Origin of the sequence: Enterobacter sp. DC4 (assembly GCF_000568095.1) — a bacterium.
Lineage (GTDB): Bacteria > Pseudomonadota > Gammaproteobacteria > Enterobacterales > Enterobacteriaceae > Enterobacter > Enterobacter pseudoroggenkampii.
The window spans coordinates 114,216-171,886 of record NZ_AZUB01000008.1 but is presented as its reverse complement, the minus strand read 5'-3'; the positions used below and the strand labels follow the sequence as shown (position 1 = coordinate 171,886).

Annotated in this window: 47 protein-coding genes (2 of these 47 cut by a window edge); 28 read left to right on the top strand and 19 right to left on the bottom strand. The window is 56.7% G+C overall.

Annotated elements, in window-relative coordinates; genetic code table 11:
• A protein-coding gene (gene bcsE, locus P349_RS04145) for a cellulose biosynthesis c-di-GMP-binding protein BcsE (protein WP_032648212.1) crosses the window boundary here: on the bottom strand, positions 1-592 show its 5' end (the start). It extends 971 nt beyond the left edge of the window; only the first 592 of its 1,563 coding nucleotides appear in the window; it begins with the start codon at positions 590-592; the stop codon falls past the left edge of the window.
• Positions 593-767: 175 nt separating this feature from the next.
• Here bcsE and bcsR point away from each other — a divergent pair, with 175 nt between their 5' ends.
• The 9 genes from bcsR to P349_RS04190 all read left to right on the top strand — a co-directional run bounded on the left by bcsR (position 768) and on the right by P349_RS04190 (position 16,633).
• Positions 768-956, top strand: coding sequence for a cellulose biosynthesis protein BcsR (gene bcsR, locus P349_RS04150; protein ID WP_024908824.1), 189 nt, complete (start codon positions 768-770; stop codon positions 954-956).
• Between the two features lie 11 nt (positions 957-967).
• Entirely contained in the window at positions 968-1,720 is a 753-nt protein-coding gene (gene bcsQ, locus P349_RS04155) for a cellulose biosynthesis protein BcsQ (protein ID WP_032648214.1), read from the top strand.
• Positions 1,717-4,332: a UDP-forming cellulose synthase catalytic subunit gene (gene bcsA / locus P349_RS04160; RefSeq protein WP_032648216.1), complete on the top strand. Its 2,616-nt coding sequence runs from the start codon at positions 1,717-1,719 to the stop codon at positions 4,330-4,332. The genes bcsQ and bcsA overlap by 4 nt, the downstream gene beginning before the upstream one ends.
• 10 nt (positions 4,333-4,342) lie before the next feature.
• Positions 4,343-6,763, top strand: coding sequence for a cellulose biosynthesis cyclic di-GMP-binding regulatory protein BcsB (gene bcsB, locus P349_RS04165; protein WP_024908827.1), 2,421 nt, complete (start codon positions 4,343-4,345; stop codon positions 6,761-6,763).
• A gap of 6 nt (positions 6,764-6,769) precedes the next feature.
• Entirely contained in the window at positions 6,770-7,876 is a 1,107-nt protein-coding gene (gene bcsZ / locus P349_RS04170; protein ID WP_032648219.1) for a cellulose synthase complex periplasmic endoglucanase BcsZ, read from the top strand.
• The gene (gene bcsC / locus P349_RS04175; protein ID WP_032648221.1) at positions 7,858-11,340 is read left to right on the top strand and encodes a cellulose synthase complex outer membrane protein BcsC; all 3,483 of its coding nucleotides are present in this window, start codon (positions 7,858-7,860) and stop codon (positions 11,338-11,340) included. The genes bcsZ and bcsC overlap by 19 nt, the downstream gene beginning before the upstream one ends.
• Positions 11,341-11,459: 119 nt before the next feature.
• Positions 11,460-13,466 (top strand): biofilm formation regulator HmsP, encoded by a 2,007-nt coding sequence (gene hmsP / locus P349_RS04180; RefSeq protein ID WP_024908830.1) that lies wholly within the window; start codon positions 11,460-11,462, stop codon positions 13,464-13,466.
• A 159-nt stretch (positions 13,467-13,625) separates the two neighbouring features.
• Entirely contained in the window at positions 13,626-14,912 is a 1,287-nt protein-coding gene (locus P349_RS04185; protein WP_023333768.1) for a dicarboxylate/amino acid:cation symporter, read from the top strand.
• Between the two features lie 227 nt (positions 14,913-15,139).
• Complete coding sequence (locus tag P349_RS04190) at positions 15,140-16,633, top strand: M16 family metallopeptidase (RefSeq protein WP_024908831.1); 1,494 nt, start codon at positions 15,140-15,142, stop codon at positions 16,631-16,633.
• Positions 16,634-16,694: 61 nt separating this feature from the next.
• Here P349_RS04190 and P349_RS04195 read toward each other — a convergent pair whose 3' ends face one another.
• Complete coding sequence (locus tag P349_RS04195; RefSeq protein WP_032648223.1) at positions 16,695-17,624, bottom strand: sugar kinase; 930 nt, start codon at positions 17,622-17,624, stop codon at positions 16,695-16,697.
• Positions 17,625-17,853: 229 nt separating this feature from the next.
• Here P349_RS04195 and pdeH point away from each other — a divergent pair, with 229 nt between their 5' ends.
• Both pdeH and P349_RS04205 read left to right on the top strand, forming a co-directional pair.
• Positions 17,854-18,627 (top strand): cyclic-guanylate-specific phosphodiesterase, encoded by a 774-nt coding sequence (pdeH, locus tag P349_RS04200; RefSeq protein ID WP_024908833.1) that lies wholly within the window; start codon positions 17,854-17,856, stop codon positions 18,625-18,627.
• A 65-nt stretch (positions 18,628-18,692) separates the two neighbouring features.
• A complete protein-coding gene (locus P349_RS04205; RefSeq protein WP_032648225.1) occupies positions 18,693-20,735 on the top strand; it encodes an AsmA family protein in 2,043 nt (680 codons plus the stop codon).
• 63 nt (positions 20,736-20,798) lie between these two features.
• Here P349_RS04205 and P349_RS04210 read toward each other — a convergent pair whose 3' ends face one another.
• From P349_RS04210 to P349_RS04220, 3 genes are all read right to left on the bottom strand, one after another.
• Positions 20,799-22,121 carry an MFS transporter gene (locus P349_RS04210; RefSeq protein WP_032648227.1) on the bottom strand — a complete coding sequence of 441 codons (1,323 nt, stop codon included), beginning with the start codon at positions 22,119-22,121 and terminating at the stop codon, positions 20,799-20,801.
• 260 nt (positions 22,122-22,381) lie between these two features.
• The gene (yhjD, locus tag P349_RS04215; protein ID WP_032648228.1) at positions 22,382-23,407 is read right to left on the bottom strand and encodes an inner membrane protein YhjD; all 1,026 of its coding nucleotides are present in this window, start codon (positions 23,405-23,407) and stop codon (positions 22,382-22,384) included.
• 50 nt (positions 23,408-23,457) lie between these two features.
• The gene (locus tag P349_RS04220) at positions 23,458-24,357 is read right to left on the bottom strand and encodes a LysR family transcriptional regulator (RefSeq protein WP_032648230.1); all 900 of its coding nucleotides are present in this window, start codon (positions 24,355-24,357) and stop codon (positions 23,458-23,460) included.
• 119 nt (positions 24,358-24,476) lie between these two features.
• Between P349_RS04220 and P349_RS04225 the strand changes: the two genes are divergently transcribed.
• Both P349_RS04225 and P349_RS04230 read left to right on the top strand, forming a co-directional pair.
• Positions 24,477-25,235 (top strand): SDR family NAD(P)-dependent oxidoreductase, encoded by a 759-nt coding sequence (locus P349_RS04225; RefSeq protein ID WP_032648231.1) that lies wholly within the window; start codon positions 24,477-24,479, stop codon positions 25,233-25,235.
• 155 nt (positions 25,236-25,390) lie between these two features.
• The gene (locus P349_RS04230) at positions 25,391-25,990 is read left to right on the top strand and encodes a helix-turn-helix transcriptional regulator (protein ID WP_032648233.1); all 600 of its coding nucleotides are present in this window, start codon (positions 25,391-25,393) and stop codon (positions 25,988-25,990) included.
• On the opposite strand, the gene P349_RS04235 is transcribed toward P349_RS04230, so the two are convergent.
• Together P349_RS04235 and P349_RS04240 are read right to left on the bottom strand one after the other, a co-directional pair.
• Positions 25,969-26,307 carry a lysozyme gene (locus P349_RS04235; RefSeq protein ID WP_032648236.1) on the bottom strand — a complete coding sequence of 113 codons (339 nt, stop codon included), beginning with the start codon at positions 26,305-26,307 and terminating at the stop codon, positions 25,969-25,971. The two genes, P349_RS04230 and P349_RS04235, sit on opposite strands and share 22 nt — an antisense overlap.
• Before the next feature lie 71 nt (positions 26,308-26,378).
• The gene (locus P349_RS04240) at positions 26,379-26,918 is read right to left on the bottom strand and encodes a GNAT family N-acetyltransferase (RefSeq protein WP_032648238.1); all 540 of its coding nucleotides are present in this window, start codon (positions 26,916-26,918) and stop codon (positions 26,379-26,381) included.
• Between the two features lie 149 nt (positions 26,919-27,067).
• Here P349_RS04240 and P349_RS04245 point away from each other — a divergent pair, with 149 nt between their 5' ends.
• Positions 27,068-28,657, top strand: coding sequence for an STY4199 family HEPN domain-containing protein (locus P349_RS04245; protein WP_032648239.1), 1,590 nt, complete (start codon positions 27,068-27,070; stop codon positions 28,655-28,657).
• 66 nt (positions 28,658-28,723) lie between these two features.
• On the opposite strand, the gene P349_RS04250 is transcribed toward P349_RS04245, so the two are convergent.
• The 4 genes from P349_RS04250 to P349_RS04265 form a co-directional block, all read right to left on the bottom strand.
• Positions 28,724-30,373, bottom strand: a complete 1,650-nt coding sequence (locus P349_RS04250; RefSeq protein ID WP_032648240.1) for an alpha,alpha-trehalase — start codon at positions 30,371-30,373, stop codon at positions 28,724-28,726.
• 199 nt (positions 30,374-30,572) lie between these two features.
• Positions 30,573-31,754 carry a glycoside hydrolase family 5 protein gene (locus P349_RS04255; protein WP_081758223.1) on the bottom strand — a complete coding sequence of 394 codons (1,182 nt, stop codon included), beginning with the start codon at positions 31,752-31,754 and terminating at the stop codon, positions 30,573-30,575.
• A 135-nt stretch (positions 31,755-31,889) separates the two neighbouring features.
• Positions 31,890-33,242 (bottom strand): glutathione-disulfide reductase, encoded by a 1,353-nt coding sequence (gene gorA / locus P349_RS04260; protein WP_024908845.1) that lies wholly within the window; start codon positions 33,240-33,242, stop codon positions 31,890-31,892.
• A gap of 71 nt (positions 33,243-33,313) precedes the next feature.
• On the bottom strand, positions 33,314-34,156 hold the full coding sequence (locus P349_RS04265; protein ID WP_023333753.1) for a 23S rRNA (adenine(2030)-N(6))-methyltransferase RlmJ: 843 nt from the start codon (positions 34,154-34,156) through the stop codon (positions 33,314-33,316).
• A 207-nt stretch (positions 34,157-34,363) separates the two neighbouring features.
• Between P349_RS04265 and prlC the strand changes: the two genes are divergently transcribed.
• Complete coding sequence (gene prlC / locus P349_RS04270; protein ID WP_032648244.1) at positions 34,364-36,406, top strand: oligopeptidase A; 2,043 nt, start codon at positions 34,364-34,366, stop codon at positions 36,404-36,406.
• Between the two features lie 7 nt (positions 36,407-36,413).
• Positions 36,414-37,166, top strand: coding sequence for a 16S rRNA (guanine(1516)-N(2))-methyltransferase RsmJ (gene rsmJ / locus P349_RS04275; protein ID WP_032648246.1), 753 nt, complete (start codon positions 36,414-36,416; stop codon positions 37,164-37,166).
• A gap of 97 nt (positions 37,167-37,263) precedes the next feature.
• On the opposite strand, the gene uspA is transcribed toward rsmJ, so the two are convergent.
• Positions 37,264-37,701 (bottom strand): universal stress protein UspA, encoded by a 438-nt coding sequence (gene uspA / locus P349_RS04280; protein WP_003861223.1) that lies wholly within the window; start codon positions 37,699-37,701, stop codon positions 37,264-37,266.
• A gap of 283 nt (positions 37,702-37,984) precedes the next feature.
• On the opposite strand from uspA, the gene uspB reads away from it, so the two are divergent.
• Complete coding sequence (gene uspB / locus P349_RS04285; protein WP_003861224.1) at positions 37,985-38,320, top strand: universal stress protein UspB; 336 nt, start codon at positions 37,985-37,987, stop codon at positions 38,318-38,320.
• A gap of 52 nt (positions 38,321-38,372) precedes the next feature.
• Here uspB and pitA read toward each other — a convergent pair whose 3' ends face one another.
• Positions 38,373-39,872: an inorganic phosphate transporter PitA gene (gene pitA, locus P349_RS04290; protein WP_032648248.1), complete on the bottom strand. Its 1,500-nt coding sequence runs from the start codon at positions 39,870-39,872 to the stop codon at positions 38,373-38,375.
• Between the two features lie 228 nt (positions 39,873-40,100).
• Between pitA and P349_RS04295 the strand changes: the two genes are divergently transcribed.
• Entirely contained in the window at positions 40,101-41,297 is a 1,197-nt protein-coding gene (locus P349_RS04295) for an NAD(P)/FAD-dependent oxidoreductase (protein WP_032648386.1), read from the top strand.
• A gap of 32 nt (positions 41,298-41,329) precedes the next feature.
• On the opposite strand, the gene P349_RS04300 is transcribed toward P349_RS04295, so the two are convergent.
• Both P349_RS04300 and P349_RS04305 read right to left on the bottom strand, forming a co-directional pair.
• Positions 41,330-42,268: an NAD(P)-dependent oxidoreductase gene (locus P349_RS04300; protein WP_032648250.1), complete on the bottom strand. Its 939-nt coding sequence runs from the start codon at positions 42,266-42,268 to the stop codon at positions 41,330-41,332.
• Complete coding sequence (locus P349_RS04305) at positions 42,268-42,960, bottom strand: RraA family protein (RefSeq protein ID WP_032648252.1); 693 nt, start codon at positions 42,958-42,960, stop codon at positions 42,268-42,270. The genes P349_RS04300 and P349_RS04305 overlap by 1 nt, the downstream gene beginning before the upstream one ends.
• Before the next feature lie 169 nt (positions 42,961-43,129).
• Here P349_RS04305 and P349_RS04310 point away from each other — a divergent pair, with 169 nt between their 5' ends.
• Complete coding sequence (locus P349_RS04310) at positions 43,130-43,867, top strand: IclR family transcriptional regulator (RefSeq protein ID WP_032648255.1); 738 nt, start codon at positions 43,130-43,132, stop codon at positions 43,865-43,867.
• A gap of 37 nt (positions 43,868-43,904) precedes the next feature.
• Here P349_RS04310 and P349_RS04315 read toward each other — a convergent pair whose 3' ends face one another.
• On the bottom strand, positions 43,905-45,239 hold the full coding sequence (locus tag P349_RS04315; RefSeq protein ID WP_032648257.1) for an MFS transporter: 1,335 nt from the start codon (positions 45,237-45,239) through the stop codon (positions 43,905-43,907).
• A 314-nt stretch (positions 45,240-45,553) separates the two neighbouring features.
• Here P349_RS04315 and P349_RS04320 point away from each other — a divergent pair, with 314 nt between their 5' ends.
• Both P349_RS04320 and P349_RS04325 read left to right on the top strand, forming a co-directional pair.
• Complete coding sequence (locus tag P349_RS04320) at positions 45,554-45,952, top strand: potassium channel family protein (protein WP_024908850.1); 399 nt, start codon at positions 45,554-45,556, stop codon at positions 45,950-45,952.
• A 166-nt stretch (positions 45,953-46,118) separates the two neighbouring features.
• Positions 46,119-47,144 carry a TerC/Alx family metal homeostasis membrane protein gene (locus P349_RS04325; protein WP_032648259.1) on the top strand — a complete coding sequence of 342 codons (1,026 nt, stop codon included), beginning with the start codon at positions 46,119-46,121 and terminating at the stop codon, positions 47,142-47,144.
• Between the two features lie 60 nt (positions 47,145-47,204).
• Here P349_RS04325 and P349_RS04330 read toward each other — a convergent pair whose 3' ends face one another.
• The gene (locus tag P349_RS04330; protein ID WP_024908852.1) at positions 47,205-47,867 is read right to left on the bottom strand and encodes an HAD family hydrolase; all 663 of its coding nucleotides are present in this window, start codon (positions 47,865-47,867) and stop codon (positions 47,205-47,207) included.
• 320 nt (positions 47,868-48,187) lie between these two features.
• Here P349_RS04330 and P349_RS04335 point away from each other — a divergent pair, with 320 nt between their 5' ends.
• The gene (locus P349_RS04335) at positions 48,188-48,634 is read left to right on the top strand and encodes an NlpC/P60 family protein (RefSeq protein WP_238550735.1); all 447 of its coding nucleotides are present in this window, start codon (positions 48,188-48,190) and stop codon (positions 48,632-48,634) included.
• A gap of 5 nt (positions 48,635-48,639) precedes the next feature.
• Here P349_RS04335 and P349_RS04340 read toward each other — a convergent pair whose 3' ends face one another.
• Positions 48,640-49,434, bottom strand: coding sequence for an SDR family NAD(P)-dependent oxidoreductase (locus P349_RS04340; protein ID WP_032648263.1), 795 nt, complete (start codon positions 49,432-49,434; stop codon positions 48,640-48,642).
• A 32-nt stretch (positions 49,435-49,466) separates the two neighbouring features.
• Complete coding sequence (locus P349_RS04345) at positions 49,467-50,348, bottom strand: LysR family transcriptional regulator (RefSeq protein WP_032648264.1); 882 nt, start codon at positions 50,346-50,348, stop codon at positions 49,467-49,469.
• 99 nt (positions 50,349-50,447) lie between these two features.
• On the opposite strand from P349_RS04345, the gene P349_RS04350 reads away from it, so the two are divergent.
• The 6 genes from P349_RS04350 to arnT all read left to right on the top strand — a co-directional run.
• Complete coding sequence (locus P349_RS04350) at positions 50,448-50,954, top strand: phenolic acid decarboxylase (RefSeq protein WP_024908855.1); 507 nt, start codon at positions 50,448-50,450, stop codon at positions 50,952-50,954.
• Positions 50,955-51,406: 452 nt separating this feature from the next.
• Entirely contained in the window at positions 51,407-52,546 is a 1,140-nt protein-coding gene (arnB, locus tag P349_RS04355) for a UDP-4-amino-4-deoxy-L-arabinose aminotransferase (protein ID WP_023309541.1), read from the top strand.
• Position 52,547: 1 nt separating this feature from the next.
• Positions 52,548-53,531 (top strand): undecaprenyl-phosphate 4-deoxy-4-formamido-L-arabinose transferase, encoded by a 984-nt coding sequence (gene arnC / locus P349_RS04360; protein ID WP_023333737.1) that lies wholly within the window; start codon positions 52,548-52,550, stop codon positions 53,529-53,531.
• Positions 53,528-55,510 (top strand): bifunctional UDP-4-amino-4-deoxy-L-arabinose formyltransferase/UDP-glucuronic acid oxidase ArnA, encoded by a 1,983-nt coding sequence (gene arnA, locus P349_RS04365; protein WP_032648266.1) that lies wholly within the window; start codon positions 53,528-53,530, stop codon positions 55,508-55,510. The genes arnC and arnA overlap by 4 nt, the downstream gene beginning before the upstream one ends.
• The gene (gene arnD / locus P349_RS04370; RefSeq protein WP_024908858.1) at positions 55,507-56,409 is read left to right on the top strand and encodes a 4-deoxy-4-formamido-L-arabinose-phosphoundecaprenol deformylase; all 903 of its coding nucleotides are present in this window, start codon (positions 55,507-55,509) and stop codon (positions 56,407-56,409) included. The genes arnA and arnD overlap by 4 nt, the downstream gene beginning before the upstream one ends.
• On the top strand, positions 56,406-57,671 hold the 5' portion of the coding sequence (gene arnT, locus P349_RS04375; protein ID WP_032648268.1) for a lipid IV(A) 4-amino-4-deoxy-L-arabinosyltransferase. It continues 390 nt past the right edge of the window; 1,266 of the gene's 1,656 nt are visible here — the first part of the coding sequence; the start codon lies at positions 56,406-56,408; its stop codon lies beyond the right edge, outside the window. Before arnD ends, arnT begins: the two co-directional genes overlap by 4 nt.

The following is a 57,671-nucleotide window of genomic DNA, read 5'->3' as shown; positions in this document are numbered from 1 at the left end:
GCGTAAGTTGTTGCCTGGCGCTCACGCCTTTTTCATTACACCAGAATGCAATATCGTAGAGATAGCTTCCCGCCTGGTCACGAACGCTTGCCAGACCGAACAGGGAGCGATATTCACCCATTAAAAGTGAGAATAGCTTGTCATTATTACTGCCGGGATTGACTATCAATAGCGTGCAATTTTGAAATTTTGCCCATTTATTGATTTTTTCCAGCCACGGCAGCAGTTTTTCAGAAGGGATATTTTGCAGGACGTTATTTGCGCATTTAAGGATCACTAAATAGTGATCCGGATCAATAGTGCACTGAACGTCGCGGGACAAAAAGTATAGACTATCGGCATCCGATGTCATGGAAAATAATCGCACAGTCTGAGGCCCGCAATCGTTTTCCAGCGTGATAATTTTCTTCGGATCTTCGCCCATGCTAATGACGGCCACGCGGGAATCCTTATCCTGGGCAGCAATTGTCTGGTTTACCAGACTGATAGCATCTTCATTTCGGTCCGTATTAATCCACCAGACTCCTCCGACTGGCATGTGGCTCAATTCGTCCCATAATGACTGGATGCCAATAGAAAATATGGAGTCCACGGTGTCCCTCTTTTCGTCTAATTTATCTGTATCTCAGTTTACTAGCGAAAGCGTAGAAATAAACCTAACATTGAAATTAAAGAACATCAGATTTAGCATGTAAATGAAATTTGTCAGGGCAGGAAGCCCCGCAACTTCTTTAGCGTGCGATTTTCCTCAAAGGGATGGAAAAAGAATGGATAATAACGAACCCGGAACCCCAGTCGATTCGACCCTGGGTTACACATTCCAAAACGATTTTCTGGCGCTGACGCAGGCCTTTTCTTTACCTGAAATAGATTACACCGATATTTCCCAGCGGGAACAGTTGGCCGCGGCTATTAAACGCTGGCCGTTATTAGCTGAATTCGCCCATCAACATTAAGGGAGCCATTGATGGCCATACTCGGATTACAGGGTGTCCGTGGCGGTGTGGGTACCACATCTGTTACCGCGGCGCTGGCGTGGTCATTACAGCTTTTAGGTGAATCGGTGCTGGTTATTGACGCCTGCGCCGATAATTTGCTGCGTATGTCGTTTAACGTCGATTTTACTCGCGAAGAGGGCTGGGCCCGGGCGCTGCTCGACGATAAAGACTGGCAGGATGCAGGGATGCGCTATACCTCCCAGCTCGATCTGCTGCCGTTTGGTCAACTGACCACCACGGAGCGCGAGAATGAAGCCGCGTATCAGCGTCTGTTTTCGCAGTTCACGCTGGCGCTGCAGACCCTGAAAGAAAAGGGGCACTACAAGTGGATCCTGCTGGATCTGCCGCACGGCGCCGGCACGCTGACCCGACAGCTTATTGCCCAGTGCGATCATGTGCTCTCGATCGTCAACGTCGATGCGAACTGCCATATCCGCCTGCATCAGCAGGGGCTACCTCAAAATGGCCATCTCCTGATTAACGATTTGCGCATTGGCAGTCAGATCCAGGACGATCTGTATCAGGTCTGGCTGCAGAGCCAGCGCCGCCTGCTTCCCATTGTCATCCATCGTGATGAGGGCATGGCGGAATGCCTTGCGTCGAAGCAACCGCTCGGCGAATACCGCAGCGATTCACTGGCGGCAGAAGAGATCCTGACGCTGGCTAACTGGTGTCTGCTGAACTTCGCCAACAGGGCGGAGCATGCAGGGAGTGATGTATGAGTCGTCTCGCCAGCTGGTTACTCATCCCACCGGTCAGTTCGCGTTTGAGCGAACATTACCGGCATTTTCGCCGTCACGGCGCGTCGGCATTCAGCGCCGCGCTCGGCTGTTTCTGGATGATTCTGGCCTGGATGTTTATTCCACTCGAACACCCGCGCTGGCAGCGCATACGTGCCCGGCACAGTGAATTGTATCCGCACATTAATCCTGACCGTCCGCGTCCACTGGATCCGGCGCGTTATCTCATTCAGGCCATCTGGCTGGTGGCGACCTCATCCCGCGCGGAGACAAAAACGCCGCACTGGCGCAGTTTCTCCCGCGTGCAGCAGCTACGTGAACGCTACCACCAGTGGCTGGATAAACTGCCCAACAGCGTCAGCGATAAGACCAGCCATCTGGATAACCATAAAGAGCTCGGGCATCTCCACCCGGGCTTGCGGCGTTTTATCCTCGGCGTAATCGTCGTGTTCTCGCTCATTCTGGCGCTGGTCTGTATTACGCAGCCTTTCAACCCTCTGGCGCAGTTCACCTTCCTGATCCTGCTGTGGGGCGTGGCGCTGCTGGTCCGCCGTATTCCGGGCCGCTTCTCGGCGCTGATGCTGATTGTGTTGTCGTTGACCGTCTCCTGTCGCTACATCTGGTGGCGTTATACCTCGACGCTGAACTGGGACGATCCGGTGAGTCTGGTGTGCGGCCTGGTGCTGCTGTTTGCTGAAACCTATGCCTGGATTGTGCTGGTGCTGGGCTATTTCCAGGTGATTTGGCCGCTCAACCGCCAGCCGGTTCCGCTGCCAAAGGACACCACCCAGTGGCCAACCGTCGATCTCTTCGTGCCGACCTACAACGAAGACCTGAGCGTGGTGAAGAACACCATCTATGCCGCGCTGGGCATCGACTGGCCGAAAGATAAGCTCAAGGTCTGGATTCTGGATGACGGCAACCGTCCGGCGTTCCGCCAGTTCGCAGAGGAGGTCGGCGTCGAGTACATCGCCCGTCCGACGCACGAACATGCTAAAGCCGGGAACATCAACAACGCGTTGAAGTATGCCACCGGGGAGTTTGTCTCGATCTTTGACTGCGACCACGTGCCGACGCGCTCGTTCCTGCAGATGACTATGGGCTGGTTCCTGAAGGAGAAAGAGCTGGCGATGATGCAGACGCCGCACCACTTCTTCTCGCCGGACCCGTTTGAACGTAACCTTGGCCGTTTCCGTAAAACCCCGAACGAAGGCACGCTGTTCTATGGCCTGGTGCAGGACGGAAACGATATGTGGGATGCCACCTTCTTCTGCGGCTCCTGTGCGGTTATCCGCCGTAAACCGCTGGATGAAATTGGTGGTATCGCCGTCGAAACGGTCACCGAAGATGCGCATACCTCGCTGCGCCTGCACCGTCGTGGCTATACCTCAGCCTATATGCGCATTCCGCAGGCTGCCGGTCTGGCAACGGAGTCACTGTCGGCGCACATTGGCCAGCGTATTCGCTGGGCGCGCGGGATGGTGCAGATTTTCCGTCTCGATAACCCCCTGATCGGGAAAGGGCTCAAGCTGGCGCAGCGTCTTTGCTACGTCAACGCCATGTTCCACTTCTTATCCGGTATTCCGCGGCTGATCTTCCTGACCGCGCCGCTGGCGTTCCTGCTCCTTCACGCTTATATCATCTACGCCCCGGCACTGATGATTGCGCTGTTTGTTCTGCCGCACATGATCCACGCGAGCCTGACGAACTCGAAGATACAGGGTAAATACCGCCACTCGTTCTGGAGTGAAATCTACGAAACGGTGCTGGCCTGGTACATCGCACCGCCGACAATGGTGGCGCTGATTAACCCGCACAAAGGGAAATTCAACGTCACCGCGAAAGGCGGCCTGGTGGAAGAGGAGTACGTCGACTGGGTGATCTCCCGTCCGTATATCTTCCTGGTACTGCTGAATATCGTTGGCGTCATCGCCGGTATCTGGCGTTACTTCTACGGCCCGGAAAACGAAATCCTGACCGTCTTCGTGAGTATGGCCTGGGTCTTCTACAACCTGATTATCCTCGGCGGCGCGGTGGCGGTATCGGTGGAAAGCAAGCAGGTTCGTCGCGCGCATCGCGTTGAAATCTGCATGCCTGCGGCGATCGCCCGTGAAGATGGCCATCTCTTCTCCTGTACCGTGCACGACTTCTCTGACGGCGGTCTGGGGATCAAAATCAACGGCCAGGCGAAGGTGCTGGAAGGGCAGAAAGTTAACCTGCTGCTTAAGCGCGGTCAGCAGGAGTATGTCTTCCCGACGCAGGTTGTTCGCGTGGCGGGCAATGAAGTCGGTCTGCAGCTCATGCCGTTGACCAAAAAGCAGCATATCGATTTTGTGCAATGTACGTTTGCCCGCGCGGATACGTGGGCTCTCTGGCAGGACAGCTTCCCGGAAGATAAACCACTGGAAAGCCTGCTGGATATTCTGAAGCTGGGGTTCCGTGGCTATCGTCACCTTGCAGAATTTGCCCCGTCGTCGGTGAAATTAATTTTCCGGTCACTTACTTCGCTGGTTTCCTGGGTCGTGTCGTTCATTCCTCGTCGTCCTGAGCGGGATGAGGCGAAGCAGGCGGACCCGGTTATGGCTCAACAATGATGATAACGCGATGAAAACAAAACTTTCCTGGTTATGTGCAGTGGCAATGGGGATGAATGTCCTCCCCGCAACAATGGCTAACGCCGCTCCTGGTAATGCAGCGGCAACGCCTGCGCCAACGGTACCTGTCGTCGCGCAAGCAACCGATCCGGTTGTCACCGCGGCACCGGGTCAAACAGAAAACATCATGCCGAACCAGCCAACGGAGGGGAACACCCTGCCGGCAGACGGTCAGGTCATCGGACAGGTGATGCCGGGCGTCCGGGGGGCGAATGCGCCCGTCGTCGCGGACAATGCGCCGTCACGGGACGTGAAGCTGACCTTCGCGCAAATTGCGCCGCCTCCGGGCAGCATGGTGCTGCGCGGTATCAACCCTAACGGCGGCATTGAATTTGGCATGCGCAGCGATGAGGTCGTCTCTAATGCGGTGCTGAACCTTGAGTACACCCCGTCACCGTCGCTGCTGCCGACCCAGTCTCAGCTGAAGGTCTATCTGAATGATGAGCTGATGGACGTTCTGCCGGTCACCAAAGAGCAGCTGGGCAAGAAAACCCAGGCTCAGGTGCCGATTAACCCGCTGTTCATCACCGACTTCAACCGTATCCGTCTGGAATTTGTCGGTCACTACCGCGATGTCTGCGAAAACCCGGCCAGCAACACGCTGTGGATGGACGTCGGACGTAACTCCTCGCTGCAGCTGACCTACCAGTCGCTGGCGTTGAAAAACGATCTCTCAGCCTTCCCGGTTCCGTTCTTCGATCCGCGTGATAACCGTCCGCTCACGTTGCCGATGGTGTTTGCCTCTTCCCCGGACGTGACCGAGCAGCTGGCGGCCACCATCGTGGCGTCCTGGTTTGGTTCACGCGCGGGCTGGCGCGGCCAGAGCTTCCCGGCGATGTATGACAAGCTGCCGGACAGAAATGCCATTGTGTTTGCGACCAACGCGAAACGCCCGGCCTTCCTGCGCGATCATCCGGACGTCAAAGCGCCGACCGTTGAGATGATAAGCCATCCGGAAAACCCGTACGTGAAGCTGCTGGTGGTCTTTGGTCGTGATGATAAAGATCTGGTGCAGGCAGCAAAAGCGATTGCCCAGGGCAACGTCCTGTTCCGCGGCAACAGCGTGGTGATAGATGAGGTCAAGCCGCTGCTGGCGCGTAAACCGTATGATGCGCCAAACTGGGTGCGTACCGACCGTGCGGTAACCTTTGGCGAGCTGAAAACCTATGAAGAACAGCTGCAGGCGACGGGGCTTGAGCCAGCGCCGATTAGCCTGTCGCTGAATCTGCCGCCGGATCTGTACCTGCTACGTACCAACGGCATTGATATCAATCTGAACTACCGCTATACCGCGCCAGCCACCAAAGACAGCTCGCGCATGGATATCAGCCTCAACAACCAGTTCCTGCAATCCTTCAGCCTGCAAAGCACGCAGGATACTAACCGCCTGATGCTTCGCCTGCCGGTGCTGCAGGGGCTGCTGGACGGTAAAACGGATGTTTCCATTCCGGCACTGAAGCTGGGTGCGATAAACCAGCTGCGCTTTGACTTCCAGTACATGAACCCGATGCCTGGCGGCTCGGCGGAAAACTGCATCACCTTCCAGCCGGTTCAGAACCACGTGGTGATTGGCGATGAATCGACCATCGACTTCTCGAAGTACTATCACTTCCTGGCGATGCCTGACCTGCGCGCGTTTGCTAACGCGGGCTTCCCGTTCAGCCGCATGGCCGATCTCTCTGAGTCCATTGTGGTGATGCCAAAAGCGCCAAACGAAGGGCAGGTCACGACTCTGCTGGACACCATGGCGACCGTTGGGGGACAAACAGGATTACCGGCGATTAACGTCACGTTGACGGACGATGGCAGCCAGATTCAGAACAAAGACGCTGACATCATGGTGATCGGTACCATTCCGGATAAGCTAAAGGATGACAAGCGTATCGATCTGCTGGTGAAAGCGGCCCAGTCCTGGGTTAACACGCCGCTGCGCCAGACCGAGTTCCCGAGCATTATGCCGGATGTGAACGACCGTCAGGCCAGCGCGCAGACGACGGTAACGTCTCAGGGGGCGATGGCCGCGGTGGTGGGCTTCCAGTCCCCATACAACGAACAGCGCAGCGTGGTGGCTCTCCTTGCGGACAGCCCGCGCGGGTATGAGCTCCTCAATACGGCCATGAACGACAGCGGTAAACGTGCCGCGATGTTTGGTTCCGTGTCGGTGATCCGTGAGTCCGGCGTCAATAGCCTGCGCGTGGGCGATGTGTACTACGTGGGCCATCTGCCGTGGTTTGAACGCCTGTGGTATGCGCTGGCCAACCATCCGGTGCTGCTCGCCATCCTGGCTGCGGTCAGCGTGGTCTTGCTGGCATGGGTGCTGTGGCGTCTGCTGCGTATCATCAGCCGTCGTCGTCTGAACCCGGATGAGTAAGATGTAATGAAAGCCTTTCGCTGGTGTGCATTAGCAGCGGTGATGCTGGCGGCGCTTCCTCTTCGCGCCGCCTGTACCTGGCCTGCCTGGGAGCAGTTTAAAAAGGACTACATCAGTGAGGGCGGGCGTGTCATTGATCCCAGTGACACGCGCAAAATAACGACCTCGGAAGGGCAAAGCTACGCCCTGTTCTTTGCCCTGGCGGCGAACGATCGCAACGCGTTTGACCAGCTGCTGACGTGGACGCGCGATAATCTTGCCAGCGGCGATCTCAACGACCATCTGCCTGCCTGGCTATGGGGTCAGAAGGATAAAGAAACGTGGGCGGTGATTGATACCAACTCCGCCTCTGACGCCGATGTCTGGATCGCCTGGTCACTGCTCGAAGCGGGTCGGCTGTGGAAACATCCGGACTATACCCGCACGGGTAAAGCGTTGCTGAAACGCATTGTCAGCGAGGAAGTGGTGAAAGTGCCGGGGCTCGGCGCAATGCTGCTTCCCGGTAAAGTCGGTTTTGCCGATGAACAGGTCTGGCGCTTTAACCCCAGTTATCTTCCTCCGCAGTTAGCGAGTTATTTCACGCGCTTTGGTTCCCCGTGGACCCAGCTTCGTGAAACCAATCTGCGCCTGCTGCTGGAGAGTGCGCCGAAAGGCTTTTCGCCGGACTGGGTGCAGTATCAGAAAAACAAAGGCTGGCGGTTACAGCAGGATAAATCGCTGGTGGGCGGCTACGACGCCATCCGCGTGTATCTCTGGGTGGGTATGATGAGTGACAACGATCCTCAGAAAGCCCGGCTGCTGACGCGCTTCCAGCCGATGGCGGCAAAGACCATGAAACGGGGTGTGCCGCCGGAGAAAGTGGATGTGGCGACGGGGAAACGCACCGGGAATGGTCCGGTCGGGTTCTCTGCCGCCATGCTGCCGTTTTTACAACAGCGTGATGCCCAGGCGGTTCAGCGCCAGCGCGTTGCGGACCATTTTCCCGATAACAATGCCTATTACAGCTACGTGCTGACTCTCTTTGGGCAAGGATGGGATCAGCATCGTTTTCGCTTCACCGCAAAAGGTGAATTAATACCGGATTGGGGCCAGGAATGCGCAAGTTCACAGTAAATTTACTCACTTTATCGCTTGGCCTGGCACTGATGCCGCTGGCTGAAGCCGCCAACTCTCCGCAGCAGAAACAGCTGCTGGAACAGGTTCGGCTGGGCGAATCGACACAGCGTGAGGATTTGGTTCGTCAGTCGCTTTATCGTCTAGAGCTGATTGACCCGAACAACCCTGACGTCATTGCCGCACGCTTTCGCTACCTGCTGCGCCAGGGCGATAACGCCGGTGCGCAAAAAGAGCTGGATCGTCTGAAAGGGATCGCGCCGGGCTCGAGTGCGTACCAGTCATCACGCAACACGATGCTGCTTTCTACCCCGGATGGCCGCCAGCAGCTCCAGCAGGCGCGATTACTCGCCACCACGGGACACACGCAGGAGGCGATTGCCGCCTATGACAAGCTGTTTGACGGCAACCCGCCGGGCGGCGACGTGGCCACGGAATACTGGAACGTCGTGGCGAAAGACCCTGCTCGCCGAAATGCAGCCATTAACCAGCTCAAGAAAATAAACAGCAGCAGCCCCGGAAATACGCAGCTGCAGGCGACGCTGTCCCAGCTTTTGTTCCAGAGCGGACGCCGTGATGAAGGCTTTGCGATATTGCAGGAGATGGCCAAATCCACCAATGGCCGTAACCAGGCGTCTGATATGTGGTATGACCAAATCAAAGGTCAGCCTGCCAGCAGCGCCAGCGTCAGCGCGCTGCAAAAATACCTGAGCGTATTCAGCGACGGGGATAGCGTCGCGGCGGCGCGTGCCCAGCTTGAAGCGCAGCAAAAACAGCTCGCTGACCCGGCGTTCCGCGCGAAAGCGGAAGGGCTGGCGGCGGTGGATGCCGGGCAGGGGAGTAAGGCGGTGGCGGAGCTGCAAAAAGCCGTCAGCGCCAACCATGCCGACAGTGAGGCGGTGGGCGCCCTTGGACAGGCGTATTCCCAGAAGGGCGACCGCGCCCGCGCGGTGGCACAGTTTGAAAAGGCGATTGCCCTCGATCCCCAGAGCGATAACCGGGGTAAATGGGACAGTCTTCTGAAGGTTAACCGTTACTGGCTGCTGATTCAGCAGGGTGACGCGGCGCTGAAGGCGAATAACCCGGCGCAGGCGGAGCGTTACTATCAGCAGGCACGCGGTATCGACAATGCCGACAGCTATGCCGTGCTGGGGCTGGGCGACGCCGCCGTGGCGCGTAAAGATAACGACGCGGCGGAACGTTATTATCGCCAGGCGCTGCGTATGGACAGCGGCAACAGCAATGCGGTTCGCGGGCTGGCCAATATTTACCGCGCGCAGTCGCCGGAGAAGGCTTCGCAGTTTATCCAGTCTCTCTCCGCCAGCCAGCGCCGGAGCATAGACGATATTGAACGTAGCCTGACCAACGAGCAGCTCTCCACTCAGGCCGAACAGCTGGAAAATCAGGGGAAATACGCTCAGGCGGCAGAGATCCAGCGTCGTCGTCTGGCGCTCTCTCCCGGCGATGTGTGGATAACCTATCGTCTTTCGCGCGATCTCTACAGCGCGGGTCAGCGCAGCCAGGCGGATACCCTGATGCGTCAGCTTGCCAGCCAGAAACCGTCCGATCCGGATCAGGTGTACGCCAACGGGCTCTATCTTTCCGGAAACGATCAGGACCGCGCCGCGCTGGCGCATCTGGACACGCTGCCGCGCAGTCAGTGGAACGGCAATATTCAGGAACTTGCCGATCGCCTGCAAAGCAACCAGGTGCTGGAAACCGCCAACCGTCTGCGCGACAGCGGCAAAGAGCAGGATGCAGAGAATCTTCTTCGCCAGCAGCCGACCTCCACCCGTATCGACCTCACGCTGGCGGACTGGGCACAGCAGCGTGGCGATCTGGACTCGGCGAAAACGACGTACAATGCCGTCCTGCAGCGTGAACCGCAGAACGAAGACGCAATCCTCGGCCTGACCGAGATTTACAGCGCGCAGGGTAACAAAGATGCCGCGCGCGCAGAGCTGGCGAAACTGCCCGCCGCGCAAAACGGCCAGCCGCTGTCGCTCAATATGCAGCGCCGCATCGCGATGGCGCAGGCAGGCCTGGGCGATTCCGCTGCCGCAGAACAGACCTTCAACAAAATCATTCCGCAGGCTAAATCGCAGCCCGGCTCCATGGAAAACGCGCTGGTGCTGCGTGATGCCGCGCGTTTCCAGGCGCAGAACGGCCAGCCTCAGCAGGCGCTGGAAACCTATAAAGATGCGATGGTGTCGTCCGGCATCACGACGACCCGTCCGACCGACAACGACAGCTTCACTCGTCTGACGCGTAACGATGAAAAGGACGACTGGCTGAAGCGCGGCGTGCGCAGTGATGCCGGTGACCTGTATCGTCAGCAGGATGTTAACGTCACGCTGCAGCACGACTACTGGGGCTCCAGCGGCACGGGCGGCTATTCCGACTTGAAAGCGCATACCACCATGCTACAGGTGGATGCCCCGCTCTCTGACGGGCGTATGTTCTTCAGAAGCGATCTGGTCAACATGGACGCCGGTTCATTTGATAACAATAACGGGACTTACGATCCTAAATGGGGGACCTGCTACGAAACACCGTGTAGCGGCAATACCCATCAGTCCGACAATGGCGCAAGCGTTGCCGTCGGCTGGCAGAATAAAACCTGGGCGATGGATATTGGTACCACCCCAATGGGCTTTGACGTCGTCGACGTGGTGGGCGGCATCAGCTATAGCAGCGACCTGGGGCCTGTCGGCTATACCGTTAACGCCCATCGCCGCCCAATCTCCAGCTCTCTGCTGGCCTTTGCCGGACAAAAAGATACCAACACCGGCACCACCTGGGGCGGCGTACGTGCCACCGGTGGCGGCGTGAGCGTGAGCTATGACAAAGGAGAAGCGAACGGCGTCTGGTCCAGCCTGAACGCGGAAACGCTGACGGGTAAAAATGTGGAGGATAACTGGCGCGTCCGCTGGATGACGGGTTACTACTACAAGCTCATTAATAAAAACAATGAGCGCCTGACGGTCGGCGTCTCCAACATGCTCTGGCACTACGACAAAGACCTGAGCGGTTATACCCTGGGTCAGGGCGGCTACTACAGCCCGCAGGAGTATGTCTCCTTTGCGCTGCCGGTGACCTGGCGTAAACGCACGGAGAACTGGTCCTGGGAGCTGGGTGGCTCGGTGTCCTGGTCTCACTCCAAAACCAAAGACGAGCTGCGCTACCCGATTCAGAATCTGATCCCGACCGATGAGCCAGACCGCTATACCGACCGGGGCGCGATGGAAACCGGCAGCAGCTCCTCAGGCACGGGTTATACCGCGCGGGCCATTATCGAACGCCGCGTCACGTCCAACTGGTTTGTGGGCATGGGCGTGGATATTCAGGAAGCGAAAGACTATACCCCAAGCCACGCGCTGATCTATGTGCGCTACTCTGCTGCAGGCTGGCAGGGCGATATGGACTTACCGCCGCAGCCGCTTGTCCCTTACGCGGACTGGTAATCGGATTTTCCTTAATCCATTTGTAAGTCTCTCTTAATAGCGCGGCAATCGGGTATACTCAGGCGCGCCAGGTTTACACCCTGGCGCGCCCTGCGCTTCGAGTTTTGTGGAGAGTCATTTTGCGTGTCAGCCGTTCCTTAACAATCAAACAGATGGCGATGGTTTCTGCCGTCACCATGCTGTTTGTCCTGCTTTTCTGCGTAATTCTGCTGTTTCATTCCGTACAGCAGAATCGCTATAACACGGCTTCGCAGTTAGAAAGTATTGCCCGCTCGGTGCGCGGCCCGCTCTCCGCCTCGATTCTGAAAGGGGATATTCCCGAAGCGGAAACCATTTTAAAACGCATTCAGCCTGCCGGCGTCGTTAGCCGCGCCGACGTCGTCTTGCCTAACCAGTTTCAGGCGCTGCGGATGAGCTTTATCCCGGAGCGTCCCGTCCCGATGATGGTGATGCGCCTGTTTGAACTGCCGGTGCAAATTTCGCTGCCCGTTTATTCACTCGAACGCCCTGCCAACCCGCAGCCGCTGGCCTACCTGGTATTACAGGCGGACTCCTACCGCATGTATAAATTCGTCATGAGCTGGGTGGTTACGTTAGTGACCACTTGCTTACTTATGACGCTTATTCTCAGCGTGGCGCTCACCTGGTGTATTAACCGGCTGATTGTTCATCCGCTGCGCCGTATCGCCCGCGAGCTGAATACGCTTGCGCCGCAGGATCAGATGGGGCATCAGCTTGAGCTACCGCGTCTGCACCATGACGATGAAATAGGTATGCTGGTGCGCAGCTACAACCTCAACCAGCAGCGCATCCAGCGTCAGCAGGATGAGTTAAACAGCAGCGCCACGCGCTTCCCGGTGTCGGAGCTTCCCAATAAAGCCTTCCTGATGGCGATGCTGGAGCAAACCGTTGAGCGCCAGCAAACCACGGCGCTGATGGTTATCGCCTGTGAAACGCTGCAGGACACGGCTGGCGTGCTCAAGGAGAGCCAGCGCGAAATGCTGCTGCTCACCCTGGTGGAAAAGATCAAATCTGTCCTTGCCCCGCGCATGGTGCTGACCCAGGTCAGCGGTTACGATCTGGTGGTGATTGCCAATGGCGTAAAAGAGCCCTGGCATGCAATCACATTAGGTCAGCAAGTACTTACTGTCATTAATGAGCGATTGCCCATTCAGGGTATCCAGCTTCGCCCGAGCGCCAGCATCGGTATCGCCATGTACTACGGTGATTTAACGGCGGAACAGCTTTATCGTCGCGCCTTCTCGGCGGCGTTTACTGCCCGGCGCAAAGGGAAAAATCAGATCCAGTTCTTCGACCCGGAGCAGATGGAAAAGGCGCAGCAGCGCCTGACGGAAGAAAGCGACATCCTGACCGCCCTGGATAACCGCCAGTTTGCCCTCTGGCTACAGCCGCAGGTGAATTTGCTGACGGGAGAAGTGAAAAGCGCCGAGGCTCTGCTGCGTCTGCAGCAGCCGGATGGTTCATGGGAACTGCCGGAAGGGCTGATTGAGCGCATTGAGTCCTGCGGCCTGATGGTTACCGTCGGCTACTGGGTGCTGGAGGAGTCCTGCCGTCAGCTTGCGGCCTGGCAGGAGCGCGGCGTGACGCTGCCGCTGTCGGTCAACTTGTCTGCCCTGCAGCTTATGCACCCGACCATGGTTTCAGAGATGCTTGAGCTGATCCATCGTTACCGCATCAAGCCAGATACGTTGACCCTGGAAGTGACGGAGAGCCGACGTATTGACGACCCCAATGAGGCGGTCGCGATCCTGAAGCCGCTGCGTAATGCCGGTATTCGCATTGCACTGGACGATTTTGGCATGGGATACGCCGGGCTGCGCCAGCTTCAGCACATGAAAACCCTTCCGGTAGATGTGCTCAAAATTGACAAAGCGTTTGTCGACGGTCTGCCGGACGACAGCAGCATGGTGCAGGCGATTATCCAGATGGCGCGCAGTCTCAACCTGCACCTTATTGCCGAGGGGATTGAAACCGACGCGCAACGCGCCTGGCTGGCAGAGGCGGGTGTGGAGAGCGGGCAAGGCTTCCTTTTTGCCCCTGCTGTTCCTTCGGATGTCTTTGAACAACGATACCTTTCTGGTGCTGACGACCCCGCAAAAGTGTAACTTTGTTGCTGGCTTGTGCGAGCCAGCTCAAAGTTCTTAACATTTGTGTTTCAAATTTGAACTGAGTTTATTTCTGTCCTGTTATGTGGGTGTTATTTTAAAGCCGCAGGTTAACCATAACCTTACAAAGCCTGTGGTTTTTCTTCCCAAGGACACCTTATGAAAACCTCACTCTTCAAAAGTCTTTATTTCCAGGTCCTGACAGCCATCGCCATCGGTATTCTGCTGGGTCACTATTACCCTGAACTGGGCGCGCAAATGAAACCGCTTGGCGACGCGTTCGTTAAGCTCATCAAAATGGTCATCGCGCCGGTGATCTTCTGTACGGTAGTCACGGGCATCGCTGGCATGGAAAGCATGAAGGCGGTCGGTCGTACCGGTGCAGTGGCGCTTCTTTATTTCGAAGTGGTCAGTACCCTGGCGCTGATTATTGGTCTGATCATCGTCAACGTGGTGCAGCCAGGCGCGGGGATGAACGTAGACCCCTCAACGCTGGATGCCAAAGCGGTCGCGGTGTATGCCGAGCAGGCGAAGGATCAGGGGGTGGTGGCCTTCCTGCTGGACGTCATCCCTGGCAGCGTCATTGGCGCGTTCGCCAGCGGAAACATCCTCCAGGTTCTGCTGTTCGCCGTGTTGTTTGGTTTTGCCTTGCACCGTCTGGGCAGCAAAGGCCAGCTTATCTTTAATGTGATCGAAAGCTTCTCGCAGGTCATTTTCGGCATCATCAATATGATCATGCGCCTGGCACCCATCGGTGCCTTCGGTGCGATGGCCTTCACCATCGGTAAATATGGCGTCGGCACGCTGGTGCAGCTGGGTCAGCTGATTATCTGCTTCTATATTACCTGTATCCTTTTCGTGGTGGTGGTGCTGGGCTCCATCGCCCGCGCGACAGGTTTCAACATCTTCAAATTTATCCGTTACATTCGTGAAGAACTGCTGATTGTTCTGGGGACCTCCTCTTCAGAATCGGCGCTGCCGCGTATGCTCGACAAGATGGAGAAACTCGGGTGTCGTAAATCGGTGGTCGGGCTGGTGATCCCGACGGGCTACTCCTTCAACCTGGACGGCACCTCGATATACCTGACGATGGCGGCCGTATTTATCGCTCAGGCGACCAACAGCCATATGGATATTTTCCATCAGATTACCCTGCTGGTGGTGCTACTGCTCTCCTCTAAAGGCGCGGCAGGCGTAACGGGCAGCGGCTTTATCGTGCTGGCAGCCACCATTTCTGCTGTGGGTCACCTGCCGGTGGCGGGTCTGGCGTTGATTCTGGGTATTGACCGCTTCATGTCTGAGGCCCGTGCGTTAACCAACCTGGTGGGTAACGGCGTGGCAACGGTGGTGGTGGCGAAATGGGTGAAAGAGCTGGATCACAAAAAGCTCGACGATACTCTGAATAATCGTTCAACTGACAGCAAAAATCCTGGCTTATCCTCTTAAACTTGTCACAAATGCCCGTATTCCCTTGTGGGGATGCGGGCTCCTGCGCATAATAACTGTTCATACCTGTCATAATTCGACAAGATTTTTTTTGGGTATATTTCACTTCGGACCGTGACGTTTTGCCGAACGCGCGGTCTAATCGACGTGTTTTCATCGTCATCTTTAAGAGTGAAGCGCGTCGCGAGGCACTCTTTTTTAACCAGGAATGTTGATCAGGGGTTCACATGCAGGGCACAAAAATTCGACTCTTAACCGGCGGTTTGCTGATGATGGCAGCAGCCAGTTATGTGCAGGCAGATGCGCTCCAGCCAGACCCGGCCTGGCAACAAGGGACATTAGCGAACGGTTTTCAATGGCAGGTCTTAGCCACGCCGCAACGTCCCAGCGATCGTATTGAAATCCGTCTGTCTGTTAATACCGGTTCCCTCACGGAAAGCACCCAGCAAACCGGTTTCAGCCACTTTATTCCCCGGCTGGCGCTCACGCAGAGCGGCAGCCTGCAAGCGGTTCAGGTGCGTTCACTCTGGCAGCAGGCCATCGATCCGAAACGCCCACTTCCCCCGGCTGTTGTCTCGTATGACTACACCATGTTTAACCTGAGCCTGCCAAACAACCGTAACGACTTGCTTAAAGAAGCGCTCACGTATCTCTCCGATGCCTCTGGCAATCTGGCGATCACGCCGGACACCGTCAACTATGCGTTGAGTAACAGCGACATGGTGGCAACCTGGCCTGGGGATACCAAAGAGGGCTGGTGGCGTTACCGCCTGAAGGGCTCAACGTTACTGGGACATGACCCGGCCGAACCGCTGAAACAGCCGGTGGACGCCGAACAGGTGAAATCGTTCTACCAGAAGTGGTACACCCCGGACGCGATGACGCTGATCGTGGTGGGTAACGTGGACAGCCGCGCGGTGGTGGAGCAGATCAACAAAGCGTTTGGCGATCTGAAAGGCAAGCGTGAAACGCCAGCCCCTGTCCCGACGCTCTCTCCGCTGCGTGCAGAGCCTGTCAGCATTATGACGGACACCGTGCGTCAGGATCGCCTCTCCGTCATGTGGGATAACGCCTGGCAGCCCATCCGTGAATCTGCGGCGATGTTACGCTACTGGCGTGCCGATCTGGCACGTGAAGCGCTGTTCTGGCACGTCCAGCAGACGCTGAGTAAGAACAACGTGAAGAATATTGGTCTTGGCTTTGACTGCCGCGTGCTGTTCCAGCGTGCACAATGTGCCATCAACGTTGAATCACCGGGCGATAAGCTAAATGCCAATCTGGGTGTGGTCGCGAAAGAGCTGGCAAAAGTGCGTAAAGAGGGGCTTTCCGAAGAGGAATTCAACGCTCTCGTGGCGCAGAAAAAACTCGAGCTGCAGAAGCTGTTTGCGACCTACGCTCGCGCCGATACCGACATTCTGATCAGCCAGCGTATTCGTTCCCTGCAGAATCAGGTGGTGGACATTGCGCCGGAACAGTATCAGAAGCTTCGTCAGGACTTCCTGAACGGTCTGACCGTCGATATGCTCAATCAGGACCTCCGTCAGCAACTGTCGCAGGAGATGGCGTTGATCCTTCTGCAACCGAAGGGCGAGCCGGAATATGACATGAAGGAACTTCAGACGACCTGGGATGCCATTATGGCTACCGCGCCGCAGCCAGCGCAGGCCGCCACGGCGGATGATTTACATCCGGACGCGACGGATATCCCGCAAGGGCAGTAATGCTAACATTCCCTCTCCCTGTGGGAGAGGGTTAGGGTGAGGGCATCAGCCCGCACCCTACTTAAACAGGCATCGCCTCGCGCGGAATAATCGCCCCGCGATACTGAACCACCGTGCTGGCCGTCAGGTGCCCACGCTGTGCCGCCGCTTCCGGCGTTCCACCCGTCAGGCGTACCGCCAGATAGCCCGCGCTGAATGAATCACCCGCCGCCGTGGTATCAATCACTTTCTCTTTGGCAAGCGTCACTGCCGGAACGTCAACCAGCGCTTCACCCGCCACCGCGACCAGGCACGAATCCGCACCGCGCTTAATCACCACTTCGCTCACGCCTGCCGCCTGCGTGCGCGCAATTACGTCCTCTACCGGTTTTTCACCCCACAGGGCGTCTTCATCGTCGAGCGTCAGGAAGGCGATGTCGGTGCACTGCAGCATCTGCTGATAGACCTGCTGCGTCTCTTCGCGGCTGGCCCACAGGCGCGGGCGGTAGTTGTTATCGAAAATAACCTTACCGCCGTTGGCACGGCATTCGCGCAGCAGCGAGAGCAGCTTGTCTCGGCTGGCGGGGCTTAAAATCGCCAGGCTAATGCCGCTCAGATAGAGATAGTCAAAAGTCGCCAGCTCTTCGCAGATGGCCGCGGCCGCGTCGCTCTCCAGCCAGAATTTGGCTGCGGCTTCGTTACGCCAGTAATAAAACGTGCGTTCGCCTGTACTGTCGGTTTCGATGTAATAAAGCCCCGGGAGGCGATTTTCCATACGCTGAATCAGCGACGTTTCAACATGTTCACTCTGCCAGGCCTCCAGCATTTGCTGGCTGAAGCTGTCCGTACCCAGGGCGGTAACGTAGTTCACGGTGAGCGCCTCAGGCGCGACCTGACGGGCAATATAAACGGATGTGTTTAACGTATCGCCACCAAATCCGCGGCTGACTTCCGCGCCTTTTTGTGACAGCTCAATCATGCATTCGCCAATCACGGCAATTTTTTTGGACATAGTCGTGAACCTGAACAGAAGAATTATCAGCAGTGTGTGCTGAGTGAATTAACCGGTCAACTATATTAAAACAACGTTCCATTATTTTTTTTGAGCCAGCGCGTGTTCCCGCGCATTTCTGTCATCTTAATTTCATTTTCCGGGTGAATTGAACATAAAGTTCTCAATTGTCGCGCCGATAATCCTGTGACGAGTCCAGAAAGGCTATCCCAACAACAGGACATCTGAAATGAAGTCAGAGCAGGTTATCCAGCGGCTGAGCACTACGCCTGAGGCAAGTATTGAGAACTTGCAGGAGCATCGCTACTGGCTGCAATGTGAGCGTGCGTATACCTATCAGCCGATCTACCGAACAGATGGTCGACTGATGGCCATCGAAATTTTGACCGTCGTTACGCACCCCTCAAACCCTACTCAGCGCATCGCGCCGGATCGCTATTTTGCCGAAGTTGCCGTTCGCCAGCGTCTGGACGTGCTGGAAGAGCAACTTCGCATGCTGGCAACGAAGCACGCCTTTTTCGAACAGCACGATATCCTCGCCTCGGTGAACGTCGATGGCCCAACCCTGCTGGCGCTGCGCCAGAACGCGAAATTGCAGGAGCTGATCGCCACCCTGCCGTGGATGCGCTTTGAGCTGGTGGAGCATGTCCGTTTGCCGCAGGACTCCTCGTTTGCTTCGATATGCGAATACGGCCCGCTGTGGCTGGATGACTTTGGCACCGGCATGGCGAACTTCTCCGCCCTGAGTGAAGTGCGCTACGACTACATTAAAGTGGCCCGCGATCTGTTCATTATGCTGCGTCAGACCCCGGAAGGGCGGAATCTGTTTACGCTGTTATTACAGCTGATGAACCGCTATTGCCAGGGCGTGATTGTTGAAGGTGTGGAAACACTGGAAGAGTGGCGTGATGTGCAAAACTCTCCCGCAGCGGCGGCGCAAGGCTACTATCTCTCTCGCCCGGTACCCATGGATCGCCTCGATAACGTCATAACGACCCTCTGATAAACCCGCTTCCCTTTGTCTGGACTATAGTTTTACAGGACAGGTCATCAGGAAAGGGGATAAAAATGACAAGAACAACCAGGGTAATCTCCTGGACAGCAGGGATTTTCTTGTTGTTGATCGTGGTTGTCGCCATCATTATTGCGACGTTTGACTGGAACCGTCTCAAGCCGACCATCAACCAGAAAGTCTCAACCGAGCTGAACCGCCCCTTCGCCATACGGGGTGATTTAGGTGTGGTATGGGAACGCCAGAAAGAGGAGCCCGGCTGGCGAAGCTGGATCCCCTGGCCACATATCCATGCTGACGACATCATTCTCGGCAACCCGCCGGATATCCCGGACGTCACTATGATCCACCTGCCGCGGGTTGAAGCCACGCTGGCTCCGCTGGCACTCTTCACCAAAACGGTCTATCTGCCGTGGATCAAACTTCAGCAGCCCGATGCGCGCCTGATCCGCCTCTCCGAAAAAAACAACAACTGGACGTTTAGCCTGGCCAGCGACAGCGAAAAAGATCCGAATGCCCAGCCTTCTTCCTGGTCATTCCGTCTCGACAACATTCTCTTCGATCGCGGACGGATCGCCATCGACGATAAGGTCAGCAAGGCGGATGTGGAGATCCTGGTCGATCCGCTGGGCAAGCCGCTGCCGTTCAGCGAGGTCACGGGGACGAAAGCGAAAGGTGATGCGGCAAGCGTGGGCGACTATGTCTTCGGCCTGACGGCAAAAGGACGCTATAACGACCAGCCGCTCAGCGGTAAAGGGAAAATAGGCGGCATGCTGGCGCTACGGAGCGAAGGCACGCCGTTCCCGGTGCAGGCGGACTTCCGTTCCGGTAACACCCGCGTGGCGTTCGTGGGCACGGTCAACGACCCGATGAATATGGGGGGCGTGGACCTTCAGCTCAAATTTGCCGGTGATTCGCTGGGCGAGCTGTATGAACTGACCGGCGTTCTGCTGCCGGATACCCCACCTTTCGAAACGGACGGGCATCTGGTCGCCAAAATCGACACCGAAAAATCGTCCGTTTTTGACTACCGGGATTTTAACGGTCGGATCGGCGACAGCGACATCCACGGCACGCTGACCTACACCACCGGAAAACCGCGCCCGAAACTGGAAGGAGATGTTGAGTCCCGTCAGCTGCGTCTGGCCGACTTGGGCCCGCTGATCGGCGTTGATTCCGGTAAAGGTACGAAGTCAAAAGAAGTGAAGAAAGATCCTCAGCCTGCCGGCAAAGTGCTGCCTTATGAACGTTTTGAGACGGATAAATGGAACGTGATGGATGCGGATGTGCGCTTCAAAGGCGGGAAAATTGAGCATGGCAGCACGTTGCCGTTGAGCGATCTCTCGACCCATATCATCCTCAAAAACGCCGACCTGCGCCTGCAGCCGCTGAAGTTTGGCATGGCGGGCGGGACGATCTCCTCGAACATTCACCTGGAAGGCGATAAGAAGCCGATGCAGGGACGGGCGGAGATTCAGGCGCGTCGATTAAAGCTGAAAGCGCTGATGCCGAACGTCGAGTTGATGCAGAAAACCCTCGGTGAAATGAACGGTGATGCCGATATTCGCGGCGTGGGGAACTCGGTTGCGGCGCTGCTGGGCAGCGGCAATGGTAACCTGAAGCTGCTGATGAACGATGGGCTGGTGAGCCGCAACCTGATGGAGATCCTGGGGCTGAACGTCGGTAACTACGTCATCGGGCAAATCTTCGGTGATGACGAGGTGCGTGTGAACTGCGCGGCGGCCAATCTGGATCTGGTTAACGGCGTGGCGCGCCCGCAGATTTTTGCCTTTGACACGGAAAACGCGGTGATTAACGTGACCGGTACCGCCAGCATGGCCTCGGAGCAGCTTGATCTGACGATTGACCCGGAAAGTAAGGGGATTCGTATCATCACCCTGCGCTCGCCGCTTTACGTGCGCGGGACCTTCAAAAATCCGCAGGCGGGCGTGAAGCCCGGACCGCTGATTGCGCGTGGCGCAGTGGCTGCGGCGCTTGCGACGCTGGTCACTCCAGCCGCAGCGCTGCTGGCCTTGATTTCGCCGTCAGAAGGCGAGGCGAATCAGTGCCGGACTATTTTGTCGCAGATGAAGAAGTAACGCCTTTCTCCCTCTCCCTGTGGGAGAGGGCCGGGGTGAGGGCATCAGACCGCTCGCAGTGAATTACAGAGCCTGGTGCTTCGTCTCGTGCGTCAGCAGCAGCGCAATCAGCGTCAGCCCCGCCATTGCCGCCAGATAAACCCCCACATAGAACAGACCATAGTTCGCCTGCAGCCAGGTGGCGATATACGGCGCTACGGAGGCGCCCAGAATAGACGAGACGTTATAGGAGAACGACGCACCGGTATAGCGCACTTCCGTCGGGAACAGCTCTGGCAGCAGCGCACCCATCGGGCCGAAGGTCAGCCCCATCAGGCTCAGGCCAATCAGCAGATAGGCCATCACCAGCGCCGGGCTACCTGAACCCAGCAGCGGCGGGAAGACGAACAGGGCAAACAGAATGATCAGCGTGGTGATGGTAATCATGCTCGCGCGGCGACCGAACTTATCCGCCAGCAGGCCCGCAATCGGAACCATCACGCCAAACCCGATCACCGCCATCATCAGCATCCACAGCACTTCGTTACGCGGCAGACCCAGCCCAACCGGCGCGGCGGCGGTACTGAAGGTCATGGAGTAAACGGTCATGATGTAGAACAGCGTATAGGTTGCCAGCATGATGAACGTGCCCAGCACGGTCACGCGGACGTGTTTGGTCAGCAGCGTACCCAGCGGCACTTTCACCTGCTTGTTCGCCGCGGCCACTTTCGCGAAAACTGGGGTCTCATGCAGAGAAACGCGCACGTACAGGCCAATCAGCACCAGCACGGCTGAGAAGATAAACGGAATACGCCAGCCCCAGCTCATGAACTGTTCATCCGTCAGCAGCCAGGAGAGCAGCAGGAACGTCCCGTTGGCAAAGAAGAAGCCAATCGGTGCGCCCAGCTGCGGGAATGAGCCATACAGCGCGCGCTTGCGCACAGGGGCGTTCTCGGTGGCCAGCAGCGCCGCGCCGCCCCATTCGCCGCCAAGGCCCAGACCCTGACCAAAACGCGCCAGCGCCAGCAGGACCGGCGCCAGAATGCCGATGGTCTCATACGTAGGCAGCAGGCCGATGGCCACGGTGGAGATGCCCATCGTCAGCAGCGAGGCCACCAGGGTGACTTTGCGGCCAATGCGATCGCCAAAGTGTCCAAACAGCGCAGAGCCAATCGGACGCGCAACAAACGCGATAGCAAAGGTCGCCAGAGACTGCAGCGTGGCTGCCGTCGGATCGCCCTGCGGGAAGAAAATATGCGGGAAGACGATGACCGCGGCGGTGGCATAAATATAAAAGTCGAAGAACTCAATGGCGGTGCCAATCAGCGATGCGACGACAACTTTATTGCGCGAGTTTACCGGAACGTTTTCCGTTCCTGAGTCGAGTGTGGTGGCGGTTGCTTGCATAATATTTTCTTATTTTTGTCGAACGAAAGGCCATATTACGCACAGCAAAAGCGACATTTCAATCTGTAACAAAGCCGCGCACTGGTGATAAAAGCAACAAAAAGCGGATAATTTTCAGGCCAGCCAAAACAGGTCTATGAAATGCTTCACAGATTTTAAATATCAGTCAATAAAACTGGTTTTCGGTTAAATAAAAGTTACAGCCTGGATTTATATGCTGAAATGATGAATCGGGCTGAAATTTCAGCCCGAGAGTGGGGTTACCGGTGCGTTTTGCCCGGCATTCGCGGGTCGTCTTTGTACTCGGCAGTGGCAATCCACGCCGCGCAGAACAGGGTCAAACGCGCGAAGAAGTAGAAGAACGCCATCAGCCCCAGCACCGAGCCAAACGCCGCGCCGGAAGGGGATTTAACCAGTGACGGTAAGGTGTAGGTCATCACGATTTTGATCGCTTCAAAGCCGATCGCCGCAATCAACGTGCCGCGGATCAGCGCCTTCTTACGCGGACGATGGCGGGGCAAGCGCCAGAAGATCCAGAAGAACAGCAGGTAATTGGCAAAGATGGAAATGGCCAGACCAATGCTGCGCCAGGCCGGCTTCAGCCATTCGATGTAATCAAGGTAAAGCGCGGAGATGATCATCTGCTGCGCCGAGCCTGCCACGGAGGTAATGGAAAGCGTCACGATGAGCGCGACAAGCAGGCCAATCAGAGAAACAAAATCGCGGAGATACTTAACCCAAATTTTCTCCTGGTCCTGCGGCTTACGCTCCCAGACATCGCGCGACTGGGCGCGAATGGCCTCGCGCAGGTTGCCCATCCAGTTAACGCCGGAGTAAAGGGCAATCAGCAAGCCGACGATACCGACGGTAGTACGCTGCTGCACGGCGGTATTGATGGTGCTTTTGAGCGTGCTGGCAAGGGTCGGGTCACTGACGTTATTCAGGATCTTATTGAAGATATCCTGCAGCAGCGTCGGGTGCGACGCGAGCACAAAACCGGCCGCCGCAAACGACACCATCAGGATTGGGATCATCGACAGGAAGGAAAAATAGGTGATGGCGGCACCAAACTGGTTTCCCATGCGGTCATTAAAGCGTTCGGTCGCGCGTATCAGATGCGCAATCATGGGAAACTGCTGAATTCTGGCGACAATGCCGGTGACGGTCCCCAGCGCTTTGCTGGCGGTACCAGGGGACCTGGCCTCTTCAGGCCCGGTTTCCATCTTTTTGACGGGCTCATACTCTAAATGTTGGGTGGGTCGTTGCGGGTTGTTTTCCGGCGTCACGCGTCTTTTCCTTTTCGTTTGGCTGGATGTTACTGAATTATAGCTTGCGACTAGTCCACGTAAGCTTTTGTGAGTTCGGTTAGCCACTCCATGAACAGATGGACCCGTCGGGAGAGGTTGCGGCGGTGGGGATAAATCAGGTAGACAGGCATCGGTTCGGCCCGGTATTGCGGCAGGATCTCAACCAGTTTCTTCGCGCGCAGTAGATCGCGCACCCCAACCCGCGGAACCTGAATAATGCCCAGTCCGGCGAGGCAGGCAGCCTGGTAAGTTTCCGTGCTGTTAACGGTTAACACCCCGCCCGTTTTTACCCACTGCGTTGCACTGCCGTTATAAAACTCAAAGCCCTGCGGGCGGGTTCCCAGCATCGCGGCGTAGTGGATCACGGCGTGTGAGCCTAAACCGTCCAGCGTTTCCGGGTAGCCAAAACGCGCCAGATAATCCGGACTGGCGCAGTTTATCACCGACAGCTTGCCCAGCGGACGGGCAATCAGCCCTGAATCTTTCAGCGTGCCGACGCGGACGACGCAATCAAACCCTTCACGGATCACATCCACCAGGCGATCGCTGCTGCTGAGTTCCAGTTCAATGCCCGGATAATGCTGCAGGAAAGCAGGCAGTTTGGGGATGACTAAATTTCGAGCAACGCCGACGGGCATATCCACGCGGAGCCGTCCGCTGATGCTGGAGGGATCGTGCTGAAACATACCGTCGAGTTCATCAAGGTTTGCCAGCAGATCTTTTGCCCGCTCGTAATAGACCATGCCGTCCTGCGTCAGGCTGACGCGGCGCGTGGTGCGGTGCAATAGCTGGGTGCCAAGCCGGTTTTCCAGGGCCTGAATTTGTCGTGAAACGCTGCCTTTCGGCAGGGTTAATGTTTCGGCCGCGCGGGAAAAACTCTCCAGTTCCGCGACGCGGACGAATAACTGCATTGCGTGAATTTTATCCATAGCGGAAGCTCATTGTTGTTACAGCTGAAACAGTGAAGCGTTTTAATCCATCTTTATTGATTTTCTATCACCTAATAAGCTCTTTCTCAATCTCCTTAACAGCCAAAACGAGGTTTATGATGAGTGAACGTATCGCATTAGTGACGGGTGGTAGCCGTGGTCTGGGTAAAAACGCTGCGTTAAAGCTGGCGGCAGACGGCACGGGAATCGTCCTGACATACAACCGTAGCCAGCAGGAAGCGCTGGATGTTGTGCATGAAATTCAGGAAAAAGGCGTTAACGCAGCGGCATTACAGCTCAACGTCGGGGATATCACGGGTTTTGATCATTTTGCCCAACAGCTTCAGGAAACCCTTAGGCGTGTCTGGCAGCGTGAAACTTTTGACTATTTATTGAACAATGCCGGAACGGGTTTATATGCGCCCTATACCGACACGACGGAAGCCCAGTTTGATGAGGCGCTGAACGTTCATTTCAAAGGACCTTTCTTCCTGACCCAGCGCCTGCTGCCGTTGCTGAACGACGGGGGACGGATCCTCAACGTCTCCAGCGGGCTGGCCCGCTTTACCCAGCCGGGCTCAGGGACCTACGCGGCCATGAAGGGGGCGATGGAAGTGCTGACGCGTTATCAGGCGAAAGAGCTGGGCGCGCGCGGGATCGCCGTCAATATCATCGCGCCGGGCGCGATTGAAACTGACTTTGGCGGCGGACGCGTGCGCGACAACGCGGAGCTGAATCAGCTGCTGGCCTCGCAAACGGCGCTGGGACGGGTGGGGCTGCCGGACGATATTGGCGATGCCATTTCGGCACTGCTCAGCGACAAACTGGGCTGGATGAATGCGCAACGTATTGAAGTCTCAGGCGGCATGTTCCTGTGATCTACGCGCTTAAGGAAATCCTTAAGGTCAGTGTGTCTAAATACGGACAGATATAAAGAACTCGGGGGTTTTGTAACGTCTCCATTCGTTGAGTTTTTTCTTAAATAACCCCTCTGTAGAATCCCCCTTCGCTATTCTCAGAGGGATAAAAAACGATGCGAGTAATCATGTTTGACAGGCAGTCACTCTTTATTCACGGAGCGATACACAGTCTTCAGACGCTCATTCCGGAAATAGATATGACAGGGACCTGTCAGGCAGACGATTTATGGACCCAGATTTCCGCTTCACCGTCAGCTATCGTCATGATTGACGGGAATTTAATGCAGGACGAGGGGAACGCTTTGCTGGAAGAGATGCTACAACGCTTTCCGGCGATACGCGTGATTCTGGTTTTGGCGAAAAAAGAGGCCAGATGGGTTGAGCAATTGCGGCAGCGAAACATCATGGCCATTATTCCCCGAAATGCCAGTCCCGAGCGGTTTTCCGCTGTGCTGGATTCGGTGTCCAGAGGGATGGTCTGTTTTCCCGGGGAGTGGGTCAGGCAGCCGTCGTCTCAGGCGTTATCATCCCTGAGCGAGCGTCAGCGCGACGTGTTGGAATTGCTGGCGGCGGGGGAGTCAAATAAAGAGATTGGCCGCAATCTCAACATCAGTGCGGCCACGGTAAAAGCGCATCTCGAGGCGCTTTTCCGGCGGCTGGACGTGAAAAACAGAACGCAGGCTGCCATGTACTATACCCGTGCGAAGGCCTGAAAAATCGCGTTTGGGAGCGAGGGCATCTCTCCGAAGCTGAATACCATCATAACCAGCGCATCATGCTGCTGTTGGGTTAATGGACGTGTCACACTTTCCCGCAGCAGCGCCTCACACAGCTGAATATCGTCATGCAGCAAATCTTCTGCCTCGGCAGGCGTGATGGGACCGTGAAAATGTCCCCGATCGCGGATAACGTGGCCATAGCCGATAACCCATAATCCGTTTTCGTCACAATATTTCTCCAGAGAAAGACCCTGATGTTTTTTTATTAACGCAATGGCGGCAGAAGATATTTTCAGCGCATGACCTTTCATATTCATTTCCTCTTAAGATCGATACTGTAGAGGAAACGACGTCTGAGAAATATCCGCCAAATGGCTGTTGATCAGGCATTATTATTCAGGTATTCCTGCTGCAATAAACCAAATAACCAGTCATTTTGCCAGCGCCCCGCAAGATAATAGCTCTCGCGTAATTCGCCTTCCAGGCGAAAGCGGGCTTTTTCCAGCAGGCGTCTTGAAGCGACATTTCCCACGGTGACGGTGGCGGTGAGTCGACGTATACCGCCCTGATGAAAAGCGTAATCACAAAGCGCTTTCAGGGATTCAAAGCCGTAGCCTTTCCCCTGCGCCTCGGGTGCGAAAAGGAAGCCCACTTCGGCACAGTCCTCCTCCCGATGAATATACCCGGTGACGCCCAGCGGGGCCTGTGAGGCTTTGTCACGTACAACGAGACAGAGCCAGTGCGCGCTGCCCGGTGACCAGGGCGTCAGGCGTGAATCAAATGCCTCGCGGATCGCCGCAACGGGGCGGTTTTCCGCCACAAAGCGCATGACGTCGGGATGCTGCTGTAATGCCAGAAAAAAGGGCCAGTCTTGTTCCAGCAGAGGTGAACAGGTAAGGCGAGGGGTAATTAAAACCGGCATTCAGATTCTCCTGAAACATTTTAAATGATTTTAGGGTTGTCACTTTATTTCAACAGAAAGTCAGGTATGGTTAATCGCGTATAAATAAAAAGAAAAAAAGGCCGTCTCGTGCCCATTCCGGATGTCTTCGTTGTCGCTTAAGGAAAACAATGAGTCTCAGTACATCACATCATATTCGCGAACAGTTCGAACACTGTCTGGCGGTCATTCGCCATGCGTCGGTGGAAATTTTGCTACTTCTGAATGTACATGCTTCTGAGGGCAAAGATCCACGCTGGTTTCTGGAGCAACTCGACAGTGCTCGATTAGCGCTGGGCGGCTGGGGAGCCGTTGCGAAAAAACTCAACCTGAATGATGCCGAGATGTCGGAATTTACGCTCCAGCTGCGCCTGCTGCAGCAGCGCGTTCCGCAGTATGAAAGCGGACAGGATGTGAGTGAAAACCAGCTTATTGCGGCGATGCGGTTTGTTACCGCGCTGGAACACCTGCGCCTGCAGCAGCCTCTGTTGACCTACAGCACGGACCTGGCACCGGGAAGCGAACTTCAGCAACAGCAGGCGCACAAGCAGGTGCGGGCGATTGAGCTGATGATTAAAGGGCTCATCCAGCAGGCCTGGCCCGATCAGGTTCGGCTGAACAATCATCTGAAGACCTTGTTTAACGCCGATCGCGTTCGGCGCTGGCTGAAGCTGGGCGAGATCAACGATGTCCTGAGCGGCATGATGTTCAGCGAGCTGGCGCAAATGCTGGTGGATAAAAAAGAGTTCAGCCGCTATTACGCTTCGCTGTTCAGCGATCCGTCCATGCTGACGCTGCTGGTTGAACCGCGTAAAACGCTGCAAACCTTCCTCGACGACATCCGGCAAATTCGCAACAGCATCACCGTTCAGAAAACGTTGAGCTCGGCGCAAATACAGCTGCTGGATAACTACTACGCGCAGATCGCACGGCCCGTTCAACGCGCGTTTGAAGAGGGGAGAACGCGCGTCAATCCGGCGGGATTCATGGCGGTAGATGCCAGCGAACTGCATACCTTCTGGGAAAAGGCGCAGAAAATGGATCGGGTCACCGGTGGGGATCTGTTTGAAGTCCGCGACACCATTGAAAAGCCGACCCAGCGCGCGCCGCGCACCCCCGAACAACGCGAGCAGCTTATTTCCGGCGCGCTATGGGGGGCGGTTGGCGTCATGGTGATTGCCATCGTGGCGGGGGGATTCTGGCTGGTTACCAGTAGTAAAACGCAGCCTGCGACCGCCAGCGCGGCTGAAGCGGCACCACCACAGGAAATGCGCGAGACGCCTTCCTCGCGTGAAACGCTCACGCGCATGGGGGTGACCTGGGACGAGAATAATTTCCGCTCGGCCATTAACCGCAACGACACCCGCGTGACCCAGCTCTTTTTGCAGGGTGGTATGGACTGGAAGCTGTCCTGGACCGAAGAGGCGATGTCGGCAGGCTATGATGACGTGCTGGAGCTGATGTTACGCTACCGGCAAAACATGGTGGAGGAGAAGCCGTGTCGCCGCTTCATCAACACGCTCAGCCACGCGATGTCGAACGGCGAGTCTCTGACCTCGGTACGTAAAGAGTATCTTAAAGCGTTCTGCACCGTGCCTGCCGTGGTGAAACGCCAGCAGCACGATCTCGACATGGCCACACGCCGTGCGAAGTCACAGCCAGATGCCACCACGAAAAAATGGCAGTCCATTCAGAGCGCCATTTATGAGGTGATCCGCTAAGTTGTTCTCCCTCTCCCTGTGGGAGAGGGCCGGGGTGAGGGCACCAGAGCGCACCCCGCACCCTGCTCAAGGCTCCCCATACAACCCAATCAGCCGCCGCACCACGCCGTTCGTCCAGCCGAAACCATCCTGCAGCGGATACTCCCCACCGCCCCCTTCGCGCGGCGTGCTGCTGGCGATGTGGTACTTCTCAATCAGCTTATGGTGCGTCTGATAAAAATGGTTCACCGTATGCAGCCAGCTCCAGGCGATTTCATCTCCCAGCGAGTCGTTGCCGTACTGCTTGAACCCCTGAATCGCCATCCACTGCAGCGGCGCCCAGCCGTTGGGTTTATCCCACTGCTCGCCGGTTTCGTACTCGGTCGCCAGAATCCCGCCCGGCGTGAGCAGTCGTGCCTTGACCGCATCCGACAGGCGCTCGGCCTGCTCGTGGGTTGCCATGCCGACATACAGCGGCACGATGCTGGCGGCAGAAAACAGCGCCAGCTCTTCGCGTCGCCAGTCATAATCGCGGTAACAGCCGCTCTCCTCGTCCCACAGATAGCGGTTCACCGCCGCGCGGCGATCGCTGGCTTTCTGGCGGAACAGGTCGGCCGTCTCTTTGTCCCCTTTCGACGCCGAGATGTTGGCAATCGCGCTTTCCAGCTTGAACAGGAAGGCGTTCAGGTCGATGGGGATAAACTGCGTCGTGCGGATGCTGGCGAGCCGCGACGGATCGCGCAGCCAGCGGGACGAATAATCCCAGCCTGACGCCGCCCCCGCCCGCAGATCGCGATAGACCTCGTTTGGCGGTCGCCCCGAGTGGCGGGCAGTTTCCACGTCCTCGATCCACGATTCGTCGCGCGGGGTATCGCGGTCATCCCAGTAGCGGTTGAGCAGTGAACCGTCCGGCATACGTACGGCGCTGCGGTAGGCCTGGTTTAGCAGCAGCGACTCCGCGCCGTCCATCCAGAAGGCGTACTCCATTTTGAGGTGATCCAGATAGCGTTTCGCACCGCGCACGCCGTCCTCCTCGAACAGCTCCACCATCAGCGCAAAGACCGGCGGCTGTGAGCGGCTGAGATAATAGGTGCGGTTGCCGTTGGGGATATGCCCGTAGCGTTCAATCAGCCAGGCGAAGTTGTCCGCCATGCACTTGAGCAGGTCGTTACGACCGCTCTCCGCCAGCCCCAGCATGGAGAAATAGGAATCCCAGTAGTAGGTCTCGCTGAATCGCCCGCCGGGAACGATATAGGCCTGCGGCAGCGCCAGCAGGGAAGACCAGGGAATATGATCCTGCGGCTCGCGCGTCAGCACCGGCCACAGGTTATCAATGTGCTCTTTCAGGGAGAGTCCCGGGTCGGAGACATACTCGGTGCCGTACGTTTCCGGCATCCAGAAGTGGTTCTCCACAAACTGGCGCAGGTCGAAGTCCCGGTGGCGTCTGACCTTGCGGTAGCGGATCAGGATATCCAGCGGATCCATCTTCGGTGCGCAGTCGGGGAAGGTTTTACTGTCCGCAAACAGCCGCGTCGACTGCACATGCTCAAACAGTTCAAGATAGCGGTCTGCGGGCGTCAACGCATCGGAGGCGGGTAGCCCCTCGATCATTTCGGGTTCCGGCTCCGCCTCAATCATTTCATCCAGTTTCAACTCGCAGGGATCGGTCTCGTAGCGCAGCTCTTCTGCAATCTCGAATTCGATGTTCTCGGTAGCCTGTAGTTTCTGGTTGAACATGGTGATAGGGACCTCCGGTTGTGTGTTCAAAAGACAGGTTTATCCGGGCGTCTTATAAGCGTAGACATTCGCTTCGGTAGAGGGGGAGGAATATGTGCGGTAGATCACTATTTTCGGAGCATTCGTTTTGCAACGATTTATGTCTGTTAACAGTAGCCTCTTCAAAAGAGGTTACTGAACAAGAGGCGAGTATCCCGGATCAAAGGCCTTGTTTTAGCCGCTTAGCAATCGGTTCAAATTCCTCGGTAGAATGGCGCTTGATCGTATCCGGTGCGTTATCCTCGATGGCTTTCCAGTAGGCCCACGGCACCGGTTTTTTCCCCAGCTCATAGTCCATGGCGTCCCAGGCATCTTCACGAAACGCATAAAATGCCCAGTGTGCATGATGTTTGTCGAGGACGGTCAGGACATCATTAAGCCACTGCCGGCAGCCCTGCAGCGTGCGAACGCAGCCAAACTCTCCCGCGACAACCCGGTTGGCCGGAATACCATTCTGCTTCGCCCAGTCAAAGGGCGCGTTCATCCATTTCTCTATGGCCGTAGCGTCCCATTTCACCTTTTTACCGCCGAACGTGATCATGCCTGGATAGTCGAACGGCACCTTGCGGCGTGCATTTGGCGCGCTGGTGAAATCATAGGGCTCGTACATGTGGAAGCTGTAGAGCACCCGCTTATCCTCAAGCGCGGACGGCCAACCAGAAAAACCACGCGCGGAGGCGTACCAGCCTCCATCGACCATAATCGGTGTGGTGGCATCGACCTCGCGGATGGCGGCAATAATCTGATTGTAGAGAGCGGGGAGGTTACGCGCCGTACTTTGCTGCTGCTGATACCAGGTTTTTAACGCCTCTGGCGACGCCTGCTCGCTAATGTTGCCTCTTTTTTCAGGCGCGGGTTCATTGACCAGGTTCCAGGCCGCAATGCCCGGTTCGTCCTTCAGGGCCTGGGCCAAATCACGCCAGAACTGAGCGGCTTCCTGCCAGTATTTTTTGTCCTGCCAGATGCGGTCATCAAACTGGTTATTGTTATTTTGCGCCCAGCGCATGCCGGGTAAAGAGAGTGGGGCAATGACAACCTGTAGCCCGGCCGCGTGTGCTTTCCTGATGGAGGCTTTGAGCGTCGCGAGGTCTGTCACCTCGAGCCCACGGTAGCCGTCGGCGTTGCCGAGAAGAAAATCTCTCCCGGCAGGTTTCCATTTATCATAAGAGAGGCGAACCCACGTCGCGCCATAGCCACGCAGCGCATCATAGTATTCCTGCGTGGGCGGCAGGCGGTTAAAGCTGTTTCCGCCGTGCTGAGGGGTATCCCAGAAGGTGATTTGGTCAGAGGAGGCGGCGGCAAAGCAAAAAAGAAGTAGGGTCAACCCAATAAGCGCTTTCATCTCAATTCCTTTTTAGCGTGATGATGATTTTATATTCGCTGGGATGATGAAGCTTTATCTTTAAATTATCGAGCCATATAAAAAAACTGGCCCGCAAAGGCCAGTTTTGATGACGTGCTTTCCTGCGAAAAGCCCTTAACGCATGGTCACAAACTCTTCCGCCGCCGTTGGGTGGATTGCCACGGTATTATCAAAGTCTTTCTTCGTTGCGCCCATTTTCAGCGCCACGGCGAAGCCCTGCAGGATCTCGTCCATACCGAAACCGATGCCGTGAATACCGACAATCTTCTCGTCCGGACCGACGCAGACCAGCTTCATGCGGCACGGCTGACGGTGAGAGGTGACGGCGGTATACATCGCGGTAAACGCCGATTTATACACTTTCACCTGGTCGTCGCCATACTGCTCGCGCGCCTGCGGCTCGGTTAAGCCGACGGTGCCGATTGGCGGGTGGCTGAAGACCACGGTCGGGATGTTGCTGTAGTCCAGATGCTCGTCCGGCTTGTTGTTAAACAGGCGCTCGGAAAGACGACGACCCGCCGCAACGGCCACTGGGGTCAGCTCAACCGCACCGGTATTGTCGCCGACCGCGTAAATGCCCGGTACGCTGGTGTTCTGGAATTTATCGACGACGATATAGCCTTTTTCGTCGGTTTTCACGCCGGTCACGCCCAGGTTGAAGTTATCGTTAGCCGGTTCACGGCCGATCGCCCAGATCAGGCAATCGACGGTCTGGCTGCGGCCATCTTCCAGCTCCAGGGTCAGGCTGCCGTCTGCATTTTTCACGACCGCTTTTGGCACGGCGTTGGTATGCAGGGTTGGACCTTCGGTGTTCATCACTTCAACCAGCGTATCAACGATCAGCGGATCGAAGCTGCGCAGCGGCGCGTGTTTGCGCACGAACAGGTGCGCTTCGGCACCCAGACCGTTAATCACGCCAGCCAGCTCCACCGCGATGTAACCCGCGCCCACCACGGCAACGCGTTTTGGCAGGGCAGGCAGCTCGAAGAAACCGTCGGAGTCGATGCCGTATTCCACGCCCGGGATATTCGGGTGGCTCGGACGACCGCCGGTGGCGATCAGGATGTGATCGGCGGTGATCGTCTCACCGTTCACTTCGATCGTTTTCGCGTCCACAAAGCGGGCGAAGCCGTGGATAACGTCGACGTTATTTTTGCCCAGCACGTTGTCGTAGGAGGTGTGAATACGGTCGATGTAGGCGGTACGGCTGGCAATCAGCTTGTCCCAGTCAAAGTTATTAATGGTGGTGTCAAAGCCGTAGTCCGGGCCATACATATGGATAGCTTCACGGATCTGCGCCGCATGCCACATCACTTTCTTCGGTACACAACCCACGTTCACGCAGGTGCCGCCCAGCGCTTTGGCTTCAATCAGCGCGCACTTCTGGCCGTACATGGCCGCGCGGTTGATGGAGGCGATGCCGCCGCTGCCGCCGCCGATTGCGATGTAGTCATAATGCTTAGTCATAGCTTTTGTCCTTAATCGTGAATTGCCGCGATTGTATACCTGAAATCAATAGTTTCCACCGATGGCTGCGATTACTCCGGCACGATCCAACTGACGGTGGCGTGGCCTGTACCCGCTGGCACCAGCGTTTTATGCAGCCACGGCAGCACGTTGTTCATCTGCGCTTCGAGCTTCCACGGCGGGTTGATTACAATCATGCCGGAGGCGGTCATACCGCGCTGATCGCTGTCCGGACGTACCGCCAGCTCAATCTGCAGGATTTTGCGGATGCCGGTCGCTTCCAGATCCTTGATCATGCGTTTGATTTGCGCGCGCAGCACCACCGGGTACCACAGGGCGTATGTTCCGGTAGCGAAGCGTTTGTAGCCTTCATGGATGCCTGTCACCACCGCCTGATAGTCGGTTTTGATCTCGTACGGCGGGTCGATAAGCACCAGGCCGCGACGGGAAACCGGCGGCAGCTTGGCTTTCAGCTGCTGGTAGCCGTCGGATTTTTCCACGCGGGCGCGGCTGTCTTTCTGGAATTCAGAACGCAGCAGCGGGAAGTCGCTCGGATGCAGCTCGGTCAGCTGGAGGCTGTCCTGCTCGCGCAGCAGCTGGCGTGCAATCAGCGGTGATCCCGGGTAGTAGCGCAGCTGGCCGTTGCGGTTGAAGTGATTCACCACGCCGATGTACGGCTCCAGCTCGGCAGGCAGGTCGTCCTGCTGCCAGATGCGGGCGATCCCTTCCAGATATTCACCGGTACGCTCGGCATGCTCGCCGCTCAGCTGATAACGGCCCGCGCCCGCGTGGGTGTCCAGATAGAGAAACGGCTTCTCTTTCTCTTTGAGCGATTCGATGATCAGGCTCTGAACGGTGTGTTTAAGGACGTCGGCGTGGTTGCCAGCGTGGAAGCTGTGGCGATAACTGAGCATGGGTGATGATATTCCGCTGAATTGACGATTTGCCACAGTTTACAGCAGAACGGCGCAGATTACCCGTAGGCCCGGTAAGCGCAGCGCCACCGGGCTCTTTTCCGCCACGTCTGGCATTGAAATCCTCTACACTTAACCCCATTCTAGATCGCATATGCACAGCGCCGGATGCGCGCTTCATTCACCTATTTCAACAGGACAGCGTTTATGACCAATCCATTACTGACGCCTTTTTCGTTGCCGCCGTTTTCTAAAATCCTCCCTGAGCATGTGGTTCCAGCCGTTACGCAATCGCTGGACAACTGCCGCGCGGCGGTAGAAAGCGTGGTAGCGCAGGGCGCGCCGTACACCTGGGAAAATCTGTGTCAGCCGCTGGCCGAAGTGGACGACGTGCTGGGGCGTATTTTCTCCCCGGTGAGCCACCTGAACTCGGTAAAAAACAGCCCGGAACTGCGCGAAGCCTACGAACAGACCCTGCCGCTGCTCTCTGAGTACAGCACCTGGGTCGGCCAGCACGAAGGGCTCTACAAAGCCTACCGCGACCTGCGCGACGGCGACCATTATGCCGAACTGAACACGGCGCAGAAAAAATCGGTCGATAACGCCCTGCGTGATTTTGAGCTGTCCGGGATTGGCCTGCCAAAAGAGAAGCAGACCCGCTACGGTGAAATTGCCGCGCGCCTGTCCGAGCTGGGCAACCAGTACAGCAACAACGTGCTCGACGCCACCATGGGCTGGACGAAGCTGATTACCGACGAAACGGAGCTGACAGGCATGCCGGAAAGCGCCCTGGCGGCGGCAAAAGCCCAGGCCGAGGCGAAAGAGCAGGATGGCTTTCTGCTAACCCTGGATATCCCGAGCTATCTGCCGGTGATGACCTACTGCGACAACCAGGCGCTTCGCGAAGAGATGTACCGCGCCTACAGCACCCGCGCCTCCGATCAGGGGCCGAATGCCGGTAAGTGGGACAACAGCCCGGTGATGGCGGAAATCCTCGCCCTGCGTCACGAGCTGGCCCAGCTGCTGGGCTTTGAGAACTACGCCGACAAATCTCTCGCCACCAAAATGGCGGAAAATCCGCAGCAGGTGCTCGACTTCCTGACCGATCTGGCGAAACGCGCCCGTCCGCAGGGTGAAAAAGAGCTGGCCCAGCTCCGCGCCTTCGCGAAAGCGGAGTTTGGCGTGGACGAGCTGCAGCCGTGGGATATTGCTTACTACAGCGAAAAACAGAAGCAGCATCTCTACAGCATCAGCGACGAGCAGCTGCGCCCGTACTTCCCGGAAAACAAAGCCGTTAACGGCCTGTTCGAAGTGGTAAAACGCATCTATGGCATCACCGCCAAAGAGCGTACCGATATCGACGTCTGGCATCCGGACGTGCGCTTCTTCGAGCTGTATGACGAGAAAAACGAACTGCGCGGCAGCTTCTATCTCGATCTCTACGCGCGTGAGAACAAGCGCGGCGGGGCGTGGATGGACGACTGCGTGGGCCAGATGCGTAAAGCCGACGGTTCTCTGCAGAAGCCGGTCGCCTACCTGACCTGTAACTTTAACCGTCCGGTGAACGGCAAACCTGCGCTCTTTACTCACGATGAAGTGATCACCCTGTTCCACGAGTTCGGTCACGGTCTGCACCATATGCTGACCCGCATCGAAACCGCAGGCGTGGCCGGTATCAGCGGTGTGCCGTGGGATGCGGTCGAGCTGCCGAGCCAGTTTATGGAAAACTGGTGCTGGGAGCCGGACGCGCTGGCGTTTATCTCCGGTCACTATGAGACCGGCGAACCGCTGCCGAAGGAGCTGCTGGATAAAATGCTGGCGGCGAAGAACTACCAGGCGGCGATGTTCATCCTGCGTCAGCTGGAGTTCGGCCTGTTCGACTTCCGCCTGCACGCCGAGTTCAGCCCGGAGCAGGGCGCGAAAATCCTTGAAACCCTGGCCGAGATTAAAAAGCAGGTCGCCGTGATCCCAGGGCCAACCTGGGGCCGCTTCCCGCACGCGTTCAGCCATATCTTTGCAGGCGGCTACGCGGCGGGTTACTACAGCTACCTGTGGGCCGACGTGCTGGCGGCGGATGCCTTCTCTCGCTTCGAAGAAGAGGGGATCTTCAACCGCGAAACCGGCCAGTCGTTCCTCGACAACATCCTGACCCGCGGCGGTTCCGAAGAGCCAATGGTGCTGTTCAAACGCTTCCGCGGCCGCGAGCCGCAGCTGGATGCGATGCTTGAGCATTACGGGATCAAAGGCTGATTGTTACGTGAAGATCTGCTTAGTGGATGAAACAGGCGCCGGAGACGGCGCCTTATCTGTTCTGACGGCCCGCTGGGGGCTGGAGCACGATGAAGAAAACCCGATGGCGCTGGTGATGACCACAGCACATCTTGAATTACGCAAGCGCGACGAACCGAAGCTCGGCGGGATTTTTGTCGATTTTGTCGGCGGGGCGATGGCGCACCGGCGCAAGTTCGGCGGCGGTCGCGGCGAAGCGGTGGCTAAAGCGGTTGGGATTAAAGGAAGCTACCTCCCGGACGTGGTCGATGCCACGGCGGGGCTGGGGCGTGATGCCTTTGTGCTGGCGTCTGTCGGCTGTCGGGTGCGGATGCTGGAACGTAACCCGGTGGTGGCGGCCCTGCTCGACGACGGTCTGAGCCGTGGCTACGCGGACCCGGAAATCGGCCCGTGGTTGCAGGAGCGTTTGCAGCTGATTCATGCCTCGAGCCTGACGGCGCTGACCGATATCACCCCGCGCCCGCAGGTGGTCTATCTCGACCCGATGTTTCCGCACAAGCAGAAAAGCGCGCTGGTGAAGAAAGAGATGCGGGTGTTTCAGTCTCTGGTGGGGCCTGATTTGGATGCGGATGGTCTGCTGGAGCCGGCTCGTCAGCTGGCGACGAAGCGGGTGGTGGTGAAGCGCCCTGACTATGCGCCGCCGCTGGCGGACGTTGCGACCACCAACGCGGTGACCACTAAAGGGCACCGGTTTGATATCTACTCAGGTACGCCGGAATAAAAAAAGCCGGGTGGCGGCTTCGCCTTACCCGGCCTACGTCCTCGCTCTATCCCCTCTCCCTGTGGGAGAGGGTTAGGGTGAGGGGAATTTAACGCACTTACTCGTCTTCTTCGTCACGCAGTGGAACAATCAGCATATCCACGTGAACGGTGTTAATCAGCTGGCGCGCGGAAGACATCAGCTTGCTCCAGAAGTCCTGATGGTGACCGCACACCACCAGGTCCATGTCATATTTCTTGATCGCATCAACCAGTACCTGGCCCAGGTCGCCGCTGCCGCTCAGGGTTTCGGTAATCGGATAGCCTGCGTTAGTGGATAGTTCGCTCAGGGCGTGGTGCGTCTCTTCGGAGATGCGCTTTTGCATATCGCCAAGATTGACGTCGATCAGACCGGTGTAGAGGTCGGAGTAATTCACATCAACGTGAATCAGCGAAACTTTCGCGTTGTAGGGACGTGCCATGGATACCGCTTTATCAACCAGCACTTTGCTCTCCGGGGAGAGGTCTACCGCGATGAGAATGTGTTTGTAAGCCATAGTGTTACTCCTTCCTTAAGTTATCGATGACTAAATGGGAAAGCCGTCGTCTGATGCTTTCATTACGGCCCAGTTAAACATATTTTTCAAGCTTTGGTGTTGATAACGATTAACCTTGTGGCAAAAAAATTAACGGATCTCCTACACTATTAAATGAGCCGTTCGGATATTAAAACGCGAACCGGATCGACTTTTGGTCATTCTTTCACTGAACTGTCTGTCAGGGCATTGGGGTGCGGTAGCTCAGAAGCCTTGCTTCGTGGGCGGACGCCGGGGAGGATGTATGATTAGCACCGTCGCATTGTTTTGGGCGTTATGCGTGGTTTGCATAGTGAATATGGCGCGCTACTTCTCATCGTTACGTGCGCTGTTAGTGGTACTTCGTGGTTGCGATCCGTTGCTTTATCAGTATGTGGACGGTGGAGGGTTCTTCACCTCGCATGGACAGCCCAGCAAACAGATGCGTCTGGTGGGATATATCTACTATCAGCGCTACCGCGATCATCACGATGAAGAGTTTATCCGTCGCTGCGAGCGCCTGCGTCGTCAGTTTATTTTAACCAGCGCCCTGTGCGGGCTGGTCGTGGTCAGCATGATTGCATTGATGATTTGGCACTGAGCATAAAAAAAGCGGGTCAGTTTCCTGACCCGCTTTTTGTGCCTTCAACCGATTAAATCAGCTTCAGCGAAATCCAGTACAGCCCGCCAGAAAGCAGGATGGATGCCGGAAGGGTGAACACCCAGGCCATCAGAATGTTGGTCACGGTTTTGCGCTGCAGGCCGCCACCGTCAACAATCATGGTACCTGCCACGGACGAGGAGAGTACGTGGGTGGTGGATACCGGCATACCGGTGTAGCTCGCCAGACCGATAGACACCGCCGCCGTCATCTGCGCGGACATACCCTGCGCATAGGTCATGCCTTTCTTACCGATCTTCTCGCCAATGGTGGTCGCCACACGGCGCCAGCCAATCATCGTACCGATACCGAGCGCCAGCGCGACGGCCATGATGATCCAGATTGGCGCGTACTCAATGGTGTTGAGCATATCGCCTTTCAGTTTCTTCAGGAGACGCTGGTCGTCAGCATTCACGTCAGGCAGCTTCGCCACTTTATCCGTCACATCAGAGATGCACAGCATAATGCGACGCAGCTGACCACGCTGCTCAACGGTCAGTTTGTCATAACTTTCGATATTGCCCAGCATGCCTTTGGCACGTTCCAGCGCGTTAATCGCGTTTGCCGGATGGCAGTGGAATTCGCCTGGCGCAGTCGCGGCACCGGCTTCCGGTGACGGGATTAACTGGTCAACGCCGGTCGCCTTCTTCAACAGGTCAGGATGCTGCTGGAAGTAGATTTCGACGTTGTTGACCGCATCGCGAGTACGGGTGATTTCGTAGCCGGAGGCATTCATGTTAACCACGAAGCCTGCCGGAGCAACGCCAATCAGTACCAGCATCACCAGACCAATGCCTTTCTGACCATCGTTCGCGCCGTGTGAGAAAGCCACGCCGATAGCGGAAATGATCAGGGCGATACGCGTCCAGAATGGCGGCTTTTTCTTGCCGTCTTTCTTTTCACGCTCTGCTGGCGTCAGGTGAATACGGGAGCGTTTTTTGGTATTGCTCCAGTAACGACGCAGGATGAAGATCAGCCCGCCTGCCACCACCAGACCCACGATAGGGGAGACGATGAGAGAGGCAAAGATCCCCAGTACTTTCGGGATATTTAACGCATCAACAACCGATGTACCGGTCATGAGGGCGTTGGTTAACCCGATACCGATAATCGCGCCGATGAGGGTGTGAGAACTGGATGCAGGCAGGCCGAAATACCAGGTACCGAGGTTCCAGATAATTGCAGCAAGCAGCATTGAGAACACCATGGCGAGGCCATGGCCAGAACTAACGTTAAGCAGCAGATCCGTTGGCAGCATATGCACAATCGCATACGCAACGCTCAGTCCGCCCAGGAGGACACCAAAAAAGTTAAATACCGCCGCCATAACAACCGCAAGCTGCGATCGCATTGCGCGAGTGTAGATAACCGTCGCTACTGCGTTTGCAGTGTCGTGGAAGCCGTTGATCGCTTCGTAAAACAGTACAAAAACCAGAGCAAGCAAGAGTAAAAGCCCGGTATGTAAATCCAGGCCGGCAAACAAATGTAGCATAGGACGTTACGCCATTTTGAGGACATGAACGCGGCGCATTATCCAGGACAAATGCACGGCGGGCAAAGTGAAATATAGACTTTTTTTGACATACCACCTGATTTGAGAAAAGTGCCTGAAAGGATATTCTTTAAATTTCAAGGGAATGGCTTTGTAATATCTTTTTACGCTGGTGTGACCACAGAGGAAACTTTACAATCCGCGGCAGTTAACAAAGAGGGTTTTGACGTGGAAAGGTTTGATGCCGTGGTAATTGGCGCCGGTGCGGCGGGTATGTTTTGTGCGGCGATGGCCGGACAGGCGGGTCGTCGCGTGCTGCTGCTGGATAACGGTAAAAAGCCAGGCCGTAAGATCCTGATGTCCGGCGGCGGGCGCTGCAACTTTACTAACCTGTATGTTGAACCCGCGGCCTATTTGAGCCAAAACCGTCATTTTTGTAAATCTGCGCTGGCGCGTTATACCCAGTGGGATTTTATCGACCTGGTCGGTAAGCACGGTATCGCATGGCATGAGAAGACGCTGGGCCAGCTGTTCTGCGACGACTCCGCGCAGCAGATTGTCGATATGCTGGTGGCCGAGTGCGAGAAGGGCGGCGTCGTCATGCGCCTGCGCACGGAAGTGCTGGAAGTCGCCCGTGACGGCCAGGGCTATACGCTACAGCTCAACGGTGAAACCGTCAGTGCCGATAATCTGGTGATCGCCAGCGGCGGCCTGTCTATGCCGGGTCTGGGCGCTTCCCCGTTTGGCTATAAGATTGCCGAACAGTTTGGCCTGAAAGTCTTGCCCACGCGCGCCGGGCTGGTGCCGTTCACGCTGCATAAACCGCTTCTCGAACAGCTTCAGACGCTGTCTGGCGTGTCTGTTCCCTCCGTCATTACCGCCGAAGACGGGACGGTGTTCCGTGAAAATCTGCTCTTTACCCATCGCGGCCTCTCCGGCCCGGCGGTACTGCAAATCTCCAGCTACTGGCAGCCGGGGGAATTCGTCACGGTTAACCTGCTCCCGGACTGCGATCTCGACGCGTTCCTTAACGAGCAGCGTACCGCGCACCCGAATCAAAGCCTGAAAAACACGCTGGCAATGCAGCTGCCGAAGCGTCTGGTGGAGTGTTTGCAGGTGCTGGGGCAGATCCCGGATGTGTCGCTCAAGCAGCTTAACAGCCGCGAGCAGGAGATGCTGATAGAGACCCTGACAAACTGGCGCGTGCAGCCAAACGGCACGGAAGGCTACCGTACGGCGGAAGTGACGCTGGGCGGGGTCGACACGAATGAGCTCTCTTCCCGCACCATGGAAGCGCGCAACGTGCCGGGGCTCTATTTTATTGGCGAAGTGATGGATGTGACCGGCTGGCTCGGCGGGTACAACTTCCAGTGGGCATGGGCAAGTGCCTGGGCGTGTGCTCAGGCGCTGGCAGAAGACAAGTGACATAAGCGCGCTGCCACTCGTCGCGGTTGGCTTTACGGGCTGACGGTGGTGACGTCCGTCACGGCCAGAATATTGCTCGCGGCCACGGTCCCCATCCTGATATATGACGCTGCGGTAACGCCGCCAATATGCGGTGAAATGACCACGTTTTCTACGGATTGCCAGAGGTGCGGCGCCGTCAGCGGCTCGTGGGGAAAGCTGTCCAGCGCTGCGCTGTGCAGCGTGCCATCCCGGAGCGCCGCCAGTAATGATTCACTGTGGATCAGTCCACCGCGTGCCGTATTGACCAGAATAGCGTTCCGCTTGCAGTGTGCAAGCGTCTGGCTATTGATCATCCCCCGGTTCTCATCGGTTAGCGGACAGTGCAAAGAGATAACATCGGAACGGGAAAGAATCCCGGTCAGCGTTTCTGCGCGTTCGCACAGGGCAGGCATGGACTTAGCATAGGGATCGTAAGCCAGCACCTTCATGCCGAAGGCGTGACCAATATTTGCCACGCGCGAGCCGATAGCGCCCAATCCGATTAGCCCCAGCGTCAATCCCTCCAGTTCAATGGATTTATGCGTCGCCTTATCCCAGTGCCCGTCCCGCAGCCGCTTGTCCAGAGGCACCACGGACTTTGCGCAGGCGAGGATCAGCGCCCAGGTATGTTCAGCCACTGCCGCTGCGTTTGCGCCTGGCGCAGCGCGGACGGCGATATTGCGCTCGGCCGCTGCCGTCTGGTCTATCACATCGATCCCGCTTCCGTGCTTGGAAATAACCTGCAGAGCCGGGGCAGCATCCATCACTTTCGCGGTGATCCGGCCGTAACGAACTAGAATCGCCACGGGATTGTGTTGTTCACACAGCGCGATCAGGTCATCTTCTGTGGGCTGGCGGCCTGCAAACACCACCTCAAAGCCCTGCAACATCACCATGGCCTGCTCCGCCAGGTCGCTTCCGGTAACCAGAATTACGTCTTTGCCCCCCATCACAGCGTCTCCCCGTCAGCTAACATACCTGCCTTACGAAGCGCGTCATCAAGCCAGTGTGGACGTAAATCACCTTCACGGATGGCGGCAAGACGCCGGGTCTCCATCTCCAGCTTTTCTTTTGCCAGCGCGATGACCTGCTGAACCTCATCGCGCGGGATGACGACCACGCCGTCGATATCAGCGACAACCAGATCCCCGGCCTGAACCGTCGCCCCGGCGACTGAAACGGGATGATTAACCCGGCCAGAAATTAACTTTGTCGGGCCGCATGGATTCAGACCGGCAGAAAAGACAGGGTAGTGGCCTTTGCTCAGGGAATCGGCGTCACGTACAGCGCCGTCAATAATAATGCCCGCAATGCCGCTCGCCTGAGCCTGAGTGGCCATGATTTCGCCCAGCAGCGCGCAGCTCAGGTCGCCTTTGCCATCGACGACCAGGACATCGCCGGGTTGCGCCACCGCCATCGCGGCATGAATCGCCAGATTATCGCCCGGACGGACTTCCACGGTGATGGCCGGACCCGCAACGGACATGTGTGGGGCCAGCGGTTTGATGCGGCCATGAAGCGTACCGCGGCGACCGGCCACGTCGGCCAGAATGGCTGCCTGATACTCGGCAGCCCGGTGAACGTCCTCGGCAGAAACGCGTTCGAACTGGCGATTAATCGGTTTTTTTTCAGAAACGGACATGAATGCCTCCATATTGTTTTACTTGGTACAATGCAGGTGTACAGTACAAAACAACTATAGCGGTGTTGCTTTCCTTTTAGCCAGACCCGAGGTGGCGTTTGTGATGTAAACACGAAGTGACTCACAAAATTTGAGGTACACTCACTGCCGGGCTAACAAGGAGATAATGATGGGGAATGAAGGCGTTGTAGCGGTTGAAAAAGCGCTGGCTTTACTGGATTGCTTCCGTCCTGGAGATGAGAGCCTGACGCTGACCGCGCTGGCACAGCTGTCGGGTTATCACAAAACCACGGTTTACCGCTTGATGAATTCTCTTGAACGGATGAATTACGTCGTAAGGCATGAAGACGGCAATTATGCGCTTGGCCCACGTCTGCTTTACCTCGGCAAGCTGTATGAACAATCTTTCCATCTTTCCCGGGTGGTTCAGCCAGAGCTTCAGGCACTCTCCCTGGCGTCTCAGGAGAGTGCCAGCTGGTATGTGCTGGAGGGCGGGCAGCGCCTTTGCCTGTTTCGCGCTGAAGCGTCGCACGGCCTGCGACACAGCAATCTTCCCGGCAGCCAGTTCCCGCTCGATAATTCGGCCATCAGTAAGGTCTTGCGCCATTGGGGGCTCAATGAGAGCCTGCCGGAGGGAGACGCTGAACTCCCTTTCTACACATCAGGCGCACGCGATCCCCACACCGCGGCGTTTGCGATGCCTGTTTTCGGCGTTCACGACAAGCTGGTTGCGGCGTTAGCCCTGACCGGCCCCATCTCACGGCTGACGGAAGATCGTCGTGAGAAGGAGATAGGTCCGTTGATGAAGGCGGCGGCCAGCCGTCTGTCGCAGAAAATGGGAGCCAGTAAGCCCTTCTGTCAGCAGTTCTTTGGTGAAACGAGCGACGCGGCGGAAGAAAGTCTATAATCGCAGAAGCGGGACGCGTATCCCGCTTCTGTCATCACTAATGCGTGACCTGTTTTTCGTGTAGCTGAGCGTTGCGGGCCTGCCGTCCCATAATGAGCACCGCGATACCCCCGGCCAGGCACAGCGCGGCCAGCGGAAGCATAGCCAGCGTGTAGCTGCCCGTCCGCTCGCTGATCATGCCGTAGGCATTTACCATTACCGCCCCGCCAATCAGATTCGCGATGGCACCAATCGCGGCCAGCCCCGCCGCCGCCGAGGAACTGCTCATCCAGCCAGATGCCAGCGCCCAGAAAGGCCCTTTCATAGAATACGCGCCTGTCAGGATAATGCTCAGGATCACGATAGTGGCAAAGAGCGAGACGCTTACAAAGGCAGCGAACACGCCGGCGGCAATCATAAACAGCGTCAGCGCGGTATGCCAGCGGCGTTCGTTGGTGCGATCGGAGTGTCGTCCCCAGACAATCATCAGAACCGATGCCAGACCGTAAGGAATGGCGTTAAGCAGACCTGTCTCAAGATTATCGAGATGGAAGGATTTCAGCAGTTGAGGAGACCAGACGCTGATCGTGGTGCCCGCGGAGGATGCGCCCGCGTAAATCAGCGCCATCAGCCAGATTTGGCGATGCTTCAGCAGCTGCCACGTCGTCTGGTGTCCGATGTTCTTTTGCTGGCTCCGCTCGGTCTCAAGCGTGGTTCCCAGCCATTTTTTCTGTTCATCACTGAGCCATTTCGCCTGATGAGGGCGATCCCGGAGAATAAACCAGGCCGCAATACCCAGCAGCACCGCAGGTAAGCCTTCAATAATGAACAGCAGATGCCAGCCGCGAAGACCCAGCCAGCCATCCAGCGACAGTATCAACCCGGAAAGCGGGGAGCCGATGAAGTTAGCGAGCGGGATGGCGACCATAAAGGACGCAATAATGCGCGCGCGGTAGCGGGAGGGGATCCACCAGGTCAGATACAGCACAACGCCGGGGAAGAAGCCTGCTTCCGCTGCCCCGAGGAGAAAGCGGACGATATAGAGCGACGTGGTATTTTGAACCAGCGCCATGCCCATGGAGACAATGCCCCAGCTGATCATAATGCGCGGGATCCACAGCCGGGCGCCGACTTTCTGCATGGCCAGGTTACTGGGTACCTCAAACAAAAAATAGGCCACGAAGTAAAGGCTGCTGGCGAAGCCAAACGCCGCTTTGCTGAGGCCAAGGTCCTCATTCATCTGCAGCGAAGCCATGCCGATATTCCCGCGATCGATAATCGAGACCAGGTAACTGACAATCAGAAACGGGAGAATACGCCAGATCACCTTCCGCATCGTCTCTCTTTCTATGTCCTCGGCGGCGGTCGCGCCGTTACGTAAATGTTCTGTCATTGTATCCTCGCAGGGTGTGTTCTTTGTTTTATTAGGTACAACTTAGTTTTATTAAACAAAACCACTATAGCGACGGCGCGTTCTTTTTATCCAGTTAATGGAAGGTTTAAATGGTGTAAATAAGAGGTGACTCACAGATAGTGCGCTCTGGATATCGCTTACAGCTGCTGACCAACCGCAAACAGGACGGGCTGGTAGGGAAATAATCACGCAACGCAATTATTGCACCAACTTTTCTGCTCCGTTCAACTAAGCTTCGACCAGATGCCCCGCCGCGTTAGTGGGGCCATATTCCTTTTGGTCGAGCACGCATCATGCAGCTACTCAGTATTATTATTTTGCTTACCCTAACTGTGGTGATTCATTCGCTGTGGATGTTTGGCGTTTTAAAATTCATCACATTAGAAGTCGATTCTGCGGTACGCATTGTTTTACGCAATGTCGGTATCGTGATCTCTATGATTTTCGCCCATCTCCTGGAAGCCGGGCTGTTTGCTGCGTTTTATTTTGTCATCGACGCGTTTAATGACTGGAATACCAGCTTCTACTTTTCGCTGGTGAGCTATGCGACGGTAGGGTACGGCGACGTCACGTTACCCCAGCACTGGCGGCTCATCGGCGGGGTGGAAGGGCTGGTGGGCGCGTTGATGGTAGGCTGGTCTGTGGCGGTTCTGGTGGCGGTGCTGCAGCGTTTGCGCGGCATGAGCGCTTAAACGGCAGATGCACGATCCCAGTCTGGTAAGGTAAAGTACCCCTCCTTGCGCGGCCAGATGGCTGCGATTTTGAGGGCGAAGAGGCTGATTAACGGCCCGCCCTTTTCTGTTCCTGGTTTACGCCAGTTTGCATGGTTCTGTGTTTTGTCTGCCAAAAGGGTTTTGTATGTCTGCTGCTCATCTCGGTTTCCCGACGGAAACCGTTGTTGTCTTTGTGGTGATGGCCGTTGGGGCGATGTTTATCGACCTCTTTATGCACCGTCACGATAAACCTGTCTCGCTGAAAAGTGCGGCCTTGTGGTCTGTTTTCTGGTTCTCGATGGCGATGGCCTTCGCCGGATTCCTGTACGTTCACCACGGCGCCGAGATGGCGAGTCTGTTCCTCACCGGTTATGCGCTGGAAGAGGTGCTCTCCGTCGATAACCTGTTTGTGATGATGGCGATCTTCGCCTGGTTCGGCGTGCCGGATAAGTACCGTCACCGCGTGCTCTACTGGGGCGTGCTGGGGGCGATTGTCTTCCGCGGCATCTTTGTAGCTATCGGCACCAGCCTGTTAAGCCTGGGGCCGTACGTTGAAGTGATTTTCGCGCTGGTCGTTGGCTGGACGGCGGTGATGATGCTCAGACGTAATGAAGAGAGCGACGAAGTGGAAGATTACTCGGGTCATCTCGCCTATCGCCTGGTGAAGCGCTTCTATCCGGTCTGGCCGAAAATCAGCAGCAATGCCTTTATTCTGACGCAGAAAGAGGTGGATGCGGAGCTAGAGAAGCCGGAAAACCAGGACGTGATGGTCGGCCGCGTGAAGAAGGCGAAGCGCTATGCGACCCCGCTGTTGCTTTGCGTGGCCGTCGTTGAGCTCTCTGACGTGATGTTCGCGTTTGACTCCGTGCCGGCCATTATTGCTGTGAGCCGCGAACCGCTGATTATCTACAGCGCCATGATGTTCGCCATTCTTGGCCTGCGTACGCTCTACTTCGTACTGGAAGCGCTGAAGCAGTACCTGGTACACCTCGAGAAAGCCGTGGTGCTGCTGCTGTTCTTCGTGGCGTTCAAGCTGGGGTTAAATGCCACCGACCACTTCTGGCATCATGGTTACAGCATTGGCGCGACGGCCAGCCTGTTTGTGGTATTAGGCGTGCTGGCGCTGGGGATTATTGCGAGCGTGATGTTCCCGGGAAAACGTGAGGCCTGATGTACCGCTTTTCTCCCTCTCCCTGTGGGAGAGGGCCGGGGTGAGGGCACCAGAGCGCACCTAACCCTTAATCGGTGAATTCCGGCGCTTGCGCGGCGGGTGGAAGTGCCGCCAGTGCGGATCCTGCGCCGCCGCCAGCAGCTCGTGGTCGCCGCGGGTGTCTCCCCAGGCGCGCAGGTGATAGGCGTTCAGATCGCCATACACTTTTTCAAGCCTTGCCACCTTCTGGGCGCAGCGGCAGTTGTGGCCCGTGATGCGTCCTGTCAGCTTGCCATCTTTCACTTCCAGCTGCGTGCCAATCAGCTTAATGCCCAGTTTGTCAGCCCACGGCTGAAGCACCAGCGCCGGAGAGGCGGAACAGATGGTCACCTCTGCACCGGAATTCACCTCAGCCGCCACCGCCAGAACCCCTTCGGGACGCATCAGCTTGTTCCAGTATTTTTCGCAAAAGGCTTCCGCCTGCTGGCGCAACCAGTGTTCATCCACGCCCGTCAGGAACGTTTTGATCAGCACTTCCTTTAGCTCATCGCGCGTCAGCTTACGACGCACGCAGTGGAGCGTGGGCAGCGCCATACGCACCAGACGACCCGCGAAGTAACGTTTCCCGAAGGCAAAGCGCAGGAAAGGAATAAAGCTGTCGTGGTGCGTTAATGTCCCATCAAAGTCAAAGACAGAGAGTACGCTGGATTTCGCCACCGTCTCGTCGGCAATCATATTGGTCATAAATACGTCTTAGCTGAAATACACATTCTGCGGATCAGTTTACCTGCTTTAGCTGGACAGTCCTTATACCACCACCATTTTTTTCTCCATCTTGCGATCTCAAAGTGAGTCCATTTTTGGTCTCGATAAGGATTGGTGAAAAAAAGAACTGCCTATATTATCGCCACATCGCACGATATTTCGGGGAACGATTGGCCCCCACAGGTAAGGAAAAACTCACTCACTACTTCTTTCTTGATATGACTCTTAGATCGCTTATTTCAATCCTCACGTTAAGTTTTGCTTCGTTTTCTGCAATGAGTTTTCAACTTCCAGCGTCAATGTTATCGATGAACAGTGCGCTGGCAGTATCACCGGCGAAATCTGCGCTGGTGCATCATGAAACAGGCCCGCTGCGCTCGCGTATTCTCGATCAATACCAGAAATGGAAAGGTACCCAGTACCAGTGGGGCGGAACCACGCATCGCGGGGTGGATTGCTCCGCGCTCATGCAGCACCTGTTCAGCGATGCCGTGCATCTCGACCTGCCGCGTACGACGAGCGAGCAGATCCATCGCGGGGTGCAGGTGACGCAATACCGCCTGAGGCCCGGAGATCTGGTGTTCTTCCAGACGGGGCCGAACCGCAGGCACGTCGGCGTTTACATTGGCGATAGCCAGTTTATTCATGCCTCAAGCAGCCAGGGCGTCACGGTCTCAACCCTGACTGATGGTTACTGGCAAGCGCACTACATTACCGCGCGTCGGATCGCAGGCAGTGCGGCCTGACCACGTCAGATAATGTCATCCACGACGCCGCCATCGACGCGTAACGCCGCGCCGGAGGTGGCGGAGGCCTGTGGCGAACAGACATAAATCACCATATTGGCCACCTCTTCAACCGTGGCCGCGCGCTGGATCACCGAGCTGGGGCGGTTGGCCATCACAAACTCTTTCGCCAGCTGCTCCAGCGATTTGCCGGTTTTTTCGATTTCATTTTTCATCATCTCTGCGAAACCGTCAGACATCGTCGGGCCTGGCAGTACGCTGTTGACCGTCACGCCGCTCCCTGCCACGAACTTCGCCAGCCCGCGCGCCAGCGAGAGCTGCGCCGTTTTGGTCACGCCGTAGTGGATCATATCCGCCGGGATATTGCAGGCCGACTCGGAGGAGATAAACACCACGCGTCCCCAGCCTTTCTGCACCATGCCCGGCAGCAGGGCGCGGGACAGACGCACGCCGGACATCACGTTGGTCTGCCAGTAACGCTCCCAGGTTTCATCGTCGGTGGAATAGAAATCCTCAGGACCGTAAATCCCGGCATTGTTGACCAGGATATCGACGTTATTCGCCACCTTCAGCAGCGACTCGACCCCTTCCGCCGTGCTGAGATCGGCAATCGCGGCGCGCACCTGTACGCCCGGCACTACCTGCTGTAGCTGTTGAATACCTTTGTTCACCGATTCCGTGCTGCGGCCATTGACGATCACTTCCGCCCCGCTTTCTGCCAGCCCTCTGGCAATGGCGAACCCGATCCCGCCGGTTGAGGCGGTCACCAGCGCCACTTTCCCCGCAAAGTCGATTTTCATCATCTGCTCCCTATCGTTTTAACGTTCGGACCTTAAAGAGTAGCAGGTGAGGATGACGGCTCCTGGCTAAAAAGGCGCAGCAGCGTCTCCACCTGCTCGTCAAGCGGGGTGAGGGAGCGCTTTACAATCAGGTGAAGCGGCGTTGCTCTGCGCGCACCGTGGCTCAGCGGCAGGCGTTTCAGGACGCCTTGATCCAGCTGGGTCTGGATGCGTTCCTCTGGCAGCCAGCCGTAGCCGACCTGAGAGACGACGGCCTCTATGGCGGCATCGATGGTGGAGAAGGTCCACGACTCACCGGCAGCACGTGCGGCGGGCTGGCTGTCCGCAATCTGGATAAGCGGCCACGGGCGCAGCATCTCATCATTTAGCGGCGCGTCGAGGTGAAAGAGGGGATGCTGGTGATGGGCCACGGCAACAAAGTCGATATTCATCAGCCATTCGCCGAGCCCGGTAATGTCCTGGCGGCGGGTTAAGATCATCACATCGGCTTCGTCGTTAATGGCGTCGGCGCGGGTGTTTTCCAGCACTTCGGTGAGACGGACCTGGGTCTGCGGATACTGCTGCTGGAACTGACGCAGGATAGCGAACAGGCGGCGGCGCGGGAAAATGGAGTCCACCACCAGATCCAACCGCGTGCGCATCCCGTTGCGAAGGGTCGCTGCGCGCGTCTCAACATACGAAAAGGCTTTCAGCAGCGGTTTAACCTGGCTGAGAAGAAGCTCACCGGCCGGGGTTAACACCGCCCGTCGTCCTTCCGGCACCAGGAGGGCCACGCCCAGCCGCTCCTGCAGCAGCGACAGGTTATAGCTCACCGAAGACTGGCTGCGGTGGGTTTCTTCTGCGGCTTTGGCAAAGCTGCCCGCTTCCACCACTCGTTCCAGTAAGGACCATTGTTCCAGCGTCGTCTTATGCATGATTTATCTAAAATTTGGATGAATTTGATTAAAACATAGCGTTATTCATCCATTTTTTGAAGGGGTACGATCGTCTCATCAAAACAAAGGAGACATCTTATGAACACCTTCGACAAACACGACTTAAGCGGCTTCGTTGGCAAACACCTTGTTTATACCTACGACAACGGCTGGAACTACGAGATTTACGTCAAAAATGAGACGACCCTGGATTACCGTATTCACAGCGGCCTTGTGGCTAACCGTTGGGTGAAAGATCAGCAGGCTTACATCGTGCGGGTAGGGGAGAGCATCTATAAAATTTCCTGGACCGAGCCAACAGGCACCGACGTCAGCCTGATTGTGAACCTGGGCGACAAACTGTTCCACGGCACCATCTTCTTCCCGCGCTGGGTCATGAACAACCCGGAAAAAACCGTCTGCTTCCAGAACGACCATATTCCGCTGATGAATAGCTATCGCGATGCGGGTCCGGCGTATCCAACGGAAGTGATTGATGAATTTGCCACGATCACCTTTGTGCGCGACTGCGGTGCAAATAATGAAAGCGTTATCGCCTGCGCCGCCAGCGAATTGCCGAATGATTTTCCTGCTAATCTTAACTAAGCGCGACAGTTGAATGCGCGACAATTGATATTAATAGAAAGTTCCCGGAGGATGACGGAATTCCCGCCCAAACCTCCGGGATTTTTATTTTGGTTGAGTATTCATTTACTTTTCTTATAATTTTAATGTAAACGAAATGAAATAGTAGAGTAATCCCTGTGAGTCCACCCACAAAAAAACAAAAAAATAGTTAGAATCACTATCCTGCTGTTGTAAAACGATTTTCTATCCTATTTTATGTGCTGTTTCCCTTCCGCTCTTCGCCTGTCTTAATTTTTTCCTAAGAAAACGACGCTACTTTTGCTTCAGTTGATGGTTTGTTGACATAACTGTTATAGCGACTTAATTTTATTTGGTCTTTATTTAATAACCATCTTGCATGATCCCATTGAGCTGCCCATTACGACAGCGCAGTAAAAGATGACGCCTTTAATACAGCAAGGAAATTAATAATGAGTGATTTTCTGCCTTTTTCGCGACCGTCGATGGGCGCTGAGGAAATTGCGGCGCTTCAGGACGTTTTGATGTCGGGCTGGATCACCACGGGGCCTAAGAATCAGGAACTTGAAGAGGCATTCTGTCAACTTACCGGGAATCAGCATGCGATTGCCGTCTGTTCAGCCACCGCGGGTATGCACGTCACGCTGATGGCGCTGGATATTGGCCCGGGCGATGAAGTCATTACCCCTTCCCAGACCTGGGTCTCCACGCTGAATATGATCGTGTTGCTGGGTGCCACACCGGTCATGATTGATGTGGACAAAGATACATTAATGGTGACGCCAGAAGCCGTTGAAGCCGCCATTACCCCGCGTACCAAAGCCATTATTCCCGTTCATTATGCCGGCGCGCCGTGTGAAATCGACGCTATCCATGCCATCGGTGAACGTCACGGTATTCCGGTGATTGAAGATGCGGCCCATGCCGCCGGAACGTACTACAAAAACCGTCACGTGGGCTGGAAAGGAACGGCAATTTTCTCCTTCCACGCCATTAAAAATATGACCTGCGCGGAAGGCGGCTTAGTCGTCACGGATAATGCCCAGCTGGCACAGCGGATCCGCAGTCTGAAATTCCACGGCCTGGGCGTAGATGCCTATGACCGCCAGACGCACGGTCGTGCGCCGCAGGCGGAAGTGATCGCGCCGGGCTATAAATACAACCTGGCGGACATTAACGCCGCGCTGGCGCTGGTGCAGTTGGGCAAACTGAAAGAGGCCAACAGGCGCCGCCAGGAAATCGCTGAACGCTACCTGCGGGAGCTGGCCGATACGCCGTTCCAGCCGCTCACCATTCCGTCATGGCCGCACGTGCACGCCTGGCACCTGTTTATTATTCGCGTTGATGAAGCGCGCTGCGGGATCTCACGCGACAACCTGATGGCGGCGCTGAAAGAGAAAGGCATCGGTACCGGCCTCCATTTCCGCGCGGCCCACACCCAAAAATACTACCGCGAGCGTTTTCCTGATGTATCGCTCCCGAATTCTGAATGGAATAGCGCGCGTATTTGTTCCCTCCCTCTTTTCCCGGACATGACTCATGACGACACAACCCGTGTCATTACCGCACTCCATCAGCTTGCAGGACATTGATATGTTCAGTGCACCACCTGTACAAAAAGTTTCCGTGGTCATCCCGGTTTATAACGAGCAGGAGAGCCTGCCCGAGCTGATCCGCCGTACAACGGCCGCCTGTGACACGATGGGCAAGGCTTATGAAATTCTGCTGGTGGATGACGGCAGTAGCGATAATTCCGCACTGATGCTGACCGAAGCCGCGCAGGCTGAAGGCAGCCACATTGTGGCCGTGCTGCTCAACCGCAACTACGGCCAGCATTCGGCGATTATGGCGGGGTTTAGCCACGTCACGGGCGATCTGATCATCACCCTGGATGCTGACCTGCAAAACCCACCGGAAGAGATCCCGCGCCTGGTTGCCAAAGCCGATGAAGGCTATGACGTGGTCGGCACGGTACGTCAGAACCGCCAGGACAGCCTGTTCCGTAAGCTGGCGTCACGCACCATTAACCGCCTGATCCAGCGCACCACCGGTAAAGCGATGGGTGACTACGGTTGCATGCTGCGCGCCTACCGCCGCCATATTGTCGACGCCATGCTGCATTGCCATGAGCGCAGCACCTTCATTCCGATTCTGGCGAATACCTTTGCCCGTAAGGCAACGGAAATCCCGGTTCTGCACGCCGAGCGCGAGCACGGGGAATCGAAGTACAGCTTTATGCGTCTCATCAACCTGATGTATGACCTCATCACCTGCCTGACCACCACGCCGCTGCGTCTGCTGAGCGTTTTCGGCAGCATCATCGCCGTGGCCGGTTTTGCGCTGTCCGTTCTGCTGGTGGTACTGCGACTGGTCTTTGGCCCGCAGTGGGCGGCGGAAGGGGTCTTCATGCTCTTTGCCGTGCTGTTTATGTTCATCGGCGCCCAGTTTGTCGGAATGGGCCTTCTCGGTGAATACATTGGCCGTATCTATAACGATGTTCGCGCGCGTCCGCGCTACTTTATTCAACGTGTTGTCCGTCAGGAACACAAAGCATCTCAAGAGGAAATTCACCCATGAAAGCTGTTGTATTTGCCTATCACGATATGGGGTGCACGGGCACGCTGGCCCTGCTGGAAGCGGGCTATGACATTGCGGCAATCTTTACTCATCCGGACACCGCCGGAGAGAATAACTTTTTCGGCTCCGTGGCGCGCATCGCCGCCGAGCGTGGGATCCCTGTTTATGCGCCGGACGACGTAAATCACCCGCTGTGGGTGGATCGCATCCGCGCGCTCGCGCCTGACGTGATCTTCTCGTTCTACTATCGCAACCTGCTCTCCGACGAGATCTTAGGCCTGGCCGCAAAAGGCGCCTTTAATCTTCACGGCTCTCTGCTGCCGGCCTACCGTGGCCGCGCCCCGCTGAACTGGGTGCTGGTGAACGGTGAAACGGAAACGGGCGTGACGCTGCACCGCATGGTGCGCCGTGCGGATGCGGGCGCTATCGTGGCACAGCAGAAGGTCGCTATTGATGCGGACGAAACTGCGCTGCAGCTGCATCACAAGCTGAATGCGACGGCGCAGGCGGTGCTGCGTGATGCACTTCCCGCCATCCTCAGCGGCACCTTCAGCGAGACCGCGCAGAATGAGAGCAAGGCAAGCAGCTTTGGTCGCCGCACGCCGGAAGATGGTCGTCTGGACTGGAACAAACCCGCCCGTCAGCTGCACAACCTGGTGCGCGCCGTGACCGACCCGTGGCCGGGCGCGTACAGCTTTGCGGGCGTCAGCAAATTTATCGTCTGGAAATCCCGCGTGCGTGACGATATTCCTGCCGCTAAACCGGGCACCGTCGTCTCTGTCTCCCCGCTGATTGTGAGCTGCGGCGAGCAGGCGCTGGAGATCGTCACCGGACAAACCGACAACGGCCTGTACGTTCAGGGCACGCAGCTGGCACAGTCTCTGGGCCTGGTGGCCGGGGCGCTGATCACCAGCGCACCGGTTGTAGCCATCAAACGCCGTACCCGCGTGCTGATCCTCGGCGTGAACGGCTTTATCGGTAACCACCTGACCGAGCGTCTGCTCAAAGACGATAACTACGAAATCTACGGTCTGGATATCGGCTCTGACGCCATCAGTCGTTTCCTCGACAACCCGCGTTTCCACTTCGTGGAAGGAGATATCAGCATCCATTCCGAGTGGATCGAATATCACATTAAAAAATGCGACGTGGTGCTGCCGCTGGTCGCCATTGCCACGCCAATCGAGTACACCCGTAACCCGCTTCGCGTGTTCGAGCTGGACTTCGAAGAGAACCTGAAGATCATCCGCGACTGCGTGAAATACGACAAGCGCATCATCTTCCCGTCCACCTCTGAAGTGTACGGCATGTGTACCGATAAGAACTTCGACGAAGACACCTCCAACCTGGTGGTCGGGCCGATCAACAAACAGCGCTGGATCTACTCCGTCTCCAAACAGCTGCTGGACCGAGTGATTTGGGCCTACGGTGAGAAAGAAGGTCTGCGCTTTACCCTGTTCCGTCCGTTCAACTGGATGGGGCCACGTCTGGATAACCTGAACGCGGCGCGTATCGGCAGCTCCCGTGCGATCACCCAGCTGATCCTGAACCTGGTGGAAGGCTCGCCAATTAAGCTTATCGAAGGCGGGAAACAGAAACGCTGCTTTACCGATATCAGCGACGGTATCGAAGCGCTGTTCCGCATCATCGAGAACAAAGATAACCGCTGCAACGGTGAGATCATTAACATCGGTAACCCGGACAACGAAGCGAGCATTCGCGAGCTGGCCGAGATGCTGCTGGCCAGCTTCGAGCGTCATCCGCTGCGCGATAAGTTCCCGCCGTTTGCCGGTTTCCGCGAAGTGGAAAGCAGCAGCTACTACGGTAAAGGGTATCAGGACGTTGAGCACCGTAAGCCAAGCATCCGCAACGCGAAGCGCTGCCTGAACTGGACGCCGACGGTGAAGATGGAGCTGACCATTGATGAGACGCTCGATTTCTTCCTGCGCACCGTGGAGCTGTCGGAACAGGACTCATGAAAAAAGTCGGTTTACGCATTGATGTCGACACCTTCAGGGGAACGCGTGACGGCGTACCCAAACTGCTGGAACTGCTGAGCAAGCACGGTGTGCGTTCCAGCATTTTCTTCAGCGTGGGGCCTGACAACATGGGACGCCATTTATGGCGTCTGGTTAAACCGGCATTTCTGTTCAAAATGCTGCGCTCGCGCGCAGCATCCCTCTACGGCTGGGATATTTTGCTGGCCGGCACCGCCTGGCCCGGCAGACGCATCGGCGCGGGTAATGAAGCGATTATCCGCGAGGCGGCTCAGCATCATGAGATTGGCCTGCATGCCTGGGATCACCATGCCTGGCAAGCCTGGGCTGGCGTCTGGGACATCCCGCGCCTGTCCCGTGAGGTCGAGCGGGGGATGCTGGAGCTGGAGGCCATTACCGGTCAGCCCGTGCGCTGCTCTGCCGTGGCGGGATGGCGTGCGGATCAGCGCGTCGTGAAAGCCAAAGAAGCCTTCGCGTTTCGCTACAACAGCGATTGCCGCGGAACCGGACCCTTTTTGCCGCTGTTAGGCGAAAATCGCTACGGTACGGTGCAAATTCCGGTCACGCTTCCCACCTGGGATGAAGTGGTCGGACGCGAGGTAAAGGCGGATGAGTTCAATCGCTACATTCTGGACCGCATTCATCGTGACGCCGGTACGCCGGTCTATACCATCCATGCCGAAGTGGAAGGGATTGCGTATCAGCATGATTTCGACGAACTGCTGACCATGGCCGCTCAGGAGGGCATCGAATTCTGCCCGTTGAGCGAGCTGCTGCCAGACGACCTCAGCACCCTGCCCGTGGGCAAAGTCGTACGTAATGAACTGGCTGGCCGGGAAGGCTGGCTTGGTTATCAACAAACCGTGAGTCCGGTCCCATGAAAACAGCCCGTTATGGCTTAGCGCTTCTCGCACTGTTTATCGTTTACTACCTCATTCCGGTCGATGTCCGCCTGCTTTGGCAGCCTGATGAAACGCGCTATGCGGAAATCAGCCGCGAAATGCTGGCCTCCGGAGACTGGGTTGTCCCGCATTTTTTGGGACTGCGTTACTTTGAAAAGCCGATCGCTGGCTACTGGATCAACAGTATCGGGCAGTTGCTGTTCGGGCACACCAACCTCGCCGTGCGCGCCGGGTCCATCTTCTCCACCGGTTTAGCGGCGCTGCTGGTCATCTGGATGGCCTGGCGTCTCTGGCGAGATAAGCGGACAGCCATTTTCTCCGGTCTTATCTTCCTGACCCTGTTCCTGGTGTATGGCATCGGCACGTATGCGGTGCTGGATCCTATCATCACCCTGTGGCTGGTGGCGGCGATGTGCAGCTTCTGGCTGGCCTCACAGGCGCAAACCGTTGCCGGAAAAGCGGGTGGCTATGTGCTGCTCGGGCTGGCCTGCGGGATGGGAGTGATGACCAAAGGCTTCCTGGCGCTGGCGGTACCGGTGATTGGCGTGCTGCCGTGGGTGATCGCCCAGAAGCGCTGGAAAGAAGTGCTGATTTTTGGCTGGCTCGCGATCCTGAGCTGCGTGCTGATTGTTCTGCCATGGGGGCTGGCCATTGCGCAGCGTGAGCCTGACTTCTGGCGTTACTTCTTCTGGGTTGAGCATATTCAGCGTTTCGCCCAGAGTGACGCGCAGCACAAAGCCCCGTTCTGGTACTACATACCGTTCCTGATTGCGGGTAGCCTGCCGTGGCTGGCGCTGCTGCCCGGCGCGTTTCGCCTCGGCTGGAATGACCGACAAAACGCGGGGGGCGGGTTCTATCTGCTGGGATGGGTGGTGATGCCGCTGCTGTTCTTCAGCATTGCCAAAGGCAAGCTGCCGACATACATCCTGCCTTGCTTTGCCCCGCTGGCGATCCTGATGGCGCGCTATGCCTGCCTTGCGGCGGAGAAAGGTGCCAGAGCGTTACGCATTAACGGCGGGATTAACCTGGCGTTTGGCGTTATCGGCGTGGTGGCGGCGCTGGTGGTCTCGCCGTGGGGACTGTCTAAGCATCCGGTCTGGACCTCGGTCGAACTGTATAAAGTCTTCTGCGCGGTGGTCGCGTTCCTTATCTGGGCCGCGGTAGGCTGGTTTACGTTCAGGCAGAGTCAGCAGCGCTGGTGGCTGGCGGCACTGTGCCCTGCGGGGCTGGCGCTGCTGATT

Excerpts from the sequence above, each read along its gene's own strand:
- P349_RS04195 (WP_032648223.1), bottom strand. The coding sequence starts at position 17,624 with ATGTCCAAAAAAATTGCCGTGATTGGCGAATGCATGATTGAGCTGTCA.
- bcsZ (WP_032648219.1), top strand. The coding sequence starts at position 6,770 with ATGAAAGCCTTTCGCTGGTGTGCATTAGCAGCGGTGATGCTGGCGGCG.
- arnB (WP_023309541.1), top strand. The coding sequence starts at position 51,407 with ATGAGTGATTTTCTGCCTTTTTCGCGACCGTCGATGGGCGCTGAGGAA.
- gorA (WP_024908845.1), bottom strand. The coding sequence starts at position 33,242 with ATGACTAAGCATTATGACTACATCGCAATCGGCGGCGGCAGCGGCGGC.
- P349_RS04225 (WP_032648231.1), top strand. The coding sequence starts at position 24,477 with ATGAGTGAACGTATCGCATTAGTGACGGGTGGTAGCCGTGGTCTGGGT.
- P349_RS04245 (WP_032648239.1), top strand. The coding sequence starts at position 27,068 with ATGAGTCTCAGTACATCACATCATATTCGCGAACAGTTCGAACACTGT.
- P349_RS04240 (WP_032648238.1), bottom strand. The coding sequence starts at position 26,918 with ATGCCGGTTTTAATTACCCCTCGCCTTACCTGTTCACCTCTGCTGGAA.
- bcsB (WP_024908827.1), top strand. The coding sequence starts at position 4,343 with ATGAAAACAAAACTTTCCTGGTTATGTGCAGTGGCAATGGGGATGAAT.
- P349_RS04320 (WP_024908850.1), top strand. The coding sequence starts at position 45,554 with ATGCAGCTACTCAGTATTATTATTTTGCTTACCCTAACTGTGGTGATT.
- P349_RS04305 (WP_032648252.1), bottom strand. The coding sequence starts at position 42,960 with ATGTCCGTTTCTGAAAAAAAACCGATTAATCGCCAGTTCGAACGCGTT.
- P349_RS04190 (WP_024908831.1), top strand. The coding sequence starts at position 15,140 with ATGCAGGGCACAAAAATTCGACTCTTAACCGGCGGTTTGCTGATGATG.
- P349_RS04210 (WP_032648227.1), bottom strand. The coding sequence starts at position 22,121 with ATGCAAGCAACCGCCACCACACTCGACTCAGGAACGGAAAACGTTCCG.
- prlC (WP_032648244.1), top strand. The coding sequence starts at position 34,364 with ATGACCAATCCATTACTGACGCCTTTTTCGTTGCCGCCGTTTTCTAAA.
- arnD (WP_024908858.1), top strand. The coding sequence starts at position 55,507 with ATGAAAAAAGTCGGTTTACGCATTGATGTCGACACCTTCAGGGGAACG.
- arnC (WP_023333737.1), top strand. The coding sequence starts at position 52,548 with ATGTTCAGTGCACCACCTGTACAAAAAGTTTCCGTGGTCATCCCGGTT.
- P349_RS04230 (WP_032648233.1), top strand. The coding sequence starts at position 25,391 with ATGCGAGTAATCATGTTTGACAGGCAGTCACTCTTTATTCACGGAGCG.
- bcsA (WP_032648216.1), top strand. The coding sequence starts at position 1,717 with ATGAGTCGTCTCGCCAGCTGGTTACTCATCCCACCGGTCAGTTCGCGT.
- uspA (WP_003861223.1), bottom strand. The coding sequence starts at position 37,701 with ATGGCTTACAAACACATTCTCATCGCGGTAGACCTCTCCCCGGAGAGC.
- P349_RS04185 (WP_023333768.1), top strand. The coding sequence starts at position 13,626 with ATGAAAACCTCACTCTTCAAAAGTCTTTATTTCCAGGTCCTGACAGCC.
- P349_RS04325 (WP_032648259.1), top strand. The coding sequence starts at position 46,119 with ATGTCTGCTGCTCATCTCGGTTTCCCGACGGAAACCGTTGTTGTCTTT.
- P349_RS04300 (WP_032648250.1), bottom strand. The coding sequence starts at position 42,268 with ATGGGGGGCAAAGACGTAATTCTGGTTACCGGAAGCGACCTGGCGGAG.
- P349_RS04330 (WP_024908852.1), bottom strand. The coding sequence starts at position 47,867 with ATGACCAATATGATTGCCGACGAGACGGTGGCGAAATCCAGCGTACTC.
- P349_RS04345 (WP_032648264.1), bottom strand. The coding sequence starts at position 50,348 with ATGCATAAGACGACGCTGGAACAATGGTCCTTACTGGAACGAGTGGTG.
- arnA (WP_032648266.1), top strand. The coding sequence starts at position 53,528 with ATGAAAGCTGTTGTATTTGCCTATCACGATATGGGGTGCACGGGCACG.
- uspB (WP_003861224.1), top strand. The coding sequence starts at position 37,985 with ATGATTAGCACCGTCGCATTGTTTTGGGCGTTATGCGTGGTTTGCATA.
- P349_RS04315 (WP_032648257.1), bottom strand. The coding sequence starts at position 45,239 with ATGACAGAACATTTACGTAACGGCGCGACCGCCGCCGAGGACATAGAA.
- P349_RS04235 (WP_032648236.1), bottom strand. The coding sequence starts at position 26,307 with ATGAAAGGTCATGCGCTGAAAATATCTTCTGCCGCCATTGCGTTAATA.
- P349_RS04340 (WP_032648263.1), bottom strand. The coding sequence starts at position 49,434 with ATGAAAATCGACTTTGCGGGGAAAGTGGCGCTGGTGACCGCCTCAACC.
- P349_RS04220 (WP_032648230.1), bottom strand. The coding sequence starts at position 24,357 with ATGGATAAAATTCACGCAATGCAGTTATTCGTCCGCGTCGCGGAACTG.
- P349_RS04205 (WP_032648225.1), top strand. The coding sequence starts at position 18,693 with ATGACAAGAACAACCAGGGTAATCTCCTGGACAGCAGGGATTTTCTTG.
- pitA (WP_032648248.1), bottom strand. The coding sequence starts at position 39,872 with ATGCTACATTTGTTTGCCGGCCTGGATTTACATACCGGGCTTTTACTC.
- bcsC (WP_032648221.1), top strand. The coding sequence starts at position 7,858 with ATGCGCAAGTTCACAGTAAATTTACTCACTTTATCGCTTGGCCTGGCA.
- P349_RS04310 (WP_032648255.1), top strand. The coding sequence starts at position 43,130 with ATGGGGAATGAAGGCGTTGTAGCGGTTGAAAAAGCGCTGGCTTTACTG.
- P349_RS04350 (WP_024908855.1), top strand. The coding sequence starts at position 50,448 with ATGAACACCTTCGACAAACACGACTTAAGCGGCTTCGTTGGCAAACAC.
- P349_RS04255 (WP_081758223.1), bottom strand. The coding sequence starts at position 31,754 with ATGAAAGCGCTTATTGGGTTGACCCTACTTCTTTTTTGCTTTGCCGCC.
- P349_RS04335 (WP_238550735.1), top strand. The coding sequence starts at position 48,188 with ATGTTATCGATGAACAGTGCGCTGGCAGTATCACCGGCGAAATCTGCG.
- bcsQ (WP_032648214.1), top strand. The coding sequence starts at position 968 with ATGGCCATACTCGGATTACAGGGTGTCCGTGGCGGTGTGGGTACCACA.
- bcsR (WP_024908824.1), top strand. The coding sequence starts at position 768 with ATGGATAATAACGAACCCGGAACCCCAGTCGATTCGACCCTGGGTTAC.
- P349_RS04250 (WP_032648240.1), bottom strand. The coding sequence starts at position 30,373 with ATGTTCAACCAGAAACTACAGGCTACCGAGAACATCGAATTCGAGATT.
- pdeH (WP_024908833.1), top strand. The coding sequence starts at position 17,854 with ATGAAGTCAGAGCAGGTTATCCAGCGGCTGAGCACTACGCCTGAGGCA.
- P349_RS04265 (WP_023333753.1), bottom strand. The coding sequence starts at position 34,156 with ATGCTCAGTTATCGCCACAGCTTCCACGCTGGCAACCACGCCGACGTC.